Source organism: Candidatus Acidiferrales bacterium, from assembly GCA_035515795.1.
GTDB lineage: Bacteria > Bacteroidota > Ignavibacteria > Kryptoniales > JAKASW01 > JAKASW01.
In genome coordinates this window covers 1-51,926 of the sequence record DATJAY010000019.1, presented here as the reverse complement: position 1 = coordinate 51,926, position 51,926 = coordinate 1, and the positions used below count along the sequence as shown (strand labels likewise).

Annotated in this window: 47 protein-coding genes and 1 pseudogene; 40 read left to right on the top strand and 8 right to left on the bottom strand. The window is 47.1% G+C overall.

The window, feature by feature from the left end; translation table 11 throughout:
- Positions 1 to 186: 186 nt before the first annotated feature.
- On the bottom strand, positions 187 to 1,011 hold the full coding sequence (locus VLX91_08920; GenBank protein ID HUI30327.1) for an OmpA family protein: 825 nt from the start codon (positions 1,009 to 1,011) through the stop codon (positions 187 to 189).
- A gap of 1,140 nt (positions 1,012 to 2,151) precedes the next feature.
- Between VLX91_08920 and VLX91_08915 the strand changes: the two genes are divergently transcribed.
- Positions 2,152 to 2,742, top strand: a complete 591-nt coding sequence (locus tag VLX91_08915; GenBank protein HUI30326.1) for a DUF6515 family protein — start codon at positions 2,152 to 2,154, stop codon at positions 2,740 to 2,742.
- Positions 2,743 to 2,991: 249 nt separating this feature from the next.
- Here the strand turns inward: VLX91_08915 and VLX91_08910 are convergent, their stop codons facing one another.
- Positions 2,992 to 3,606 (bottom strand): hypothetical protein, encoded by a 615-nt coding sequence (locus tag VLX91_08910; GenBank protein HUI30325.1) that lies wholly within the window; start codon positions 3,604 to 3,606, stop codon positions 2,992 to 2,994.
- A 1,348-nt stretch (positions 3,607 to 4,954) separates the two neighbouring features.
- Positions 4,955 to 6,670, bottom strand: coding sequence for a sigma 54-interacting transcriptional regulator (locus tag VLX91_08905; GenBank protein HUI30324.1), 1,716 nt, complete (start codon positions 6,668 to 6,670; stop codon positions 4,955 to 4,957).
- Between the two features lie 201 nt (positions 6,671 to 6,871).
- On the opposite strand from VLX91_08905, the gene VLX91_08900 reads away from it, so the two are divergent.
- The 14 genes from VLX91_08900 to VLX91_08835 all read left to right on the top strand — a co-directional run bounded on the left by VLX91_08900 (position 6,872) and on the right by VLX91_08835 (position 16,211).
- Positions 6,872 to 7,246 (top strand): NifB/NifX family molybdenum-iron cluster-binding protein, encoded by a 375-nt coding sequence (locus VLX91_08900; protein HUI30323.1) that lies wholly within the window; start codon positions 6,872 to 6,874, stop codon positions 7,244 to 7,246.
- Positions 7,247 to 7,268: 22 nt separating this feature from the next.
- Positions 7,269 to 7,874, top strand: coding sequence for a peptide deformylase (gene def / locus VLX91_08895; GenBank protein ID HUI30322.1), 606 nt, complete (start codon positions 7,269 to 7,271; stop codon positions 7,872 to 7,874).
- Positions 7,875 to 7,886: 12 nt separating this feature from the next.
- Complete coding sequence (locus tag VLX91_08890; protein ID HUI30321.1) at positions 7,887 to 8,075, top strand: hypothetical protein; 189 nt, start codon at positions 7,887 to 7,889, stop codon at positions 8,073 to 8,075.
- A gap of 10 nt (positions 8,076 to 8,085) precedes the next feature.
- Positions 8,086 to 8,625 (top strand): arginine decarboxylase, pyruvoyl-dependent, encoded by a 540-nt coding sequence (locus VLX91_08885; protein HUI30320.1) that lies wholly within the window; start codon positions 8,086 to 8,088, stop codon positions 8,623 to 8,625.
- A gap of 13 nt (positions 8,626 to 8,638) precedes the next feature.
- Positions 8,639 to 9,025, top strand: coding sequence for an acyl-CoA thioesterase (locus tag VLX91_08880; GenBank protein ID HUI30319.1), 387 nt, complete (start codon positions 8,639 to 8,641; stop codon positions 9,023 to 9,025).
- Positions 9,026 to 9,043: 18 nt separating this feature from the next.
- A complete protein-coding gene (locus tag VLX91_08875; GenBank protein HUI30318.1) occupies positions 9,044 to 9,745 on the top strand; it encodes a class I SAM-dependent methyltransferase in 702 nt (233 codons plus the stop codon).
- A gap of 194 nt (positions 9,746 to 9,939) precedes the next feature.
- Positions 9,940 to 10,371, top strand: a complete 432-nt coding sequence (locus tag VLX91_08870) for a MarR family winged helix-turn-helix transcriptional regulator (GenBank protein HUI30317.1) — start codon at positions 9,940 to 9,942, stop codon at positions 10,369 to 10,371.
- Positions 10,372 to 10,398: 27 nt separating this feature from the next.
- Complete coding sequence (locus tag VLX91_08865; GenBank protein ID HUI30316.1) at positions 10,399 to 10,656, top strand: sulfurtransferase TusA family protein; 258 nt, start codon at positions 10,399 to 10,401, stop codon at positions 10,654 to 10,656.
- A 51-nt stretch (positions 10,657 to 10,707) separates the two neighbouring features.
- Positions 10,708 to 11,151 (top strand): hydrogenase iron-sulfur subunit, encoded by a 444-nt coding sequence (locus VLX91_08860; GenBank protein ID HUI30315.1) that lies wholly within the window; start codon positions 10,708 to 10,710, stop codon positions 11,149 to 11,151.
- A gap of 10 nt (positions 11,152 to 11,161) precedes the next feature.
- Positions 11,162 to 12,487 carry a CoB--CoM heterodisulfide reductase iron-sulfur subunit A family protein gene (locus VLX91_08855; GenBank protein HUI30314.1) on the top strand — a complete coding sequence of 442 codons (1,326 nt, stop codon included), beginning with the start codon at positions 11,162 to 11,164 and terminating at the stop codon, positions 12,485 to 12,487.
- The gene (locus VLX91_08850; GenBank protein HUI30313.1) at positions 12,480 to 14,306 is read left to right on the top strand and encodes a CoB--CoM heterodisulfide reductase iron-sulfur subunit A family protein; all 1,827 of its coding nucleotides are present in this window, start codon (positions 12,480 to 12,482) and stop codon (positions 14,304 to 14,306) included. Before VLX91_08855 ends, VLX91_08850 begins: the two co-directional genes overlap by 8 nt.
- Positions 14,303 to 14,617, top strand: a complete 315-nt coding sequence (locus VLX91_08845; GenBank protein HUI30312.1) for a hypothetical protein — start codon at positions 14,303 to 14,305, stop codon at positions 14,615 to 14,617. Before VLX91_08850 ends, VLX91_08845 begins: the two co-directional genes overlap by 4 nt.
- Positions 14,614 to 15,783 carry a 4Fe-4S dicluster domain-containing protein gene (locus VLX91_08840; protein HUI30311.1) on the top strand — a complete coding sequence of 390 codons (1,170 nt, stop codon included), beginning with the start codon at positions 14,614 to 14,616 and terminating at the stop codon, positions 15,781 to 15,783. The genes VLX91_08845 and VLX91_08840 overlap by 4 nt, the downstream gene beginning before the upstream one ends.
- Before the next feature lie 65 nt (positions 15,784 to 15,848).
- Positions 15,849 to 16,211 (top strand): DsrE family protein, encoded by a 363-nt coding sequence (locus VLX91_08835; GenBank protein ID HUI30310.1) that lies wholly within the window; start codon positions 15,849 to 15,851, stop codon positions 16,209 to 16,211.
- Positions 16,212 to 16,241: 30 nt separating this feature from the next.
- Here VLX91_08835 and VLX91_08830 read toward each other — a convergent pair whose 3' ends face one another.
- Together VLX91_08830 and trxA are read right to left on the bottom strand one after the other, a co-directional pair.
- Positions 16,242 to 16,475 (bottom strand): DUF6132 family protein, encoded by a 234-nt coding sequence (locus VLX91_08830; protein HUI30309.1) that lies wholly within the window; start codon positions 16,473 to 16,475, stop codon positions 16,242 to 16,244.
- On the bottom strand, positions 16,472 to 16,846 hold the full coding sequence (gene trxA, locus VLX91_08825) for a thioredoxin (protein ID HUI30308.1): 375 nt from the start codon (positions 16,844 to 16,846) through the stop codon (positions 16,472 to 16,474). The genes VLX91_08830 and trxA overlap by 4 nt, the downstream gene beginning before the upstream one ends.
- A 172-nt stretch (positions 16,847 to 17,018) precedes the next feature.
- Between trxA and VLX91_08820 the strand changes: the two genes are divergently transcribed.
- From VLX91_08820 to VLX91_08810, 3 genes are read left to right on the top strand one after another with little or no spacing between them, the layout of a single operon-like run.
- A complete protein-coding gene (locus tag VLX91_08820) occupies positions 17,019 to 17,231 on the top strand; it encodes a DUF2892 domain-containing protein (protein ID HUI30307.1) in 213 nt (70 codons plus the stop codon).
- A 6-nt stretch (positions 17,232 to 17,237) separates the two neighbouring features.
- Complete coding sequence (locus VLX91_08815; GenBank protein ID HUI30306.1) at positions 17,238 to 17,480, top strand: hypothetical protein; 243 nt, start codon at positions 17,238 to 17,240, stop codon at positions 17,478 to 17,480.
- Positions 17,481 to 17,509: 29 nt separating this feature from the next.
- On the top strand, positions 17,510 to 18,052 hold the full coding sequence (locus VLX91_08810) for a class I SAM-dependent methyltransferase (GenBank protein HUI30305.1): 543 nt from the start codon (positions 17,510 to 17,512) through the stop codon (positions 18,050 to 18,052).
- A 221-nt stretch (positions 18,053 to 18,273) separates the two neighbouring features.
- On the opposite strand, the gene VLX91_08805 is transcribed toward VLX91_08810, so the two are convergent.
- On the bottom strand, positions 18,274 to 18,837 hold the full coding sequence (locus VLX91_08805) for a helix-turn-helix domain-containing protein (protein ID HUI30304.1): 564 nt from the start codon (positions 18,835 to 18,837) through the stop codon (positions 18,274 to 18,276).
- Positions 18,838 to 18,991: 154 nt separating this feature from the next.
- Positions 18,992 to 19,318, bottom strand: a complete 327-nt coding sequence (locus VLX91_08800; protein ID HUI30303.1) for a helix-turn-helix domain-containing protein — start codon at positions 19,316 to 19,318, stop codon at positions 18,992 to 18,994.
- Positions 19,319 to 19,453: 135 nt separating this feature from the next.
- Between VLX91_08800 and VLX91_08795 the strand changes: the two genes are divergently transcribed.
- The 7 genes and pseudogenes from VLX91_08795 to VLX91_08765 all read left to right on the top strand — a co-directional run bounded on the left by VLX91_08795 (position 19,454) and on the right by VLX91_08765 (position 27,066).
- The gene (locus VLX91_08795; GenBank protein ID HUI30302.1) at positions 19,454 to 20,380 is read left to right on the top strand and encodes an NAD(P)H-binding protein; all 927 of its coding nucleotides are present in this window, start codon (positions 19,454 to 19,456) and stop codon (positions 20,378 to 20,380) included.
- A 3-nt stretch (positions 20,381 to 20,383) separates the two neighbouring features.
- Positions 20,384 to 20,995, top strand: a complete 612-nt coding sequence (locus VLX91_08790) for a methyltransferase domain-containing protein (GenBank protein HUI30301.1) — start codon at positions 20,384 to 20,386, stop codon at positions 20,993 to 20,995.
- Positions 20,992 to 21,681, top strand: a pseudogene (locus VLX91_08785) (NmrA family NAD(P)-binding protein). The gene VLX91_08790 and the pseudogene VLX91_08785 overlap by 4 nt, the downstream one beginning before the upstream one ends.
- Before the next feature lie 19 nt (positions 21,682 to 21,700).
- A complete protein-coding gene (locus VLX91_08780; GenBank protein HUI30300.1) occupies positions 21,701 to 21,910 on the top strand; it encodes a hypothetical protein in 210 nt (69 codons plus the stop codon).
- A 626-nt stretch (positions 21,911 to 22,536) separates the two neighbouring features.
- A complete protein-coding gene (katG, locus tag VLX91_08775) occupies positions 22,537 to 24,717 on the top strand; it encodes a catalase/peroxidase HPI (protein ID HUI30299.1) in 2,181 nt (726 codons plus the stop codon).
- 820 nt (positions 24,718 to 25,537) lie between these two features.
- Positions 25,538 to 26,284, top strand: coding sequence for a hypothetical protein (locus tag VLX91_08770; protein ID HUI30298.1), 747 nt, complete (start codon positions 25,538 to 25,540; stop codon positions 26,282 to 26,284).
- Positions 26,281 to 27,066, top strand: a complete 786-nt coding sequence (locus VLX91_08765; GenBank protein HUI30297.1) for a DUF4886 domain-containing protein — start codon at positions 26,281 to 26,283, stop codon at positions 27,064 to 27,066. Before VLX91_08770 ends, VLX91_08765 begins: the two co-directional genes overlap by 4 nt.
- Before the next feature lie 423 nt (positions 27,067 to 27,489).
- On the opposite strand, the gene VLX91_08760 is transcribed toward VLX91_08765, so the two are convergent.
- Entirely contained in the window at positions 27,490 to 28,242 is a 753-nt protein-coding gene (locus VLX91_08760) for a hypothetical protein (GenBank protein ID HUI30296.1), read from the bottom strand.
- 543 nt (positions 28,243 to 28,785) lie between these two features.
- Between VLX91_08760 and VLX91_08755 the strand changes: the two genes are divergently transcribed.
- From VLX91_08755 to VLX91_08685, 15 genes are all read left to right on the top strand, one after another.
- Positions 28,786 to 29,787 carry a serine hydrolase gene (locus VLX91_08755; GenBank protein ID HUI30295.1) on the top strand — a complete coding sequence of 334 codons (1,002 nt, stop codon included), beginning with the start codon at positions 28,786 to 28,788 and terminating at the stop codon, positions 29,785 to 29,787.
- A gap of 123 nt (positions 29,788 to 29,910) precedes the next feature.
- Complete coding sequence (locus VLX91_08750) at positions 29,911 to 31,086, top strand: C40 family peptidase (GenBank protein ID HUI30294.1); 1,176 nt, start codon at positions 29,911 to 29,913, stop codon at positions 31,084 to 31,086.
- 58 nt (positions 31,087 to 31,144) lie between these two features.
- Complete coding sequence (locus tag VLX91_08745) at positions 31,145 to 32,164, top strand: dipeptide epimerase (GenBank protein HUI30293.1); 1,020 nt, start codon at positions 31,145 to 31,147, stop codon at positions 32,162 to 32,164.
- A 76-nt stretch (positions 32,165 to 32,240) separates the two neighbouring features.
- Positions 32,241 to 32,852, top strand: coding sequence for a serine hydrolase (locus VLX91_08740; protein HUI30292.1), 612 nt, complete (start codon positions 32,241 to 32,243; stop codon positions 32,850 to 32,852).
- Positions 32,853 to 32,866: 14 nt separating this feature from the next.
- The gene (locus VLX91_08735; GenBank protein ID HUI30291.1) at positions 32,867 to 33,124 is read left to right on the top strand and encodes a serine hydrolase; all 258 of its coding nucleotides are present in this window, start codon (positions 32,867 to 32,869) and stop codon (positions 33,122 to 33,124) included.
- A 584-nt stretch (positions 33,125 to 33,708) separates the two neighbouring features.
- Complete coding sequence (locus VLX91_08730; protein ID HUI30290.1) at positions 33,709 to 36,741, top strand: TonB-dependent receptor; 3,033 nt, start codon at positions 33,709 to 33,711, stop codon at positions 36,739 to 36,741.
- Between the two features lie 14 nt (positions 36,742 to 36,755).
- Positions 36,756 to 39,203 carry a T9SS type A sorting domain-containing protein gene (locus VLX91_08725; protein ID HUI30289.1) on the top strand — a complete coding sequence of 816 codons (2,448 nt, stop codon included), beginning with the start codon at positions 36,756 to 36,758 and terminating at the stop codon, positions 39,201 to 39,203.
- 4 nt (positions 39,204 to 39,207) lie between these two features.
- A complete protein-coding gene (locus VLX91_08720) occupies positions 39,208 to 40,305 on the top strand; it encodes a PorV/PorQ family protein (protein HUI30288.1) in 1,098 nt (365 codons plus the stop codon).
- Positions 40,306 to 40,319: 14 nt separating this feature from the next.
- Positions 40,320 to 41,600, top strand: a complete 1,281-nt coding sequence (locus tag VLX91_08715) for an IPT/TIG domain-containing protein (GenBank protein HUI30287.1) — start codon at positions 40,320 to 40,322, stop codon at positions 41,598 to 41,600.
- Positions 41,601 to 41,771: 171 nt separating this feature from the next.
- Positions 41,772 to 43,193, top strand: a complete 1,422-nt coding sequence (locus VLX91_08710; protein HUI30286.1) for a T9SS type A sorting domain-containing protein — start codon at positions 41,772 to 41,774, stop codon at positions 43,191 to 43,193.
- Positions 43,194 to 43,265: 72 nt separating this feature from the next.
- Positions 43,266 to 43,919, top strand: coding sequence for a hypothetical protein (locus VLX91_08705; protein HUI30285.1), 654 nt, complete (start codon positions 43,266 to 43,268; stop codon positions 43,917 to 43,919).
- Positions 43,920 to 43,938: 19 nt separating this feature from the next.
- Entirely contained in the window at positions 43,939 to 45,132 is a 1,194-nt protein-coding gene (locus VLX91_08700) for a T9SS type A sorting domain-containing protein (protein HUI30284.1), read from the top strand.
- A gap of 243 nt (positions 45,133 to 45,375) precedes the next feature.
- Complete coding sequence (locus VLX91_08695; protein HUI30283.1) at positions 45,376 to 46,626, top strand: transglutaminase-like domain-containing protein; 1,251 nt, start codon at positions 45,376 to 45,378, stop codon at positions 46,624 to 46,626.
- A gap of 49 nt (positions 46,627 to 46,675) precedes the next feature.
- Positions 46,676 to 49,180, top strand: coding sequence for an Ig-like domain-containing protein (locus VLX91_08690; GenBank protein HUI30282.1), 2,505 nt, complete (start codon positions 46,676 to 46,678; stop codon positions 49,178 to 49,180).
- Positions 49,181 to 49,402: 222 nt separating this feature from the next.
- A partial coding sequence (locus tag VLX91_08685) for a glycoside hydrolase family 3 N-terminal domain-containing protein (GenBank protein ID HUI30281.1) occupies positions 49,403 to 51,926 on the top strand: 2,524 nt, incomplete at its 3' end.

Genomic DNA, 51,926 nt, shown 5'->3' with positions numbered 1-51,926 from the left:
GTGGCCGCACCGATTGCATGATTTACCGTAGAAACAAAAGTCTACACGACGGCAATTCTCAGTGAAAGTAAAGCAACCACGCATCCCGGCCGGTAGAAATAATCTTCTGACTTAAATTCCTACTCCATTCATCCCGTTGCTCAGAATTTTCTATCATGCAGAAACCTTTGCATGAAGATTGCGAACCTACTTTTTCACTATCTCGACGCGTCTGTTTTTAGCTCTTCCATCATCAGTACTGTTGTCGGCAATCGGTTTCGTATCTCCCCAACCGGCGGAGAGCAACCTCGATTTGTCGATCCCCTTTGCTATCAATGCATTCATCACTGCGCTTGCCCGGTCTTCCGAAAGCTTCTTGTTTAGCGCGGGATCTCCGACATTATCCGTATGGCCTTCGATGCTCACCTTTAGGCCAGGATTCTCGTTGAGAGTCTTGTATATCTCATCCACGATGGACTGGGATTCCGGCTTGATCGTCGATTTACCGGTATCGAAAAGAATGTTCAATGCGATGTGCCCGTTATTATTAAGGGCTTCCAGGATGTCGTTTGCCACGATCTCTTGTTTCATTGCAGCCATCTCAAGTACATCCAGCTCATAGACGATATCATGGTCGCTGTAGGTTCCGTAACAGCACACCTTGATTTTATATTCCAACGAGTCCTTTTTAAAGACGAAACAGCCGGTTATGTTGTCATTAAAAACTTTTGTACCGCCGATTTTTTTTATCGCATTCTCGTAGTTTCTCAATATCTGGAACATGCTGGGGGGATCGCTCGGGCTCCCCACGTTATTGTATTTGATAACGGTGAGATTGCCTTCATACTGAACGGGTTCGCCCTGCGCATCGTAAAACTCAGCCTGGTCATAGCTCCTTTTGCATTCTTCTATCGAAAAGCCAGGAAGCCTGCTCAGGAGCGGATGATCTTTGCACCCCTCAGCATCCTGCTGAGCATATGATGGAATAAAACCAAATAGTGACAATACGGCGATAAACATGAGTTTTTTCATAGAGATGCTCCTTGTTGTGATTTAGTAAATAAGCCAGCTGCACCGAGTAGTCGCCATGTGATTAGTCATAGAGATCCTCCGCAAACCCGCCTTCCCGTTGCCTTTCATCTTTTCAGTGGAATGCAAACAACAACGGCGGCCGTTCGGTGATGTGAATAAAGTCTACAAAGAAGAAGTGTTAAATACAATCCTTGCTTAGGACGGCACATTCAGAGACCATGAAGAAGTCGTGATGTGTTCGGTGCCGTTCATTTCATCCCTCGCGATGGCGGCAGGCGCGGTTTTGCAACCTTGTTTCGTTTATCTCACTTCAGACTTACCTTATTGTAATTATTCCACGCTGCGGAAAAATTTTCTGATTAAGATGGCGATAAAATCGCCGTTTCCGAGAAAAGGATCAGCATTGCAAAGATGCGCATTCGGCACTATAGTTGCGGCCAGTGAAGAGCATCTGGATAAATCGGGCTTATCAATTTGGGTTGAGCGTTCCTCGATAAGAAAATCCGCCGCGATATTAAATTTGTCGAACTGCCGGACTCTGCGAAATGAAAGAATTATTTCATCCGTGGATTCGAAGCGAAATGAGACTTAAAGGAATAGTTGAGCGATGAGGATCTGCTTCTTGTTTTACAATCATGAACGTGTTGTGTCATCTGATTGCTTGAAATTAGGTGAAATGCTCGAACTGATTAAGAAGGGTTATCCAGGCGCGCAGGTATTACGGATTGAAACGACGGAAGCACCTCCGAAAACAAAACAGTCGCAGCAACGGTCCGGGCAAAAAATAGCTTCTTACGAAGAAGCAGTTTATTGTGATCCGATTTCAGTAACCTGAGTCACTATTGAGCGGCAGACCGGATCTCGATTCGGAAGAAGCCATAGTGCCCTAGTAGCATCCCATCTCGAACGAAGGTGTCTCGGTCTTATCGCGAAGAATGGCCGGAGAAATCTCACTTGAGATATTTCTTCTTCATCGTCTAAGGGGTCCTTCAGTCCACTCCCGGTAAAGTCGGGGCCGGCGAACTTTTCGTAACACCTTCAGATTAAACTGTCGGCAATGTTGCTGAGTCAAATATTAGAAAACAGTTTATTCTCGCAAGAAGAAGTTTTGCTTATAATGTGAGGATGGGAATTAAAGTTATGAAAACTACTCAAGCTTACCCGCGCAAAATTGTGGTATTGTCGGCGATGATATTGCTGGTATCTATTTTCGTTGCCTCTGACGCGAGTGCGCAGAGAAGGCGTGTCTACACCGGAAGAGGGGGAGGCACTGCCGTTACCGTGCTCCCGCGCGCTCATTATCCGGTTTTTGTGGGTGGACGCAGATATTTTTACGGCGACGGATTTTTTTATAGAGGTGGTAGACGCGGCTATGTGATGATCCCGGCTCCCATTGGAGCGAGGATAAGAGTCCTTCCGTTTGGATTCATCAACTTCAGCATAGGCGCCATCCCTTATTACTATTACGGCGGAGTGTACTATCAATACATTCCCGGCCAGAACGTTTATGAGGTAGTGCCAAAGCCAGTTGGCACGCCGTCGAATGCTCCGGCTGATAGCTTGGACATAGCTATTCTTGCCAACGGAACAAGTTTATTGGGCATCTTCGAAGGCGCTGATGCAGACACTATCCGGTTCCAGGTGAATGGTGAGGTGCGCAGAATTCCGATCACTCAGATTACATCCATTAACTTTGCTCCCTCCTTGTTCGACACGACAGGACACAAGTGAAGGTTCGTCTAAACAAGTACCTGCCCGGCTTGCTCCTGTATCTCCGATTTCTAAGAGACAGGATCTCGGAGTGGGTGTTCTGAAGATTTTCTAACTGCGAGCTTTTTTCCGAATCGTTCGGAATCATCGCTTGCAAGAAAGATTGATTCATAAGTGCCCCATCCTGACAGAAACTATTCCAGAAACATAAACTCCGTGCGCCTGGAGGGATTCGAACCCCCAACCCTCAGATCCGTAGTCTGCTCCGAATTATGCAAAAAAGGGAAAACCTTGCATACTTGGAGATTCTGATGACACGCCGATGCTATAAATCAGACTCTTTCGAAACAAAAGTACCCAGTTTTTTGAGCACATTTCTGATTGGTTCATGGTACACCTAATCTTTCTCGGTATTAATGAAGAGTTCAGATTCATCGGTTTCAATTGGAAAATATAATGCTGAGAATTTTCTAAAGCGGCTTTGACGACAGGGAGATCTCTTTTGTAGTTGGTGTAGTGATCTTTGGGGATGTTGCGACGCTTGTGTCCTAATAGAATATCCATATAGTCCTGATTGAGACCAATATTCTTTAACTCTGTTTCCGCCGTCTTTCTTAAATCGTAAAGAGTACCCATGATGTCAGTTCCTTTATGATCCTTGCCACCATACTTACCTCCCTCACGCATAGGTTGCCAATGTTGAGTTATCGTAGACCGGTCCGGAAGGAAAGGGCGAGCATGGCATTTTTGTTTCAGCACTTTGAAATGCTCCAATAATCTCCCGGGTAGAGGGATGATGCGCTCCATGTCAGTCTTTGTTATATCTGGAGGCAGATTCATGGTCTCCTTGTCCCAATGGACAAACTCCCTTTTAACCTTGGTCATCTCTTCATCACGCGCTCCTGTCAACAAATACGCGTCCAATAATCTTGCGCAAAAACGAGTTACGTATTTGAGAAATGTTTGATACAGTCCCGTAAGCAAAAGTAATTGCTTAAGATCGCCGGGTACAGTACTACTCGATGAGACCGCACAATTCGCTTCGCTACATGAATCCAAATCCGGAATCATTTTATTCGACTTAGCTTGAATGGCTCACCGGAAGCCTAAATCAGCGTTGGTGCATCAATTGGGCGCAGGACAATCACATTGAATGTCAAAACCCTATAATGAGAATGCAGATGAGATGCTTTACAAGGCTCACCGATGGTTTTTCCAAGAGCTTGAGGCATCTTACGCGGCCATCGCTATCCACTTCTTCCCTTACAATTTTATTGGCATCCATGAGACCATAAGAGTTACTCCGGCAATGCGGGCGGGAATCAGTAAGCATTTGATTAGTTGGAAAGGGTTCCTAACATTTCATAATTGAGAGAGGAAAGCGGCTTAGTTTTCAACAAAAACCCCGACAGGAACGACTGTCGGGGTTGTGAAATGGGAAGACTCTCACAAATTCTGGGAGAGCAACGTCCAATCTAAGAGATTCTATGGTTTGGCGCAAGAATTCCTTGAACAACTTTGGGCTGAACCATTATTTGACAATGAACCCCCAATGGATTATAATTTATCAACCCCCTGACATCTGTAGGAGGGAGCATCTCCCCGATGTTTCCTCCTTTTTTGTTTATTTCAAACTGAGCTACCTGAGGCCAAATTGAGCCAGTATCGGTCTTCGCTTTTGATGTATAATGATATCCACTATTTTAAAAGTGACAATACTGCTCTCGATGCAATGGAGAAGTTCATTCGGAATTGAGGATGTCAGGCTAGTAATTTTCGGGAACCTAGCTGTGGCTTAAACGCTCTATCCGATCAACTTTCTCACCGGCCGTACGATAATCAGGATGGTATATCAACTAGGAGCCGAAGAATTACGCTGCTCCAAACATTGCCAATGCTTGACCGGATTACCAACTTATTATTGGTACATCAATTGGGGGCTCGTCAGTTGTCTCTTGATTATCCTTCGGAGTTCATGCTTCTCGCTGCAATGAATCCCTGAAAGTGCAGGAGGTTTTAAAACCTGAATTTGGAATGCAATTGTACCATGACCATGATATGACATTTGCGCACGAGATACTTCGATTCTCAAAAAGATATCAGAAATTTATGAGGAAATGTTCTTGGTTAACTCAAGGTTTTAAGGGATGTTTCACCAATGCCTTTCCTTGAACAATCTCGGCTAGTTGCGAATTAACGTTATCTTCGCGTGTGCATGAATGAATGTGGTGAGTTATATTCCTAACTTTTTCATCTTTCGCCACAGCGTCGAAGGATGGATGCCGAGTTCAGCAGCCGCTTTGACTCTGCTTCCGCCATGTTTCTTCAAGGTAGTGATGATTACGGAAGTCTCGGCCTCTTTGATAGAGGATGGATTTGTGATGTGCATTCCTCGATCCGACACCTTGATTCTTTCAGGCACGCACTCCGATCCGATAACGTCCTTTCCGCAAAGCACAAAAGAATGCTCGATGACGTTCTCCAGCTCCCGCACGTTTCCAGGCCAGTCATACTCAGCGAGTATTTTGAACGCATCGGGAGAGAAGCGATTCACATTTCTCGAAAATCTTTCGTTGAAATGAGTTATGAAGTGGCTGACTAAGAGAGGGAAGTCATCCATCCTTTCTCTGAGCGGAGGAAGATGAATGTTCACGACGTTGATCCTGTAGAAAAGATCCTCTCTGAATCTGCCGACTTCTATCTCGTCTTGCAGCGATTTGTTGGTAGCCGCGATGATTCTCGCGTTCATCTTTATGGTCCTGTTGCCTCCGACCCGCTCAAACTGTCGGGTCTCGAGGACGCGCAGAAGTTTCGTTTGCACAGGCAATGAGATATCTCCGATTTCGTCCAGGAAGAGTGTGCCATCTTGTGCAAGCTCGAATTTCCCGATCTTCGTTTTGATCGCGCCGGTGAATGAACCCTTCTCGTGACCGAACAACTCGCTTTCGATGAGCGATTCCACGAACGCGCTGCAGTTCAGTGCTACGAACGTTCCGTTTCGTCTTGGGCTATTGAGATGGATTGCCCTGGCAACAAGCTCTTTCCCTGTTCCGCTTTCGCCTGTAATCAAAACCGTCGAGTCCGTTTGCGAGACGCTGTCCAGCAGACTGAAGACCCGTTCTATCTCTTTGTTCTTGCCAATGATGTTCTCATATCTGAACTTTTCTTTCAAATGATCCGACAGATTTTTTAGCTCGGAAATGTCGATGAAGGTCTCGACTGCACCGATTCTCTCCTGCTTGTTGTTCAGTAAGATCGCGGAGTTTACCCTTATTGGTACAGGCATCCCATCCTTTTTCGTTATCTCGAGATCATTTCCTATCGTCGGCCTTCCTTTCATTATCGTCTGTTCCATGTGACATCCGTTTCGACACAGAGGTGATTTAAATATTTCCCAGCATTTCCTTCCGATAGCTTCGCTTCTTCTGTAGCCTGTTATTTTCTCTGCCGAATTGTTGAAGGAAGTCACATTCCAATCGTTATCTATCGTGAATGTGCCCTCAATGTTGCTGTTAAAGATTGCGTTGAGCCTGTTACGCTGATCGATTAGCTCAAGGGTTTTAGTCTCAAGTTCTTCATGAAGTGTGAGCATCTCCTTTGTATCGCGGAAGACGAAGACAACGCTTGTGACTTCTCCAGATTTACCTATCGGGGTGATTGACGCCAGCACATTCTTGAATTGACCCCTCTTGTCGGTGATGTTGATCGACAAGTTGGATAATCCCGTACCTTCTATGAGGGAACGTGAGATGAGTTCCACTTCATGCGCGCTGTTTCGGAATAAAATATCACATTGTTTGCCGACAATTTCCTCTTCGCCATACCCCGTGATCCTGGAGGCCGCCTCGTTGAATACCATTATCTTGCGGCCTTGTCCGATGACGGCTATCCCATCGGGGATGACCATGTTCTCCCTGCTCTTATCGATGATGTTGATTACTTCTTTCATGTCAGTTATCCCTGTATGTCTATTACTTTGCCGCTGCTCAGGTTGGCATTTCAATTTAATTGCAGTCACGCAATCATTGCAATGGATATTGCAATACTGCAAAGGATAAAAGCTAAAATCGCTTATTTCAAGGCGAGAATGGCGAAATTTATGGCACGGAGGTTGAGCTTATATCTGACTGAGTAACAAAAGGAAGTACGAATGAATCGAAGACTAGCAGTGGCAATTGAAGAATCGGGCTCCGAGGAGCGGGTAGCTCAACACTTTGGGCATTGTGCCAAGTTCAATATTTGTGAGCTGGACTCAGAGAATAAAGTTGTTAAGCGGGAATCCTATTTCAATCCTTTGAACGGCGAACATGGCGGTGCATGCCAGCTCCCCGCCTATGTCAAGCAATTCAACGTCGGCACTATCATCGCAGGTGGAATGGGACGGAAAGCCGTTGTGGGCTTTCAGGAGTCAGGCATCGAAGTCATTACGGCGCCCGGGCTCTTATTTGATGAAGCGGTGAGACTTTTCGCTGAAGGCAAGTTGAGCGGGTTTGAAGAGTGCGCGGGTCATGAGCATCACTCCTGAGAATCGGCAAGAGTGACGGACCATGATATTGCCTATATACCTGTATGGAACGAGGATCTGGGATAGCCCCGCTAAGAAAATCGACACTTTCGATGATAAGCTTGTCGGTCTCATCAGAAACATGTTTGAGACACTACGCGGTGCGGACGGTGTTGGACTTTCTGCGACACAAGTGGGACTCAGGGTTTCTCTTTTCGTAATGGACACTTCCGGAATGGAAGGACATGAAGATGAAAGTCCTCTCGTCGTCATCAACCCAACAATTCTGTCATCGAGCGATGAAGTTGAAACGCTGGAGGAAGGTTGCTTGAGCATCCCTGGAATCAGTGTGGAAGTTACCAGGCCCGAATCCATCATAGCTCGATTTATGGATGGGACTTTCCAAGCCGTGGAAGCCGAGTATAGTGGAACTATGGGACGGGTATTCCAGCACGAGTACGATCATTTGCATCAGAGATTCATCACCGACCGAGTGTCGATTTTGAAGCGACAGATCCTTAAACCAAATCTTTCAAAGATAAAAAGAGGAGAGGTCGTTACCCGATACCCAGTTATATCTTTATCCGATGAGAAGATTACAGGGCGCTCCAAGGTCTTTGATTATGATTTACGTGAACAAATGAAATGAAAGGAATAGATGATGAGTCACGAACGTAAAGGAAGAATGGGAGCGGGTGGATATTGTGTCTGCCTGAAGTGCGGCTACAGAAAACCTCACGAGCGCGGAGGACCATGCATGGAAGAAAAATGCCCGAATTGCGGGAAGGTACTCATGCGTGAGGGATCTGAACACTACAAGCTGGCATTAGAAAAGAAAGAGAACAAGTAAGCGTATGTTTGTGCCATCGAGAATATTTTTCACAAAAGGTGTCGGAAAACACAAGGATTATCTAAGTTCATTTGAGCTCGCCCTTAGGGATGCCGGAATCGAAAAGTGCAACCTTGTCTCAGTCAGTAGCATATTCCCTCCCTGTTGTAAAAGGATCACCCTGGCGGATGGACTGAAGGAAATACAAAGCGGCCAGATCACCTTCACCGTCATGGCACGCAGCGCGACGAACGAACCGAACCGCCTCGTGGCAGCATCTATAGGAGCCGCAATTCCTGCCGAATCCAACCAATATGGTTATCTGTCCGAACACCACGCGTTCGGCGTCAATGAGAAATCGGCTGGTGATTACGCCGAGGACCTCGCTGCGCAAATGCTTGCAACCACACTCGGAGTCGAATTCGAACCGAACACTGACTGGAACGAGCGCGAGCAGGTTTTCAAAATGTCGGAGAAAATTGTCCGAACTTTCAACGTAACTCAGACGGCCGAGGGGGATAGGACTGGATTATGGACGACTGTTGTGGCGGCAGCAATTCTACTACCATGAACCACGGAGCATTATGCCATCTTTAAGGACCGAGTTAGAATTCGAAGTCAGTACCTATGACATCGATGCTGCCAATCATGCAAACAACATCGTCTATGTCAGGTGGCTCGAAGATTTACGCTGCAAATTGTTTGCGTCGAGTTGTCCGGTGTGTGATTTATTGAAAAGAAATCTGTACCCTGTCGTCACCTTTACGCAGATTCGTTACAAAAACCCGTTGAAGTTGACCGACAGTCTTAAAGGAATTATTTGGGTCGAGTCGATCGCTCATGGAATAATGAATTTGAAATATTTATTTCAAAGAAATGATCTCGTTATTGCAACTGCCGAACAGAGTTGTGTCTTGATGGACTTGCAAACTGGCAAGATGGATAAGAAAGCGATGGAGATTTACCTGTGAAAAAGGAGGTCTGATAACATGGAAGAGAACATAAGTCATTGGTACGACGGCCTATTTTACGATTTGTTTGTTGCTCCGCATCAGGATGAAGTCTTTGCGCTAGTCAAGAAAATCTTGATCAAAGGCTCAACGGTCCTCGATGTCGGCTGCGGTACGGGAAGGATGGCTTCTCAAATACTGAACATCTGCGAGAGAATCGAAATCATAGACCCTTCAGCAGAGAACATCGCAATAGCGAAACGCAAACTCAAAGATGTCGCTCCCGAAAAACTTTTCATTAGGCATATTGACGCACTGACATTTCTTCAACACACAGCCGCTCAATACGACTTCGCGGTCGTGTCTTACATGCTACATGAGATTGCAGAGGAGGAAAGGGACGTGCTATTATGGGGCCTTTCAAGGATCGCGGACAAAATTATCATAATCGATTACCTCGTTCCCGAACCGAAGAATTATTGCGCCATCCTCAACCGTATCGTCGAATGGGCTGCTGGCTCGCTCCACTATAGAAATTTCAAATCGTTTGTGAAGGCGAGCGGGATCCTGGGACTTCTGGAGAAAGTCCCATTGAACGTTCTCAGCGAGGTGAAAAACCGACCCTGCTCAAGCCACATTGCCGTCCTTGAGGGAAAAACTGGAAAGAATAGTAAATCTTATCTTCATAGTCCAATACCTGACGGGACCAAAATAAGAGTGAAGATAGACGCGCAGAACTGATCGTGATCTTATCGCTGGATCGGGGGTAAGCCTGCACACTGACACAGTTGTACATTGCTTTCATCTTAGTTTTGCAATGCAGCCGTTGAGTAATTCATCACATTAGAGCCAGATAGGGCTAAAATTCCTTAAGCTTAAGCAATATTTGTCCGGGTACAATAATTGTCAATCTTGTCCCTGATGGAAGGACAAGAATGACGAAAGACTACGCATCCGGCACAAGTATGCTTCGGTTAGCTCTTGCATGCCGTCGGTTTCAAAAGAGACTTGCCAGTGGGACGGGCTTGTCCACAAATGAAATCATTTGCCTATTGATCCTGTACTTGCAGGAGTTGAAATCCGTCAGCGAATTAAGCTCCATCGTAGATCTTTCCTGCACCTCCACCTCTAAGATTCTATCCAAGCTCCAGAAAATGAAATACATCGAAATTGCCTTGCATTCCTCCGACAGGCGCAAGGAGCAAGTCGTACTCACCGACCTTGGACGCGGAATGTCGGAAAGGTTGTTGTCCAGCTCGAAAGACCTTGCAACAGAGGTCCTTGCAAGCCTCCCGGAGAACATGAGAGCTGAATTCGCGAATTGGATCCAATGGCATTCGGTCGAGAATAGCAGCGAATCAACGTAACCAAATTTTGTATAGAGGAGAATTTGTATGTCAACAACTATCGATCTTAACACAATGAAAGCTGACAAGGTGGCAGACGCCCGTGCCATGGCATGTCCTGGCCCGCTGCTCGAAGCCAAGAAGAGCATCGGCACAGTCAAAGTTGGAGAAGTGCTCGAGATATGGTCGGGCGATCCGAACACCAAGAAAGATATGCCAGCCTGGTGCCAGAAAGTCGGCCATGAATTTCTCGGAGTTGTTTCCGCCGACGGCTACGACCGTCTCTTCGTTCGCAGGAAAAAGTAGTGAATACAAGCGGGGCTGATTTATCTATAATGGTGAACTATGTGATGTCGTATGGCAGCAAGTACAACAAAAAATAATTGCAAGATCCTATTGCTCGCGACGCTGTCGGGCGGCTATCGGGGTGCGGACTCCGCTGGGCAATCTCACCTCGATTACTCGCCGAACACGTTTATACTTCCTATAAGAACCTCGGCAATTTTCCCGCCTCAGTTCTACCTGAATTCGTTAGAGCAAGGTTTCGATGCTGTAATCGTAATGTACAGCGGTACCGACAGTCCTTATAAAGGTGAGTCGGAACGGACGGCAGAAATAATCAATGAGACGTACGCCAAGATGAAAGAGCGAGGGATGGATACCCGCCGGTTGAGACTGGCGGCTATCTGCACCGTCTGTGTACGACCGTTCCTCAACGAGATTCAAAAAATGAACGTGTTACTCGGTGAGATTGGACCGGTCGTGCGCACGAACAAGGAAACAAAGCAGCTGACAGAATAGACAAAGTTAAATGACGACAAACAAATTGAATGTTGATACGCTCGTAGTTGGAGGGGGAATCGCCGGCATGCAGTCGGCTCTTGATCTCGCCGATCAAGGCTACAAAGTCGCACTGGTCGAAAAGAATCCGAGTGTCGGCGGAAAAATGATCGGCCTGAGCAAAGTCTTTCCAACTCTCGACTGCTGCAGCTGCATCACTACTCCCAAGATGTCGGCAGTTGCTCATCATGACAACATTGAACTATTGACATACTGCGAGGTGAGGTCTGTCGCTCGCAACGGCGATACGTTCGCTGTGCAAATAACTAAGAAGCCGCGTTACGTGAATGAGGATGATTGCACGGGCTGCAGAGCTTGTGAGCTGGTTTGTCCGCTTGAATTGCCGGATAACGAGAACGAATTCGGTCGCATCGGTCGTCGTGTCATTTACGTGCCGTTCGCAACTGCGGTTCCGCAAAAAGCGGTCATCGATATCGATCATTGTGTGTTTTGTGGCAAGTGCATTCCTGCTTGTGCGCCGAACGTCATCGACTTTCACCAAAAGCCTGAAGAGATAGAGGTCGAAGCGAAGACAATCATACTCGCTACAGGCTATGAGACAACTCCGCGGAATGCCAAAAAGGAATATGGCTCGGGAAAATTCAGAAATGTGATCGATGGACTCATGATGGAACGGCTCCTGTCTCCGACAGGGCCGTACGGGCATGTGGTGCGTCCTTCTGATGGGAAACAACCATCCTCCATCGCTTATGTTCAATGTGCCGGGTCGAGAGATCAGACTCTTGGTGTACCATATTGTTCCCGGGTATGCTGCATGTACGCAATCAAACAGGCGATGCTTCTCTCAGGAACACTTCCGATGGCAGACATCACGATCTATTACATGGATATCCGTACGTTCGGAAAGGGATACGAGCAGTTTTACCAGAGCGCGAAGGCTATGGGAATTGAGTTTGTGAAGGCAAAGGTGGCCAGGATATCCGAAGACTCTGACCAGAGTCTCGTCGTCCGCGTGGAGATGATCGATGACAATTCGCACCTGATCGAACGAAGGCACGATCTTGTCGTTCTTTCAGTTGGCATGCTGCCGGGCTCGAATGCGGAAAAAATATTCGGCGTCGCCCCGGCCTATGATTGTTTTGTTGAAATCCCCGATTGCAACATTGCACCCACCGTCACCCCGCAGTCTGGCGTTTTCGCTGCTGGAACAGCGACTGGCCCGATGGATATCGTGGATAGCATCATGACAGCTGGTGCTGCAGCGGCAGAAGCCGCCGCCTTTATCGAAGCCAACTTCTCGGAAAAGGTAATCTCAGGGAGTCTTGCCAATGTCTGATAATCCTGAGAAGAGGGAAATGGAGGGAGTGGAGCCGAGGATCGGCGTTTACATTTGTGACTGCGGCGGGAACATCAGCGATACGGTGAACTGTCAGAAAGTTGCAGAAGCTCTACCAAGACTTCCGAACGTGGCTGTGTCACGGCGCTGTCAGTTTATGTGCTCAGATATTGGCCAGAAGCTTATCACCGAGGACATCAGGGAGAACGGCGTCAATCGTGTCGTCGTGGGAGCGTGCTCCATTTTCCTTCACGAGCAGACTTTTCGAAAGACAGTCCAGCGTGCAGGATTGAATCCGTACTTCTATTATCACATCGGGTTACGAGAGCAGGACAGTTGGGTGCACCATGATTGTCCGCTTGAAGCAACAGAAAAGGCTGTGAGGATGATGTCTGCAGGCGTTGCGAAAGCAAGCAAGATGCGACCGCTCGAGTCAATTCGTCTCGATGCCGAGAAACACGTCCTCGTCATCGGCGGCGGAGTGGCGGGATTGCGTGCTGCCCTTTCGATTGCTCGCGGCGGATTGAGAGTGACGCTCATCGAGAAAAGCAACTCCCTCGGCGGACACGTCATGCAGTGGAATCGGCTTTTCCCGACAGATGAAGATGCCCGCAAAGTTGTGAACCGTCTCATCGCCGATGTGATGGCTGAGAAGAAAATCGAAGTGATGACAGAAACGGAAGTGATCTCCTCGAAAGGATATGTCGGAAATTTCGAGGTAAGAATTCGAAAACAATCCACCGAGACCGACTTAAAAATTGGCGCAATCGTCATTGCGACTGGTTTCGAACCGTACGATCCATACCAGGGCGAGCTTGGCTACGGAATTTATCCCGAAGTTATCACGCTGCCTAAACTCGAAAGCATCCTGTCAAACCATACCGACCACGAGCTAATGTGGAACAACCATGCTGTCCGCAGCGTCGCGATGATCCATTGCGTAGGGAGCCGACAGGTCGAAGGCGTGCACAAGCCTCAGTCCGACGGCAAAGTGAACGACTATTGCTCGCGGGTTTGCTGTACTGCCACGCTGGCAGCTGCAAATGAAATCCGTGAGAAATTCCCCAATGTAAATGTGTACGATGTCTATCAGGACATCCGCGCTTACGGCCGCGGTCATGAAGATTATTATTTGAGAGCCTCGAAGAACCGCGTTACGTTCCTTCGCTACTTTGCCGAGGAAGTGCCCGAGGTTGTCCATGCTGAAGAAGGCGACCAATTTCCCCTCCTGGTGAAAGTAAAAGACCATCTGACATGGGGAGAAGAGGTCCAACTGCCCGTGGATTTGGTTGTCCTTTCCGTTGGTATGATGCCGAGTCCCATTCAGGATTTGATGAGCATGTTCAAAGTTGCTCCGGGGAGCGATCGGTTCCTTCTTGAGGTGCATCCCAAACTAAGGCCCGTCGAGACGGCGGTTCCGGGCGTTGTATTAGCTGGCACGGCACAGGCACCCATGAACGTTCTGGAGAGTTGCGCAGCTGCAGAGGCTGCGGCTTCAAAGGTCAGCATTCTCTTGTGCCGCGGAGAAGTTGAACTTGAGCCTTACGTAGCGCGAGTGGATCCGAATCTTTGCGAGGGCAGCGGAGAGTGCGTCCGATTATGTCCGCAGGAAGGCGCCATCCACCTTGAAACAGTCAACGTTGCCGGTAAATCAACTCAGCGGGCTGTGGTGACAGAAGCGAACTGCAACGGCTGCGGAGTGTGTGTCAGTGCCTGTCCGAACAGAGCTATCGATGTCCAGGGATGGCAGCTTGACGAATATGAAGCCATGGTGCAAGCCATTGCTGCTGATGTGCCATCATTGGAGGATATCGCATGACTGTCGACAAGAAGCAGGAAGCGCGCGAGCGCACGCGGATGCTCCTGGAGCTCCGGAAGGAATACTCCACCACTGTGGAGAGTGCTCAGGAACTGTTGAAGAAGCAGCAAGCCGCGCGTAAACTCCTTGAGAAAGCAATGCAGGATGGTCCTCGAACAGTGCCTCAATTAGCCCAACAGACTGGTTTACCTGCGCACGAGGTCTTATGGCATGTGGCATCAATGAAGAAATACGGACTTGTTGTGGAATCGGGAACCGACGAATCGGGGGACTATTTCATCTACTCATTAAGCAAGGAGGCGAAATCGTGAGTTATCGAGCGGATCCGAGCTTCCTTTCCCAGCTTCGAGAATATGGAGCGGTGAATATCGAGTCATGCTTTAATTGCGGCAACTGTACTGCTGTGTGTCCTCTCTCTTCGGACGAAGACAACTTCCCGCGCAGGATGATCCGCTACGGTCAGCTCGGAATGAAGGATAAGCTTCTCGGAAGCAAAGAACTTTGGCTCTGCTATTCATGCGGTGAGTGCACGGCAACATGTCCGCGACAGGCTGATCCGGGAGAATTCATGGCGGCAGCGAGACGATTTGCAATTGCGGGGTATGATCGACTCAGATTGGCCAGCCTGATGTACACCTCACCGTTATTTAACGTTCTGTTTCTTCTTCTACTGGCGGCGGTGCTCGGAACTTTCATTTACTCTTTCCATGGTCCAATGCCGACTCAATCGCTTCGACTGTTCGACTTCATTCCCTCCGAGGTGATACATGATGTCGGGGTAATCGCCGGGCTTGTCGTCATCATGATAGCTGTGGGCGGAAGTATCAGCATGATTTCCAGCATCAGAAAGAGCATCGCAATTCCTGAAGACCTCCGCGTAGATCATAAGTCCGCTGTCATTGAAACGATCAAAGAAGTTTTCATGCAGGAGAGATATCGACAAGATTGCGAGTCCTATTCGAGAACTCAGCGGTGGTATTCTCAGAAATGGTTTCTGCACGCGTCGATGCTGTGGGGATTCATGGGATTGTTCCTCGCGACGGCAATGGATTTTCTCCTTGCACTCATGGGAATTAAGCCGACGGGAACATGGGTGCCTATCTGGTATCCTGTCCGACTGCTCGGAACGCTCGCAGGGCTCATGCTTGTGTACGGTGTAACAGGGATCATTATCAAGCGACTGTTAAAAGGCGACGACTCATATCGACATTCAACAGTGAGTGACTGGTCTTTTCTCGCGCTCTTGTGGCTGTCTGCGGTTACGGGATTCGCGCTGGAGATCGCTGTTTATCTGCCGGAGCCGCACGTATGGAGTTACTGGATGCTTATTGCTCATTTGGTTGCTGTCGGAGAGCTGCTTATACTTCTGCCTTTCACAAAGTTTGCACATATCATTTATAGAACAATAGCTCTTTACGTTCAGGCTCTCAGGCCCGTCCCTGAAACGGAACCTGTCGTGGCTGAAGTGAAGGAATGAAAGTGGATGGTTGAGAATGTGAAATCGAACCAAAGCTTAAACACAAAATCAAAGGAGATCCTAAAATGGCTGAGAAGATGATCGTCGTATGCAACGGTTCAGCACCGAGCAATATCATGCCGGCGTTGATTTTTGCCTCATCCGGCATTGCACTCGACTATGAGGTGCACATGTTTTTCTGTCCGGCTGGTGCACAAGCGCTGGTCAAAGGTGAACTCGAAAAGATCGGCACGCCGAAAGGAATGCCGAATCCTGTTGACCTATTCAATACTATCATGGACCAGAAAGGTAAAGTCGTTTTCTGCGAGCTTGCCATCGAGAACAAGGGAATCAATCCGAAAGACCTGCGTGACAATCGCATAGTCGTGGAGAAAGTACCCCCGTTTCTAATGGGTGCGAGCGGTGCGGGAATGACCTTCGTATTCTGAAAAACTTTTGTACAGAGCGGCGAGTACTTCTTAATGCTCGTCGCTCTTCTTTTCATATTTTCCGATCGCCAGGATGTACCCCATTGCCATTCCGTAGAACGTGCTAATCCAGGGATCGCTTGAGATCGGACATGCGCCCGAGCTACAGCCGATGAAATGGTAGTACGCATAACCTCCGGCAGCCCCGAGAAACACGTACAGAATGCGCTTATGTAAGGTTGATCCGGTAAAATATCTTCGGATGAAGACTACAAGATTCTTCACGCGACCACTGACAAACTGGGAACCAATAATTCTTGTTCAATGATTCTCTTCAGCTCGGATTTCGGCAGTGCACCCATAGCCATCTTGGGCGTTCCATCTTTGGGAACGAAAAGAAGCGACGGGATGCTTTGAATGCCAAACACACCCGCAAGTTCCTGCTCCACATCGGTGTTCACTTTATAGAAGCTCACTTTCCCGGCATATTCTTTCGAGAGCTCGTCAATAACTGGTCCTACCATCCTGCATGGACCACACCAGGGAGCCCAGAAGTCTACCATGGCTGGTAGATCACCTTCAAACTTCCATTCCTTGTTCTTTTCGTAATTAAAAATCTTTTCTAAAAATGTCTGCTTCGTTAAATGCTCAGGCATTGGTAAACTCCTTTGGTTGAAACTGCTTATTTCTTAAATGAGATGATAAACGAAAGAAAACGATTCAGCCTGCACCGTCAAGAAATCTCCTATTTATCGTGAACCGTTTTGCTGTCGGAATCATCATATCCACGATACCTATCACTTTGTAAATTTCTTAAAGGAGATTAAAATGAAGAAGAACATGGGTTCTGTCGACCGCACAATTCGAGTGATCATAGCTTTATTGATCGGCATTCTTTATCTGGCAGGTCAGATCAATGGGATACTGGCTCTCATCCTTGGAATCGTGGCTGTGATTTTCCTGTTGACAAGCATCGTGAGCTTTTGCCCTCTATATGTCCCTTTCAAGCTTTCGACAAAGAAGGAAGCCGCTAAAGGATAACTCCCTGTGTCAATTCTTAAAAACCATATTTCCTTGCGACGATTGTTTGCATTTATCGCTGCGGGGATTGCTGCCGTCCTTGTTATCATCGATGCTGTGCAAAGCGTATGGCTTTATCTCGCTGGCCTTGCGGCGCTCTTTCTTGGCGTCACTGACTTTGGGCAACGATGCCCACTTTTGCTTTCCGTTCGTTATCTCTATGCTCGCATCCGGAAAAGAACCACATTAGATAAGAGCCAACAGATTTAGTTTTATCTTATAGTCGATTACAGGACGATATGCACAAAAAACGATATAGTGGAGAAGTCGAACGGCTTCGAAATCCGGAACGCATTGAACTTCTTGAAGTGGAACGAGTCGTACCTTCGGTTCTCGACGGAATCAACGCACAGAGCATTTTGGATATCGGGACGGGAAGTGGAATTTTTGCTGAAGCATTCGCGAAGGAAGGAGTGTCTGTTTCGGGTATCGATCCTAACCCTGACATGCTGAAAGCAGCGCAAGAGTTCGTTCCGTCTGGAACATTCCGCTTTGGGACCGTCGAGAAGATTCCTTTTCCCGATAAGACTTTCGATCTCGTCTTCTTAGGTCATGTCCTGCACGAATCTGATGATCTCGTTAAGGCGCTTTACGAATCCAAGCGCTGCGCTAAGCAACGGGTCGCGATCTTGGAATGGCCTTACAAACAAGAGGAAAGTGGTCCGCCGCTGGAACATCGTCTCAAGACTGAAGAAATCATTGCAGGTGCGAAGAAGGTTGGTTTCCCTCAGATGGAATCGATACAATTACAGCATATGGTATTATTCAAGTTTACAATATAGAGCTTTGCAGCAGATTGGGCATGAACAAAGTCGCCCCGTCTTCCTTGCCTATCAACCAAATGTCGCTTCAAACAAAGTGTGTGTATCAATTTGGTCTTGGACCAGGTGCTTAGGTCGTGTCCCATATTTGCATAAAGGTAAATTCCTTGTATCGAAACGTAAAAAGCAGTCGGCCCTGTGCGGCCGGGGAACAAGTTGGTACTTAAGACTATGCGCGTCTTTTAGCCGAGCGATTTGAGAAAATTAGCTATCTTTTTCACGGTCTCCCGCGAAGTTTTCCCTTTGTTCGTTTCCAAACGGTCCAACGTAGTTTTGTCAATATGGAGTTGCTTCGCAAGTTGTTTTCTGGTCATGCCATGAAGCTGCCTGTACCGTTTGATCTTCTGACCTAGGGTTTTCGCAGGAAAGAGGTCCTCGGGCAGATAACATAGAAAACCGATAATCTTTGGGATATGTCTTGTAAGTGGTTCGCAATGATTCAACTCCCAACCTACTACGGTCATTTCATCCACGTTTATTATCTTGGAAACGTCAATCTGATGGAGGTTGAGGTCAAGTCGTTTCTTTCGTATGTGATCGCCAAGGGTCAGAAGTGCCTTTGGATAGGCTTTGGAAATGGGCTTTTTGGCGATTAATTCGACATCCAGAATGGCAACGCAGGGGTGGAATTGCGGAAACTCTAATAGCCCTAATTTGAAATGTGTGTGTACCATGACCATGATAGGAAAACTACGGCCGTCGAATTGTTGGATGATCAGGTCGCCAATGTCTGGCAGGATCGCCAACTTCTCGTTAGTGCACAATATGGTGCCAAAAGTACTTCAATGGCAAACTCGAACTCCACTTGGAACCGCCAATGGAGGAGGTGGTGATCGTTAGCCAGGAGAGGTTGGGACCTTTCAAGAAGTGGCTGAACCGATGAGGACGCGGCAACACAAATCAGTCAACAAATTCTTCTCCCCATTTGTGCAAATCGGTGATTATAGGTCCCAATTTTTTACCTTTATGGGTTAAAGAATACTTAACAGTCGGTGGAACGGTGGCCAATACTTCTCTTACCAAAATTCCATTTGCCTCCATATTCTTCAGCTCTTTAACCAGCATCCTGGTATTGATATTTGGAATACCGCGTTCCAGTTCCATAAAACGCTTCGTCCCATCTAGGAGGGTGTAGATTATAGGAATTGCCCATTTACCTCCCAGAATATCCAAAACGTCTTTCAGGGAACACTTGAATTCGGTCCTTTGTAATTTTTTTTTGCTCATAAGTCGCTGATTTTGTTCAATGCTTTACATTGTGATACTACTATACATTTGTGTAACTACTTGCAAAAGTAAAGCGGCGAAGCTAATTTTTCAAGGCTTAACAGAAAAGTCGTTCAAGAAAGTAGAGTAAAAAATATGAGTACAAAAAGGATTGTCGTAGTGGGTGCCACAGGCGCATTAGGAAGTAAAATCGTGAAAGCCCTTTTAGACCGGGGTGCTGAAGTTACGGCAATGGTTAGAGCAACCAGCAACAGAAGCAGACTTCAACAGATGGGCGTTAAAAATTTTGTTGTCGGTGATATGATGGATAAATCTTCTCTAAAGGAAGCTCTTTCACCCAATCACGGCTTTGACGCAATAGTCGCCAGTGCCGCCGGATACACAAGACACTCAAAAGGTGATAGTACAAAGACAGATACGATCGGATATCAAAACCTGGTTGATGCCACTAAAACGGCAGGCATTCCAAGATTTGTACTTATATCTATTCTCGAGAGCGATAAGGCCAAGAATGTGCCCCACTTCTATAACAAGTACATGACTGAAAAATACCTTGCCGAAAAGCAGCAGCCGTTCATTGTGCTGAGACCGGGAGCTTTCTTTGACTGGTCAAAGGATTTTCTGCTTAAGAAAATAAAGAAAGGCGTCGTGCCGGTGTTTTTTGTTGACGTAGATTATGGAACAATCTATACGCCCGACCTGGCCCGTTATGCAGCCATGGCAGCCACAACCCTTCCAGAATCTGAACTGAACACAGCTATCGATGTAGGATGGAGTGAACCGGTAAATGGCGAAAAATTGGCAGCCGCTTTTGAAAGAGTGCTCAAGAAGCCGATCGAAGCTAAACCAGTTGTCCCATCATTCGTCGTGAAAGTAATTGCACCCATTATTGCCGCCCTCAGCAGCAACATGCGTGACATGTTGGAAATGGTAAAATGGGTGAACACCGGTGTCTACGTCAGCAAAAACACGGAAAGACAAAAGCAACTCTTCGGTGATTTGCCAACTATTGAAGAAGCCGTCAGGAGATATTGCAAGGACAACGATTTAATTCCAAAGTAAAAAATGAAACGTCAAGGGAAGTATGACTGGGAAACAGTCTATGCTGAAATGCCAGTTGAGGAAATGCACTGGTATTATCCCACACTCGACCCCGACCTCGAGAAAACGTTGAAAGATTATAACATTAAGTCGGGGACTTTCCTGGATTTGGGCACCGGACCGGGGACGCAAGCTATCGAACTTGCAAAAAGAGGATTTACCGTTACAGGTACGGACATATCCAAAGATGCCGTTAAGAGGGCCTCAAAGCTATCGGACAAAGTTCAGTTCATCCAGGACGATATACTCAATTCCAAAGTCAATCGACAATTTGACTATGTTTTTGACAGGGGATGTTTTCATGTGATGAGCGAGGAGAACCGACCAAAGTACTTAGAAACAGTAAGTCGATTGTTGAAGACGGACGGATTGCTATTCATAAAGTGTTTTAGTGACAAGGAACCAGATATAGGCAGAGGACCTTATCGTTTCTCAAAGGAAATGATGGGACGAATTTTCGCCGATCATTTTGACATTGAGAGCATTCGCGACACGGAATATCAGGGAACCAGAAAGCCCACCCCAAAGGCACTCTTTGTAATATTGAAGTTAAGGAGAGAGAATAAAAAGATATGAACATGGACAAAAAAACTATTGTAGCATTAGTTGGTGGGACAGGTGATTTAGGTTCTCTCATCGCGAAGGAATTAATGGGTAAGCCCAATGTGCAACTAAGACTTTTGGTACGCCCAGAAAGCAGAGGCAAAGTTGTAGAACTGGAAAGCCAGGGCGCTCAAATAGTTGAGGGTTCTCTAGCAGCAGGTAATAGCAAGGGACTCGGTGCTCTTTGTTAGGGAGCCACAGCTGTCATTTCTGCTATTCAAGGCGGCCCTGATGTTATCATAGCCGGCCAGGCAGAATTGCTGGGCGCCGCAAGAGAGGCTGGTGTTAAACGATTCATCCCCTCGGATTTTTCCCTTGACATGTTCAAAGTAAAGGTTGGCCAAATCGTAAGCTCTGATTGGAGAAGACAGTTCGCGACGATTGCCGAAGACGAATGTCGTGGTGTTGAAGTTGTTCATGTCCTGAACGAAGGATTTCTTGATCGCAAGGTCGTCTTCGGCTTCATCAATATCATCAGTGTGGATGAACAGAAAGCATATTTCTGGGGCGATGGAAAGCAACTTATGGATTATACCACGTACGCCGATACGGCCAGGTATACTGCTGAGGTAGCTGTTGATGACAAATCTGTTCCCAAGGTTTTTTCCGTTGCTGGCGATTCACTCAGTTTTGAAGAGATGGAGAGTCTACGAAACTGAAACAGGTAGGAAGCTCGAGGTGGTAAGATTAGGTTCAATGAAAGATCTGGACGCAAGAATTGAAGAGCTAAAGCAGGACGGCCAGCAGAACTTCCGTAAATACCTGCCGCTGATGTATTACAGAGCTCAATTGAACGGAGAAGGTAAGCTGGATAATCTAATGAATGACCGTTACCCTTCTATTAGGCCTACCACCCTTCGAGAATACATAGCGCAGGAAAAGCTTTGAAGGGTTTTAAAATGTTCATGACGCGAGATTTAATTCAAACATGTAATGATTAAGTCTGAATTCTATTGGGACTCCGGGCGTGATTGAAACTGTTCTGGAAATGTTTTCTCCAATGCTATGAGGCCGGCGGTGGATCCCACAAATTCCGGCGCATCAATTCCCAGCCGACGATTCTCATTTCATCGACGTTTAGCATCGATGTAGTCTCGGTGCAGGATTTTTCCTGTTCGAGTTAGACAGCTAGGTGCTGGCTCAGTTTCAATTTCTTCAGGAGTTGAAGGAGTTATTTAGCCGCAAAGGAGACGCTCGGTCGGCAGAAAAAGGCATCAATTCCCTTTGCGTCCTCTGCGCCTTCTTAGCGCTCTTTGCGGTTACGTCCCAAATGAGCCAATACCGACAGCTACTGAAAATTGATTTAATAATATTATTTTATGAAATTTGTAATGATGCGTCTGAGCGATATTGATGTAATCCATTTCCCCAAAAAGACAATGTATTGCGTTATGACAGTAGTTGGGCAAAAATCTTTTCCTTTTTTCACGTAACAATGTAAGAAGAGATAGAGAAATAGATCCGATTCATGCTAGCTCTGTCCAACGATTTACACAACGAAAGGAGTAAATACTATGAGTGAAGAGAACAAGTGCCCGGTAACCGGCGGCAGAGGCACATCGAACCGAGAATGGTGGCCGAACCAGCTGCGGCTCGATATCCTGCACCAGCATTCCTCCAAGTCCAATCCGATGGGCGAGGATTTCAACTACGCGAAAGAGTTCAAGAAGCTCGACTTCGCGGCACTGAAGAAGGATCTCCGTGCCCTGATGACAGACTCGCAGGACTGGTGGCCGGCTGACTTCGGCCACTACGGACCTCTGTTCATCCGCATGGCATGGCATAGCGCCGGTACGTACCGCACCAGCGACGGCCGAGGCGGCGCAGGTCACGGTAACCAGCGGTTTGCTCCCCTCAACAGCTGGCCCGACAATGTCAACCTCGACAAAGCACGCAGGCTGCTTTGGCCGATCAAACAGAAGTATAGCAGGAAAATTTCCTGGGGCGACCTGATGATCCTCGCCGGCAACGTTGCTCTGGAATCGATGGGATTCAAGACATTCGGTTTCGGCGGCGGGCGTGAAGACATCTGGGAACCGGAACAGGACACCTACTGGGGTTCCGAAAAGAAGTGGCTGGATGACAAGCGTTACTCCGGCGACCGGGATCTTGAAAATCCTCTCGCCGCCGTGCAGATGGGACTGATTTATGTCAATCCGGAAGGTCCCAACGGCAACCCGGATCCGATAGCGGCGGCCAAGGACATCCGCGAGACTTTTGCTCGCATGGCAATGAATGATGAAGAAACGGTGGCGCTCATCGCGGGCGGCCACACCTTCGGCAAGACCCACGGCGCCGGTGATGCAAAACATGTGGGGCCTGAGCCGGAAGCTGCTGGCATCGAGGAGCAGGGCCTCGGCTGGAAGAGTAGCTTTGGCACGGGCAAAAACGGCGACGCGATCACCAGCGGCCTGGAAGTTACATGGACTACCACGCCAACAAAGTGGAGCAACAACTTTTTCCAGAACCTGTTCGGCTATGAATGGGAGTTGACGAAGAGCCCGGCAGGTGCGCACCAGTGGAAGCCGAAGGATGAGGCTGGCGCTGGAACGGTGCCGCATGCCCACGACCCATCAAAGCATATTGCGCCATCAATGCTGACTACCGATCTCTCCCTGCGGTTTGACCCTGTTTACGAAAAGATTTCGAGGCGCTTCATGGAACATCCGGATCAATTTGCGGACGCGTTCGCCCGGGCGTGGTTCAAGTTGACGCATCGGGATATGGGTCCGCGTGCACGCTATCTTGGCCCGGAGGTTCCGAAAGAAGAGCTTATCTGGCAAGACCCCATTCCTAAAGTCAATCACAAACTGATTGATGCAAAGGACATCGTCTCCTTGAAGCGTAAGATCCTGGCTTCCGGCCTTCCGATCTCGCAACTGGTTTCAACTGCCTGGGCATCTGCGTCCACCTTCCGTGGCTCTGACAAACGCGGCGGTGCCAACGGTGCCCGCATTCGTCTGGCTCCGCAGAAGGATTGGCAAGTGAACCAGCCTGCCCGGTTGGCAAAGGTGCTCAAGACCTTGGAGGCGATCCAGAGTGCTTTCAACAAAGCGAAGTCTCGCGGCAAGAAGGTATCATTGGCTGACCTGATTGTTCTGGCCGGCTGCGCGGGCATCGAAAAGGCCGCGAAGAATGCCGGTTACAAAGTAACGGTTCCTTTCACACCGGGACGCATGGATGCTTCGCAGGCGCAGACCGACGTGGCATCTTTCGCCGTGCTCGAACCGGTCGCGGATGGTTTCCGCAACTACCTCAAATCCAAATTTTCTGTATCGGCCGAAGAACTGCTGATAGATAGGGCACAATTGCTGACGCTGACCGCGCCCGAGATGACGGTTCTTATAGGAGGCATGCGCGTCCTGAATACTAACTTCGGACAGACCAAGCACGGAGTCTTTACGAAGCGACCAGAGGCTCTGACCAACGACTTCTTCGTGAACCTGCTCGACATGGGCACGACGTGGAAAGCTGTGTCCGAAGACCACGACGTGTTCGAAGGGCTTGATCGCAAGACAGGTAAATTGAAGTGGACCGCTACGCGTGTCGATCTGATCTTCGGTTCCAACTCCCAGTTCCGGGCCCTGGCCGAAGTCTACGGATGCAAAGACTCCCAGGAGAAGTTTGTGAATGACTTCATAGAGGTGTGGAAAAAAGTCATGAACCTTGACCGTTTCGATCTCGCCAGATCGTAGCATAACGTCTTCTGGGACTTCTCACGGGCGGCGAACGAACGGTCAGCTAACAATCGGTTCCACCGGACGGCGTATCGCCGCCGCTCAAATGGAATGTTGGTACGGAACATAAGAAAGAGAACTGAACGAAGAAGAGAGAAGAAGTCTAACGTCGTTAACAAGCTGATTTCAGAAGACCAGCAGCCTTGTTTAGGGTCTCTCGGCGATGTCTTCCTTCGTTTTTTTCTAGTTTGTCGAGAGTGACTTCATCTATGTGGAGTTGCTTCGCAAGTTGTTTTCTAATCATGCCATGAAGCAATCTGAATCTTCTGATTTTTTGCCCGAAGGTGTCGGTCGGAAAAAGGTCTTCCGGCACATATCCCAAGAAATCAACGACTTTTGGGATATGTGTTCTGAGCGGCTGGCAATCGTTGGTACATCAATTGGGGGCAGGTCAGGTTGCCAATGTGCAATCGCTCAAGCTGATGAGCGATTGCCGACGCGCGAAGTTTGAGAGGTGAAGGAATTTTATGTTCAAACAAATAACAAAGGAAATTTAGGTCTAAAACATGTTTCAACGCACTGGAACACTGCCCCAACTTAAAACGGTTTTGTTCCGTTCCTGTTGATAGATGGGATACGTGAAAAACTTGTTGCAGGATGGACTAACGCCAACACTTGAAAATCAAGGAAATTGGCCTCATGGTTTTGAGTACTGGTTTAAAAACTATGTTTGGCCCATATGGCATACCAATCAGCCTTTTCCCAGCGGAGCTTCATATGCCAGAACGGTATATTCAAATGTGCAAGAATTCAAACCACAAGATCAATGAGGTGTCACATGACCCGAGCGCTTAAAGCTACTGTGATTCTATTATGTTTAAATCTTGCTACGGCCATTACAAGCTTCTCTCAAGGAGATAATTACGAAGCAATTACGGACTCAATTGCTGCTAAAGTGAAGAGAATAACCGGGCACACATGCTACATTTCGGGAACGGACATCGACCGGCAAATCATCGAAGACCATGAAACGGCTTTGAAGGACCCATATTTCGAGGAGAGAATAAAAGACCCTTATCATACCCTTGCTGGTTGCTTTATTTTTCTTGCTTCAGATGCGGAGAATTCTGATTCGTCAATGCCCGGATTCGTCGGCATATATAACATCAAATTGGATTCTGTCCTCTGGCGTTCTGTACCGCTATCAAGTGATTTTTCGAGTGGAGCTTTGGGAAGTATGGATGCAACAGGCGAATTGAATCGAGACGGTAAAGTAGAAATTATCGTAGGCCAAGCTACAGGGAACCTAGGAGTAAATCACCAATTATGGATTTTCAATTGGGATGGGAAAGATGGCAAGCTAATCACTCAGTTAGATAGTCTTGGCCGGTCCGAAATTATGTATTGGGGGGACGAATACGAGATAAAAGATGTTGATGGTGACGGCATTTACGAAATACTAGGCGAATGGTACAAAAACTATGACTCCGACAAAATGACGACGATAATGTATAGCTGGAATGGTTCCCTTTACGGGAAATGGGGGAAGTCATCTAGGTACTCGCTCAAGGAGAAGAAAAAATGAAACGCTTCTCCGTCATCTGTGTTCTTCTGTTAGTTTGCAATCAATGTTCTAGGAATCAGAACTTTGATGAAGGTCAAGATTCGAAAGCCACTCTTCGCATTCTGTTTATCGGTAACAGCTATATTTATATCAATGATCTTCCTAATACCTTCGTAGCCTTGGCGAACTCCGGGAACCATAAAGTTGAGACAGCGGTGGTGGCCAATGGTGGCTGGACGCTGGAAAACCATCTCAATTCCATCGGGACGCTAGATTCAATCAAGTCGAGTAAATGGGATTACGTAGTGTTACAAGAGCAGAGTGAGATACCGTCGGTAGAGCCATTGAGGACCACGGTGATGTATCCGGCGGTGCGATCTCTGGTAGAAAAAATCAGGGAAGCTGGATCGACACCGCTCTTCTTCTTGACCTGGGCGCATAGGGACGGATGGGCAGAGCGTGGAATGGCGGACTACAAAAGCATGCAGCTTGAAATCAACAGGGGCTATTTGGGGATATCGAGGGAACTGAACGAAGGGGTAGTGCCGGTAGGGTATGCCTGGATGAAAGCGAGGGAAAATCATCCAGAAATGGATTTATGGCGGAGTGACGGGAGCCACCCCAACGAGCGAGGAACATATCTGGCAGCATGTGTATTTTATGCGGCGATATTCGGTGAAAGTCCGGAAGGGCTGAGTTACCGGAGCAGTTTGTCGGAAGAAGAAGGTGAGCTGATACAACAGATTGCAGCCGATGCAGTGTTGAAAGATCTCGATCAATGGAATCTGAAGGTGAAGAAGTAGTATTGGTAGTTTGATGAAGAAAGAAAAACGATTGGTCCAAATTTGAAAGCTCGTGGCAGCCCGTCACAAAGGTGAAGCAAAGGCGTTAATCTCAGGTCAATGCCCGCTTACCCTCAGATTATCAAAAACCTTTTGAATTAGTTTAGATAAGAGCAGAATCACTGCAGGTATTATATGCGGGTAGGATTCGCCCAAAGAGTTTGTAACTAATGCAGAAATGAAAAACATGTGGTGAAGCGGACTTCTCGACCAATCTACTCGAAGTTTGGCACCCGCAAATTACTGATGAGACAGTTCGGACGACACAGGTTCACTCCAAGAATCCCCGAATAAATTCATCGGAAAATTACTCCAGATAACTCGACAAATAACTTGAAGGTTTTAGACCGAGAAAAAAATAACCTGCGTCAGAAAAAGTATCGCTCATTCTCGCCACGACACAATTTGAAACTGATTGACAGCGGCTGGAAAAAAAGGCGGATGCTTGGTATAAAAGCGGTTGTCAAAGACATAATATCTGTTGAAGCCCGTAGTTGGCACGGGGTCGGTGTTGGCAACACGGCCGCGGGAATTCTGAGTGATAGAACCAAACACTTTAAGTTTGCCCACTACACCAGAGTTATAATAACCGGTCTGATCACCCATATAGTCAAGATATCCCCAGCTTCCTTGTCTTGCAAAAATTGCGGCATCCACTTCTATGTTGCCTGCAGTCTTTCGGTTATCTACCACGACACTTTGGTCTGCAACGAGGCCCAGCATGTCTGTATTGTTGTTGTAAATTGAGTTTCCCTCGACAATAATATTACCATCCTTCGTTTTGTCGAAAGCATTTCCGGGAGCCACCGAAGAATATTGGGTGCTTGAACTTATCCGATGGGTACTAGGCTGTGTTACAGCAATTGTCAACTTTCCATTCACGGTGCCCCGCACGTGCGCATCCCCATCAACCACCGTAATAACTTCCTGTCCGTTGGAATTAGTAAGCTGGCTTTGCGTGTAGCTGGATGTAGAGTCTTTAGCTTTAACTGACCAACTACTTCCGTTGATGTACCTTGTGGTATCAGTTTCCGTCATTGAGCCGTCTGGATTGAAGGTCAGATAAACGTCAAACGCATCATTGCTCCTATTGTCAGGAGCATTTGTCCTGTACCCATCCGTTTTTCTCCTTCTCATTAATTAAAATTTTACATCGGCCACGGTTGTTGTCTCTGCATCACCGTACCACTTTACTGAATTTGTCCCATATTAGTTAACCGTAGAAATAGCGTCAACCATATACACTGTGTATTTTTTGCTCTCATATATCACGGTACGTTACACTGTTTCTGAGTAATTAACCATATGGACGCAGTAATCCTGCGGAATAAGTAGTCACAATCCGTTGAAATATTAAGCCGCCATGATTTTGTCACGCATCCAAATTCGTCATATCAAATAGCTTCATTTGACTGAAAAGATTTTTTCAATAATATTTATTTCGCTTCATCGGTCGAAGTGACATCCCGGTTCTCTTGTCGCCTTGTTTGTCCATTTACTTCTCATATGAAGAAGAAGCGGAGATTAACCGCAACTTATATGGCTAGTTTTCCGCGTAAACAGTTGCAAAATTATTCTGACTGCTGCATCTTATGCGATAACACTGGCAAGATTCCCATCCACTTAAGATATATTTTGCCGACGTATAGAAGTGACCGTATCAATTGAGAGGAAGCGCAAATGAATTCCAATGGTTCGAAAGGGCCAATAGGAGGAAAAAAAGAGAATGTGAAGATTATCGCAAACCTTTGCATAACTTTGAGATTTCTATTTTTCCCTGCAACCGGTTTTTCTCAGGAAGTAAAGATGCCAGCCTACTTTAAAGTTGATAATCAATTCTCTGATTCGTTGTCTGATATCGTCAGATCTGTTGATCTGGATAGCTCGTTCAACGTAGGCGCTGATGGCATCGAAACAATTTCCTTTGCTGTAGTGGATCTGACCGGAGACAAACCGGTACTAGGCGGTGTTCATTATGGCAGTTTCACTTATCCCGCAAGCGTGTATAAAATGTATGTGGCAATGCAGGTCTTGAAGGAAATAAGCGATGGGGACTACTTTCTTACATCGTCATACATAGTAAAGTCTCCAAATGCAGTTGATATGGAAAAGCAAATCGAGTGGGATCCGCGTCCTGTCCTCCGAGACGGAGATACGGTAACGATAAACTATCTACTCGACTTGATGATAACAAGAAGCGATAATTCGGCGGCGAATTGCCTGATTGATGTCGCAACGAGAGACAGTATCAATGAAACCATGCACCAGTACGGATGGTATGGCAGCGAAGTGACGAGGAAATTTCTTGGAAGGGAATATGAAGATTCAGCTTATAAAAATATAAGGGGGACACAGACCTGCGCTCTGCATGCCGCTGATTTCATGTATCGGATTTACGCCAACCAGCTCGTAAATCCATGGGTGAGCATGGAGATGAAAGTGCTGCTGGGAAGGCAGCTCGATACCACAAAGATTTCCCGGGGACTTACACGCAACGTTATGTTCTACCATAAGACCGGCTGGTGGAGTTATTGGACCAATGATGTGGGAATAGTTGATAATGGCAGGACAAAATATATTATTTCTTGTTTTGTTCCCGTGGAGGAAAGCAGGTCGAGGGCTGCTATGAAAATGATATCGCAGAGAGTGTTTGAATTGATCGAACGAAGGCATGAAAGGTGATTCGGCATTTGGATGAGGATTCTACCGGCTTCGGCGTCAGAAATAAAATGAAAGGAATTGGTCGCCGGTAATTGCCATTTTATTCTATGTCGCATAAATTCCACTAACGGATAAAATTGATCTATGAAGCGGATTCTTTTCTTGTTCTTTATTTCAGCCATTGTCGGATGCAACTCCAATAGAATGCTTGTCGCACGGATCGACAAAAGTTTAGACTCCCTAAGGACTATGTTTGCTCCCGACTCACGCACCGCCGTGTTCAAAGTTACGGCAGAAGAAACCCGTCAAGGAATTGTGGTTAAGGGCGATGTCGACAACCTCGAAGCAAAAACCTCTGCGATGTTGTGCGTGAGGAAGCTCGAGAGAGATGGGGTTATCGATTCAATATCTGTCTTGCCTGATGAGAACCTTAAACCGAAAGTATACGGTATCGTTGATGTAAGCGTGGCAAGCATGTATGCCGCACCGCGATATTCTTCCGAGCTGGTGAACCAGCTATTGTTGGGACATACAGTGTCGGTTCTCAGAGAATCTCACGGATGGTATTACGTTAAGTCGACTCCACAGCCTCCGTTCGACAATGGTTACCTGGGATGGATAGATTCGGATAACCTCGTTCGGATGGACTCGTCGGATTTCGAGGTTTATAACGCGGAAAGAAAGATTATTGTCACTTCCGTCTATTCGACAGTACGAAGCTCGATAAATGGCGGCAGCACGATGTCTGACGTGGTGATGGCGGATTTGCTGAAACCGATTTCGGTGATCGGCTCCTCTATTAAAATTGAATTGCCTGACGGTAGGGTAGGGTATGTCTTACGTTCGGACGCGGAATATCTCGATAAATATTCATCGGTTCATAAACCCACGCCAGACGGAATCGAGAGTCTAGCAAGAGAATTTATCGGATTTCCATATCTCTGGGGAGGAACGAGCACGAAAGGTTTGGACTGTTCCGGATTCGTGAAGACGGTCTTCAGGATGAACGATGTTGATCTTCCGCGAGATGCAAACCAGCAGGTTAACATCGGCAAGAGTGTCGATCCCGGGAGTAATTTCTCCAATCTCAAGAAAGGAGATTTACTTTTCTTCGGTGAAAGGGGAGGAGCGGGAAAGCCTGAAGAGATTGTTCATGTCGGAATCTATTTAGGGGGGGGATATTTCATACACTCCAGTAGCCTCGTCAGGATAAACAGTCTTGTCAGTACAGACTCGTTGTTCGATGAATATGAGCTGAACAGGTTTGTCGAAGCTAAACGGATTCTTCCACTTTCCACCGATTCCGCTCAAATAAACTGATGGTCCTATTTCCATCTTTTCGTATCTAAATTCTATCCATCATCCGCTGGAAGAGCAAATGAAACTTGATTACAGACGATATGACCTGAAGCTCAAGCACACTTTCAAAATCGCGAGGAGCTCACGAGATACCGTACCAGTCGTCATTGTTAAATTCGAAAAAGATGGCATCGTTGGTTATGGAGAAGCTTCGCCGAACGCTCGGTATAACGAGACAGCGGAAACGGTCGAAGAATTTCTAAGGAGGATTGATATTAAAAGATTGTCGGATCCGTCTCGGCTCGAAGCCGCTCACGATTACGTGGATTCACTGGCTGTTGGAAATCCCAGTGCCAAATGTGCGATTGATATTGCGCTTCACGATTGGGCTTGTAAGAAAGTGGGTATTCCTCTTTACAGGTACTTCGGTGCAGATAAAAGCAAGATGCCTATTTCTACTTTTACAATCGGAATAGATACAGCAGATAATATCGTTCGGAAAGTTGAAGAAGCTAGCAACTACCCTGTACTAAAAATCAAAGTGGGTTTCGTCAATGACGAAGAAATAATTGAGGCGGTTCGCAGCGTCACAGATAAACCACTTCGCGTTGATGCCAACGAAGGATGGAAGTCGAAGGAAGATGCCCTCGAGAAAATAAAATGGCTTGCTGCCCAAAACGTGGAGCTCATCGAGCAACCGATGCCCGCATTGCAGATTGATGATGCCATATGGCTCCACGAAAGAGTGGAGATGCCGGTTATCGCGGACGAAGCTCTATCGCATTTTGAAGTTGCGGAATTATCCAGGGCCTACGACGGAATAAACATAAAACTGCAGAAGAACGGCGGGCTGGTTAAGGCCCGCAGACTGATCGGTGAAGCCCGACGGCATAACATGAAAATTATGTTGGGATGTATGATTGAATCGTCGGTTGGGATAACTGCCGCAGCACATATATCTCCGCTTGTCGACTGGAACGATCTGGACGGTAACGTACTGATTTCTAACGACCCATTCGAAGGAGTGGTAAACGAAAACGGGCACCTCTTTCTGAGTGACGCAGCAGGACTGGGAGTTCATCAGATTTCAGGGAATTAGCAACGCGGTTCCTCTGTGTTATCAGCGAAATGGAGTGGCCGCAGAGAACTAATAAATCTTAAAGAATGGAGGCGATATGAAGACTTCAGTCATTGTGTTGTTAGTCTTATTGCAATCGGTGATTATTTCCAATGCCCAGCCGTTGCAGACAACGGTCGATTCGCTTGCACGAAATTTCAAAGGTGAAGTGGGGATCTACGCAGTGAGCCCTGCCAACGGGGATACCGTTTCGTACAATGCGGATAAAATGTTTCCGACGGCGAGCGTTATAAAAATTTATGTGTTGGGCAAATTGTACCACGATGTGAAGATGGGGGTGCTCCGGATGAGCGACAAGGTGACTCTTCACAACTCGGATAGAGTACCGGGGAGCGGGATACTGCTGTTCATGCATGATGGATTGGAGTTGACTTTAGGCGATCTTGCCTGGCTTATGATCAACATGAGCGATAACGTAGCGGCAAATATGCTCGTTGACAGGGTCGGAGGAGTTGAGCAGGTCACCGACTTCATCAAGCAATCTGGCTTGACCAAGACAAAGATGCTTGCGAAAATATTCGACAAAAATGTTTACAGCGATTCTCTGCAGAGGAAGACTTACGCCATAGGTGTCTCGACACCACAGGAGGCAGCATTCTATCTTTCAAATCATATGCAGGTGAGGTCGTTGATTCGCAAAGCTCCATAGTGATGGTCGAGTTGATGAGATATCAACTTTATAATGCGAGTGTACCTCGCTTCCTGCCTACTTACAGAGGCACAATTGAAATCGCCCATAAAACTGGAGCTTTAGACGAAACTAGAAACGATTGCGCAATCATCTATACGCCGAGGGTGAATTACATCCTCTGTGCCTTCACAAGCAACAACAAAGATCTGCGTTGGATCATAGACAATTCAGGCGAACTTCTCATAGCAAAAATCTCGGAATTGATATACAGGAGTTTTGTTGGCAAATAGTGGAAATGTTGGATCATCATTTGATAGATAAAGTTTATAAACCCAAAGGTCGTGAATTTCTCGGAGCATGGTTTCCTTCCGCGATTTGTCAACTTTTTGTTCCGAAACATTTTGGGAAGTATTGACAACGCCTAATTAAAGTATTATTTTCAGTTGTGAGCAGAAAATCATACTGTGGCTCACAAATAGTTGGTTGAGTAGATGCTTAAGTACAAACGGGAAAGGAGACTTGCGTTGTCCGCAAGCAAGAGATTAACCTCATAACTACCTCTCAAAAGTGGATGCATTCCGGCGAGCGCGCAGTTCATCATTTCCCAAGTTGGTCCATTGCATCCTTTCATTAGAGTAAGTCTGAAACTCTTTCGTGACCTGATCCGTTATTAGAAGACCGGAGGAATTGATCGAGTATTGATTAAGCGTTCCAGTCAAAAGTACCCACTTTCTAAAATCTCAGAACCTTATCGTGTCACAGATGGTGCGGAATCCTCGAAGATCTTTTCGCCTTTCGCCGCAAAAAACTTCCCGCGAAAATGAGAAACACATCGAGACACTATGGCTTTAGTTCCCTGTAAAGGAGTATTGCGATGAATAAAGTTGTCATCAGAGGTTGTCTGTTTACATTAACAATGGTTTCCCTGGTCTTTGCTCAGACAACGGGCAAGATTGCGGGCACTGTGACTGATGCGGCGACGGACGAAAAATTAGTCGGAGTAACTGTCGTGGTACAGGGAACAAATATAGGAGCTTCAACGGACATGAACGGATACTATGCGATTCTGAACCTGGCTGCCGGGACGTACACGTTGAAAGCGTCAATGGTTGGATATTCGCCGACGACTGTCCAAGATGTAAGAGTCTCAATCGACCAAACGGCGGAGATCGATTTGAAATTGTCCGAGGCAGCGGTTACAGGGAAGGAAGTCACAATAGTTGCTTCGAGGCCTGTCATACAAAAAGACGTTTCAGCGAGCACGATCAATCTTACTCCTGACGAAGTGATTTCGATTCCGACGGTGAGCATTACGGGGGCAGTTCAACTTCAGGCGGGAATTCAAAGCGGTCTTGTGATAAGAGGCGGTGGAAACGATCAGACCGCGTTTATGGTAGATGGCTTTACTCTTCGTGATGCAAGAAGCAATGCGCCATACACTAACGTCAGCATGACGTCTGTCCAGGACATTCAAGTCCAAACCGGAGGATTCAATGCAGAATATGGGGACGTCAGATCCGGAGTAGTGAATGTTACGACCAACAATGGCAGCACTGAACACTACACGATAAGCTTACTCTCACGAGTAGCTCCTCCGCAACCGCAGAATTTTGGAGGAGCATTGAACGGCGTCAACACGTATTATGTCAGGCCTTACATGGATCCTGCAGTTGCGTACTACGGTACGAGCGACGGTATGTGGAATCCACAGACCCAGTCCATATATCCAACTTTTCCTGGATGGATTGCAACTTCAGAACAGTCATTGGCCGGAGGCGACTCCAGTAAATTTCTGAGTCCAACTGCAGCCCAGAAACTTTGGGAGTGGCAGCACCGCAAAGATTTTTCAATTCTGAAACCCAATTACAATATAGACGCCAGCTTCGGCGGACCTTTTCCAGTCATAAGCAAGGAGCTCGGTAATCTCCGATTCTGGGCGTCATACGTGAGCGAGCAGGACATGTACATGATTCCATTGGCGACTGACGCATACAGAAGTTATAGTGGATCATTGAAGATGACCTCGGACGTTGGACCGGGGATGTCGCTCCAGCTTGAAGGGATGCTGGTCAATCAGGACGGTACCAATTCCAGCAACGCAGGACAGCCGGGGATATTCAGCTCGAGTTCAGGTATTTCGAGTGTTTTATCCGAGGTGAGTTACATAGACGCGAGGATGTTTACAGATGAATACTGGGCGCCGACAAAAGTGAATTTCAACATGATCGGAGCAAAATTCTCGGACGTGGTTAGCCCATCGACGTTCTACGAGATAAACCTACGAGAGACAGGATCTCAATATCACACGGCACCTGGCCCGCTTCGTGATACAGCCTCCATCTATCAGTTCGGGAATTACTATTTCGCTGATGAAGCGCCGGTGGGGTTCTGGCCGCTTCCTTCGACTGCAATCGACGGAATGAGGATGAGTGTTGGAATGAGTACGTCGCGTGACAGCAGCAGGCTTGCGGAATACAATGCGAAATTTGATTTGTCGAGTCAGATTGACGAGCATAACCAGATCAAGACCGGCTTAGAATTCGACTATACTGACAACGATGTTAACTACGCAACCGTTGACGCTTATTTGCCGACAGGCACATCGTGGTCACATTGGCATACGTTTCCACTTCGCGCGTCGGCTTATTTGCAGGATAAGATCGAGTTCGAAGGTATGATAGCGAATCTGGGCGTCCGAGTGGATGATTCTCATGCCGGCGGAGAATGGTACAGCATCGATAATCCCTATTCGATCATCTTTTCTGGTGCTGACGTGATTGGGCTTGATACGGTGACGAAAGCACCAACCAAGAATATTCTCTACGTGGAACCACGACTTGGCATCTCTTTTCCAGTAACGGATAATTCAAAATTGTATTTCAATTATGGCCATTTCTATTCCATGCCCAATCCCAACGACCTATATCTGATTCGTAGATTGACGGGAACCAATAATGTGAGCTTGGTTGCAGATCCGAATAATCCCCTGCCGAGAACCATTGCTTATGAATTGGGCTTCGAGCAAAGCGTGCTTGACCAGTATCTGATTCACATTGCGGGATATTATAAGGATATTGCTAACCAGTATGGTTCTCCTGATGGTCTGTACGCAGGTACAACTTATGTGAGCGCAGACTCAAAGGTTGATTACACTCAGTACACTCCCAATTATTATGAGGACATAAGAGGATTTGAAATAACCCTTTCAAAGAACAGAGGCGATTGGTTCCAGGGGTTCGTGAATTATACATACATGGTGGAAACGTGGGGTAACTTTGGATACAGAACAAGCTATCAAAGTCCTGCCGATCAACGGAATTATGATCTAACATACTATACTGATCTTTATCAGACAAAACCCCTGCCTCAGCCTTACGCAAGACTGAATCTGGACTTTTTCACGCCGAATTGGTTCGGTCCAAATTGGAACGGCATCAAACCTCTGGCTGATTGGCATGTCAATTTGCTCGGCAACTGGTCCGCAGGGCCTTGGCTCACATGGTCTGGCGGCGCGACTATTCCAGGAGTCCAGAATAATGTTGAATGGACTGATTACCTAGATTTTGACTTAAGAATAAGCCGGGGATTCCATTTTTACGGCCTTGACATGGAACTGTTCGCGGATATCTATAATATCTTCAACTACAAATACATGTCGCCTTATTACGGTTTCTACAATGGTACCGACTTTAATGCTTACATGGAGTCGCTTCACCTGCCGGTCTCCATTGCAGGCGATTCTGTTCACCATCCCTTGGGATACGTTAATACGCCCGGGAATGACAGGCCTGGAGATTATCAGTCGTCGAGCAAGTCTTACATCCGCATGCCCGAGCTCTGGCAGTTGTCCATGTTGAATCCAAGGACGTTCTTTTACGGAATCAGATTCACCTATGACATACCGTAAGAAATGAGGAAGAAATGAATTTTAAAATTGGAACAAGTCATCTCAGCGTACGACATGGATCAAGTCGCTTGTTTTACATCGCATTATTTTTTCTCCTCCTCTTGGGTGATCGTGCGTCCGCGCAATACGCGACCAAGTGGATGGACATCGGGTCATTCCAGAGCTGGTACTCAAATGCCGGAAGTGAATATGAAGAGCAAAGAGTCTTAACGCAGCAGGATGGTGATCGCTGGCCCGCAATTTATCCCAACCAGGACATGGAAGCGGCTAAAGGACTGTGGATCGGAGTGCAGAACTTCAAAGACGCATCGGGAACGGTGTGGCCGGTCAAGGTTATACATTTTGGACCGAGGTTTGACAGTGACGCATCTGAATTTGTTCCGCAGGCGTTTACAACCACTGATAGATTCGCTCTGCCACAAGTTTTGGTCGATGGCGGAAGCGGTTTATCTCCATCGTATAATATTCCGCCCGACGAAGACAATACGAACTCAAGTCTGAAAGAAGACCGACTGATTTATGACAGCGTGTGTACTTCGATAGGATTGACGATGGTGAGAAAAATAATCGGTTTCAGTCAACAGTTTAATGACAATTATGTCATATACGATTACACATTTACAAATACGGGGAAGACCGGATATGGCACGCTTCCAAGTCAAAGTCTCGACAGCATTCGCATTTTCTTTCAGTACAGATACGCAGTTTGCGCGGATACTCGTTATGTGATAGGAGCGAATTCGTCCGGCTGGGGAATTGGAACCGACAGTGACAATAGAGGAGATGGTTTGAAGCCAAGTGCTCCGTTTTTCGGAGGTGTGGTACGAACAAGTGACACTCTTCAAGCCAATGATGTCAGAGCATCATACTCGTGGTTAGGGAATTTTAACAACCCATCATACGGAGCATTCACGCTTTCTGGAATGCCAGGCCTCGGCGTCGCCGGTGCTCCACCAAGCGATAACATAGGAGGGCCTATTTGGGTAAACTCTTCTGCACAACCAGGTCCACCCGCCTCAGATACTCTGGGTAGGCTTGGTGCGACACAGTTTATAGGGGTCTGCACCATTCACGCCGATAAATCTGCGACGGACACTTCGGACGACCCAAATGAACCAAGCACAACGGCCTATGTGGCGAACGATGATGGACTTGAGTCAAATAATAGCCAGTTCAACGGGCCGATGATGCAGAAGGAATATACATTGATGTCTGCGGGTCACGGCGTTGGCTGGAATTCCGGCGTCAGCTGGTCTGGTCAGCGTGAAGCAGATAAGGTCGGACTAGGCGGTGACCCATCTTTCGGGACAAGCGGTGGAATGGATGTGGCGAACGGTTATGGCCCTTACAATCTCGCTCCCGGTCAAAGTTTCCACATCGTGATGGCAGAAGCTGCCGCTGGTCTGAGCCGTGAAGCTTGTATCAGGATTGGCCGCCAATTCAAATTAGGGCTGATAACCCCTGCACAGAAAGACGATTCCGTTTACACCGGCAGAGATTCGTTGTTCCAGACCTTTAGAAGTGCGATTGCGAATTATAATTCCGGATACAGCTTACCACAACCTCCGCAACCACCTTCGATTTTCAGCGTGACTTCGGGTGGTGACAAAATTGCACTTTCATGGACTCCTCCGCAGGGCGGTCCCACGATCACCTCATTCACAATATACCGAGCTAAGGGGTTGGTCGACAGTACGTACTACTTGATCTATCAATGCCCGTCCAACGTAACGAGTTTCAACGACACCACGGCGGTTCGTGGTATAGACTATTACTATTACATCGCTTCTGTCGGAAGTCCGGCTGATAATCCCGGTGGTAACGGTACACCATCGGGTGTAGCACTCGAAAGCAGCAGATACTATACGCAGACGTATGACCCCGCCCATTTACTCAGGCCAGGTGTTTCGGAACCTGTGAAGAGTGTCTTCACGGTTAGCGGAATAACGACGCCACCAAAAGTAGGTGACCTTTATACCAATGGGAGCGCAATATTCACTGTCCTGTCGGTTAGTGTCACCGGGACTGCCCCTGGCATCTCAGGTACGATAACATGCAGAGGGACCGCCAGTCCGCCAGCTTCCGGAACAATTGTAAGAAATACCGGAAGGGGCGACAGCCTGATAACTTTTTCGGGTATCAACAAAAACGACATAAATTTCGGAGATGTTATTCGAGTAGTTCCTAACCCTTACAATATCTCTGCAAATGAAAATATACTTCGTTATGTCGGCGAGCCCAACCAGATTGGTTTTCTCGATATCCCGCCTGTCTGTACGATCAAGATATATACCGAGCTGGGTCAGTTGATAAAAACAATCCAGCATGTAAACGGAAGCGGTGATGAATACTGGAATCTGACGACATCTTCTAATCAAATCGTCGTGAGCGGAATCTACATCGTGGTTTTCCAAACTCCACAAGGTCAGACAGCCATAAAGAAATTCGTAGTCATTAGGTGACCAAATGAAAACGGAAACTAGAATGAAGATGAATAGCAATTGTCGTTTCGACCGCAGAGAGGTGCGATCTATTGTGCAACGTCATGACGAGACCCTTAATGGCTTCTTTGTCCGTTCCCTTGTCGGAATAACGCTTCTTGTGTCCTCAATAGCCTTTGGCCAACAGAAACTGGCGCAATCGGGTTTGGACTTCCTGAATGTTTCCACTGATCCTCGAGCCGAAGCGATGGGTGAGGCGGTGACATCACTAGATGGTAATTCCACTTCGATGTTCTACAATACTGCCGGCATGGCGAGGATCGAAAATGCTGTGACCCTTTCTTTGGGCCAGGTAGATTGGATTGCGGGCATCAAGCATTTCTACGGCAGCGTGGCGTTCGTCCCATCTCATGATGAGTATGGTGTCTTCGGCTTGACTGTACGATCAGTCAACTATGGGGATTTACAGGAAACGATAATTGCGAACAATGTGGAAGGATACCAGGATATAGGGACATTTTCACCGGCAGCCTACTCCATCGGAGTAGGTTATGCAAAGGCTCTCACTGACAAGTTTGCTGTGGGTGGCGACGTAAATTATGTGGTTCAGGATCTCGGTTCTAGCATAACCAACATCAACAGCAACGGAAGCTATGTTACCAAAGAGGAGAAATTGAATGTCGTCTCCTTCGATTTTGGGATGATATACAAAACGGGTTATAAGAGCCTGGCGTTTGGAATGGACTTAAGAAATTTTTCCCGAGAACTCAAGTATGAGGCGGAAAGTTTTGACCTTCCGCTCATTTTCAATCTTGGAATCTCAATGAACCTTCTCGATATGTGGAACATAGACGACAATTCGCAATCATTGGTACTAGCTGTGGATGCCACTCATCCGAGAGACTATCCTGAACAAGTCGATGTCGGAGCGGAATACACTTTCATGGGGATAATATCGCTCCGAGGCGGGTACATGTTTAACAACGATGTATATGGTGTGACAGCCGGAGTTGGTTTACACGAGGACATTGCGGGTATTAATCTCGGTATCGATTATTCCTGGACGCCGTTTACTGGCGGATTTTCGGATGTACAGCGACTTTCGTTGGTCGTTGCTTATTGATGTGAGGATGCAAAATGAGGAATAAATTAAGAATTTGTCTGTCCACGCTGGCGGTTTCCATCGCGGTGGCTTTGAATATGGTTGGCTGCACAAAAGTCGAGTCGCCTACTTTATATAACCCGGGCCTCGGTAATGGTCCGCAACCGGTCGTAGACAGCCTGTCGCCCGAAGGGAGCGCGCTTGCTGGGATTGATACCCTCACTATTTATGGAAAGAATTTTCTGACAAACTTAGATAGCGACCAGGTTTCATTTCTGAATTATACTACAAAGGCGTTTTCGTATTATGGTTATGGTTACAGTCCCATCATAAGTGCAAGTCCAACCAAAATAGTGTTGAAAGCTCCGGCTATATCGGGAGATACCATTCAGGTAAGGGTATCCGTGATCGGTGCGGCAAATTTTAGTCCGGTTTACAGTTATAAATTGATTGCCGCGATAACTCCATTTAGCAATCTGCCGACTGCAACGGGCGATAATGCTTACGGCATCTGCACGGGCCCAGATTCGAATCTCTATGTGTCGATCTCAAATGCGACTCTTGGGACCAAAGACAAAGGCATATTCAGGATTACTTCCGACGGGACGGTAGCTGCTTCGCCTTATGCCTTGTCTACGACGGGTAATGTGGATTGGCCTTTCATCAAGTTCGGCCCTGGCAATTTTATCTATGCGTCGAAGGGTGTTAGGGCAATTTACCGGCTTTCGCAAGGGACTTCGTCGACCGCCTGGGCTCCCGTCCCTTCCGGCGCATTCTCAGATTTTGATTTCGACCCGAATCATAATTTGTGGGCAGGTTGGAGCGTAACAGTAAACGGAGTGCCAAGTTATGGGATTTATAGAATAAAGACCGATGCAAGCACCAAACTGTTTCCTTTCACAGGTAGTGTCGGATCTGTGCGGTACTACAATGGATACTTGTATTTTGTTTCCAATCCGGGAAGCGGACCGAACAAAGTCTACAGGGCTCCCCTGGTGAATGATTCACTCGGAACTCCTGAAGTGTACTTTGATCTCGCCGAGGATCCGGCAGGTGGTAACAACATCTATGCGATAACTTTTTCTGCGGATGGCGATTTATTTGTGGCGACGGAGGCGACCGATTACCTGTTAGTGGTCCATCCAGGAGGTGCGATAGACAAACCTTACTCTTTGTATGTTAGCGGTAAAGTACTCAATTCTCCATGTAAATCCTTCGCATGGATTGGGCAGAATTTATTTGCGAGTACTGCAACCTTCGGCATTTTGAAAATCGTAGCAAGAAAACAAGGCGCTCCATATTATGGAATACAATGAAAGGCGGTTCCGCCATGCTTCTCGTCTGTTGTTAAAGGGAGGATTTGATCGAATGAATAACACTCGTTAAGTAGGAGGTGATATCGGAAGATTTTGTTTGTCACGACACGGTGTGTCTAGCTCTTACACCTGCAAGTTTTAAAAACAAATCATTCAAAGGAGGAATAAACAATGTGTAAAAAAATTTTCCTGGCTGTAGTTGCGCTGATGGCAGTGTCTGTCTGTTCAGCTAACGCACAGGGCTGGCAATTTGTCAAAATATTCCCGGATTCAGGCTTCAATCCCGGGGTCATTAGTGGAGGCGGAATAAATAATGCCTTGACAGTTGATCCTATGGGAAGAGTCTGGATGGCGTCATATAGGTATGACGATAGTTTGGCGAGAACTGGAGGAGGTATGATACCTGTAAAGAGCATCTACGTCTTCAATTCGGATGGTTCCCAGGCATCGTTCTCTCCGTTACATGTTCTCATGAGTAGAGATGGAACGGTAAAGGACACTCTTAACGGAGGTATTATGGGATTTTCGTATTCATACGGAATGACTACCGGCCCCTCTGACGGTGACATATACATGGCTCTTCCGAGTGCCTATATAATAAAGCTCGACTACCACGATGGGACGGAAATACAAAAGATCGAGAACCCGATACCGGGATATGCGAGTTCACTCGCAAGTTGCGCGGTGGATAACGCAGGCGAAGTGTTCACGGTCGGTGTTATCGGCGCGCCAACCGGTCCGATCGCACTCACATCTGATTTTACGCAGGTAGCAGAGTCAATAGATACCTCGGAATACAATGGCGTTGCCAGAGCGATTGCAGTTTCTGGCGATGGGAATGATGTCTATGTCCCATACTTTGCAAATTTTCAGATAATTTCGGGTCAGGATACGGCGATTACACCTGTTGTCCTGCATTATCACAGTTCTGCAGGAACTCTCAGCCAATATGTCCTTCAAGACACGCTTCTTAAAGGCCTGTCTGTTGAATCCATGGCATGGCAGCCTGGATCAGGATACCTCTGGTGTGGATCTGGTGGTCCCGTGACTGACAAAAACACCGACACAGCCTTTAGTCCGCTTTCCTGGTACGCATTCGACATGACGAATCCATCTAATCCCGTGCTTAAGGACAGCATAAAGTGGAATCTGACAGCAGTTGGAATTGGTGCGGATTCCCTGAAGACCACCATCATCGATGACAGAGGAATTGCGTTCAGCCCAAGCGGGGATACGGCATACGTTGCTGTCTTCAATTCTAATATTAATTGTGTCCAGATGTTCACGGGACATGTGACGGCTGTTAATCAGACCTCTCTTGGACCGACTTCATACATCCTGTCGCAGAATTATCCTAACCCGTTCAATCCGACGACTAAGATTGAATACTCGTTGAAAAACAACGTCAAAGTTACTCTCAAAGTATATGATGTCCTTGGAAGAGAAGTGGCCACGTTAGTCGATGCGAAACAATCTGCCGGACAACATTTCGTCACATTTAATGGTGATCGATTTGCCTCGGGTATTTACCTATATTCACTTGTAACGTCAGACGGTTTCAAGATGACGAAGAAGATGGTCTTACTGAAGTAATTTTGTTCCTGCCCTGTCCTCCTCTCTGGAATTCTGTTCTGATGAACGGGAGGATTAGAGAGGAGGATGGGGATGGGATTGAAGAACAAGGATTGGGGTGAGCAGGTGAAGAAGATAAAAGTTTTCTATTTCATGATTTGGGTGCTGCTTATTCTTCTCGGAGAATTGGCGCAAGCGCAGAATAGTGAGATAGCCAAAGCACACAGTGCATATGTGACCATCTTAGATAGATTCAAAATCCAGTATTATGGGACGCTAATTCGACGTAGTAAGGATGAATATGTGATCAAACTCCAGGGGCCGTCGAACGAAAGGAATGAAGTACATGTCTCCGTGAGCCAGCGCCCGTTCGTTGAGTTGGAGGGAACGTATGGTGGTAGGTTGTACCTTGACATCCCTGAAAGTGAGCGGTTAATGAAGAATCGAGTTTATGTGGATACAACAATGTCTGATTCCTTGAAATTTGTCCGTGAATACTGGGTTGTCTACGCAGGAATGGGAGCATGGGAGTGCATGATAAATTGCTACACGCAGAACGCAGGTGAATATTATACCTTCTCGCTTGCTAGTGATGTTAGCTCGAGAAAACCCGGTGAAGAGGTCGACGGAAGGAAATTGACCACCGAGGAAATTAGCGAAGAACTTCTAGGGACGATGCGAGACACGTCGAATGTTACGGTAGAGCAGTTCAATAGGATAGTTGGTTCGTTCGAAATCGGTAGGTAGGAAAAGGGGTGGCAAAATAATGCGGAATAGGATTTTTGCTCTTTTGGGGGCGTTGACGATTTCAGCTTCGGTTCATGCGCAGGGTGCTCTTCCTATCGAAGGAAAGGGTATGTGGATTTGGCAATTGTGGAATGCAAGCGGCGGCAGCTTAGGTGCAGTAATCAATAAATTAAGAACCGTCGGAGTAACGTGGGTCGTCATCAAAGTCGGAGATGGTGATAGCTACTACAACAGCGCAGATCACTCGCTTTACAATTGGGCGGTGCCAGAGTATGGTAGTATGGATAGCGTCGCCTCCATTTTTCATAGTAATGGAATAAAGATATTTGCATTTCAATATGTTTACGGAGTTCCTCATTACTGGGGAAACTCCGCATCTGAGACAGACGTCGCCAATATGATTCTCAGCATCAAAGGCATCGACGGCCTTCTTATCGATGCTGAAATAGAATACGATACTCTGGCAAGCCGTGTGCCGGCAGCACAAGCATATTGCGATTCGGTTCATTCTCATCATCCCGAGAGCTTTGTCGGGTTGACATCCTGGGCACGTGTGGACGGGCACAACACTTTCCCTTGGACCACTTTCCTCGACCGAGTCCGGGTAAACATGCCGCAGACATATTGGGCCGCGAGACCGACGACACCTCAAAACGAGCTTAGCCTCATGAGTGGCCAGTTCGCTTCGTACACACAAACTTGGGTTAAGCAAGGAGATAGTGCGGCGAATAAACCAATAATGCCCATCGGTCAGGGAGAATATTTCGGTTATAGCAACAACGTCAGGCCCGGCGATATCTCAGGTTTTTGCAGTCTGTCACAGCAGGCGTACCACTATGCTGGTGTCAGCCTCTGGGAATATGGACAGATTGATTCGCCGTTCGTATGGAACGAGTACACATCGGCCTGGCCGTTGACCGCGATTTCTCAGGGGCCTGCTATCTCACCGGGTTATTCGCTGTTTCAAAATTATCCTGACCCATTCAATCCTTCCACAGTAATCGATTATTGGTTGCCGGAACTCACCGGCGTTACGCTAAAAGTTTATGACGTACTTGGGAGAGAAGTTACTACGCTAGTAAATGAACAGGAGAATCCGGGGAAATATCAGGTTAAGTTCGATGGTTCCAGATTCGCAAGCGGCGTTTACTTCTATCGCCTGACAACATCGTCGGGAGTTGTTCAGGTCAGGAAAATGATCCTCGAAAAATGATGGAAGGGTAGACAAATGCTCCGATGCGGTCCCGGGTTATCGTCGATCTGTAACACATTACTCTTGTCTTTCATCGCGTTATCGTTTTGTTTAGGGCAAACGAAATCATATCACAGCGCGCTTAGGCTGGAGAACGGTGGAAAATTCAAAGAAGCGTCGTCGCTGCTTGAGAAGATCCTTCATGAAGAGTCTGCTTCTTTGTCTCCTGCCGAAAAAGATGAGATCCATTTCCAATTAGAAAGAATGAGACGTATTCGAATTGACTACTCCTTGGCCGCAGACGAGCTGTATGCTGAACTCGCGCATAGCATCAGGAATATTTCGAAAGGGGAATTTGAGAGATGGATAAGAAAGGGAAAATTCGACGCACGAATGATTGACGATACATTGCGATTCGTTGGGACGAGCAGAAGCAACCTATTTTTCCGAAATTCTGATATCGCCACAAGACGAATCCCACCCCCGGAGGAATACAAATTTCACGAAGCTTTGTTATCTAATTGCATCTTAATTGAAAAAGCCTCGGACAGCTCTGGAGTTCCGTATGTTTTGCCCAAAGTCTTTGTTGTAAAGATGTCACTGACGACGGACTCCGGTGTAGTAAAACCCGGTGAGACCGTAAAGGCATGGATCCCTGTTCCAAGAAAACTTCCTTTCCAGACAGGGTTCTCCTTAGTTTCATCCTCAAGCAGGCCTGTCGACATTTCTTCAGAGGAGAGCCAGATTCGGTCCGTCTACATGGAACAACCGACGGACTCCGAAGGGGCGACGAGATTCCTAATCGAGTACTCGTATGAAACTTTCGGCGTCCATTTTAATCTTGAAAGAGACAGGGTACAACCATACAACAAAAGCGACAGCACCTATGTGAAATACACCATGGAGGCTCCCAATCTAATTTTCACCGACAAAATCACAAGACTGTCAAAAGAAATTGTTGGCAGAGAGAGCAATCCGCTCCTTAAGGCAAAGAAGATATACGATTGGATTTCTAGAAATATTAAATACAGCTTCGCTAGAGAATATTCGACAATAAGTAATATCAGCGACTATTGTCTGACACAGAAATACGGTGACTGCGGACAGGAAGCGATGCTATTCATAGCACTCTGTCGCTACAACGGCATTCCAACTCGCTGGCAGTCTGGCTGGTTTACATTTCCTGGTGCAAAAGATATACACGACTGGACTGAGATTTACGTTTCCCCTTATGGTTGGATACCCGTCGATCCATATATGGGAATTCTCGCAAAAAGATACATGATGGATCTGACTCCAGAACAGCGCAAGATACTGCACGAGTTCTATTTTGGAGGGCTCGACCAATATCGAATGTCCGCAAACTCTGACAACAACCAGGTTCTTATGCCGGCAAAGAAATATTTTCGGTCCGATGATGTAGACTTTCAAAGAGGAGAACTCGAAACGGATGAGAGTAACATATACTTTAATCAGTTCGACTACAGTCTCACGATTCAGGAAAAGAAGCCTTAGAGATGACCGGGGTATTACACAATCAGCCGTTATACAAAACAGGGGCCGCATGAAAACAATTTTTGTTGTCATTACCTTGATCGTTGTAAAAACTTTCGCTCAGTCCCCAGCGCAGTGCACTCAGTACTTTCAGTCTGTTTCAAGCGAGTTCAATGTTCCGGCTCCAATTCTTGAAGCAATTGGTTACATCGAGACCCATTGGTCTCAAGGAGTCGCAGGTGGAGACCGTGGGGTGATGGGCCTTCGTAATGATAGCAGATTTTCGTACTCGCTCGATAGCGCGGCAAAGCTGATCGGGTTGCCTGTAGATTCTTTGTTGAGCGACCCCTACCTGAACATCAGAGGTGCCGCAGCGCTCTTGTCGGAATACAGAAACCAGACGAACAAACAGTCGATGGTCGTAACAGATAGCCTGCCGACTTGGTCAGGCGTAATCGCTAGATACAGCGGGATTCCTCAGCCTGACATAGCCTTGGAATTCGCGTATCATACTCTCCAGTATGTGCAATCCGGCGTCGACGCAGATGGAATCGTAATCCTGCCTCAATCTGTAGATCTCAGTGGCTTTCCCGAACCGGTGAAGGCGACCGGATTCATAAAACCCGGTGATCCCATCCCTAAACCTGTGTGGGTCGGAAGTCCCAGCTATAATTCTCGCAGCGGTGCACCAATTATTTTCTTGATTATTCACGATACCGAGGAACAGTTTGATTACGCTGTCTCTTTATTTGAAAACGTCAGCGATCAAGCGAGTGCCCATTACCTCGTAAGAAGCCAGGATGGCTATATTGACCAGTTCGTGAACGACAGCGATCGGGCATGGGCTGTTGTATGCTGGAACTCAATAACGCTGAACATTGAGCACGAAGGTTTCGTCTCCGACTCCTCTTTTTATACCGAAGCCGAGTATGAATCATCAGCACGACTGACAGCATCCCTGTGCGAAAAATTCGGCATTCCGGAAGACTCCCTACATATTTTCGGCCACGATGCGTGGAGTTATCCGTGGTTCAATCTAATTCCATTTTCACAATACGTTCCTTATGTAGGATCGGGATACGCCACCTGCAACAACCATACAGATCCGGGTAAATATTGGAACTGGCATCATTATTTCGACCTTGTTCATCGATACGATTCGACGGAAGTGTCGATTGTGAAATCCTCTCCTGCCGCGAACGACTCTGCTGTAGCAGCTTATTCGAACGTCGTCATAAATTTTAATACGCCGATGGATACCGCGTCCACAGATTCTGCATTTAGTATTACGCCAAATGTTGGAGGTGGAATTTCATTCAACTCAAATCATACGCAATTGGTCTTTCATCCCGATGCCTTTCTCGTATGGAAGACATCTTACGATGTTAGTATAAGCACGTCGGCAAAAGCATCTAACGGAAAGAATCTTAAAACGCCCTACGAATTCCGATTCACGACGGTCCCTGTCGATACCGAAGGCCCATCTGTCATTGCGGAATCTCCGCGGGACGGAGGAACTGTGATACCTAAAGCTTACCTCGAGTTTGTGATGAACGAGCCGGTTCAGTTCAACTCGCTCTCTTCAAAAATAACGCTAGTCGACTCGGAGGGAAATGTGGTGCCGCTTTCTAAAGATATGTTTCAAGTCACCTCGAGTGGCTTGACACTTGTTGCTGTGCGTTCACAAACCAGCTTGGGCTCCGGGATGAAATACACTTTTTCTCTCTTACCCGGAGTGATTGATTACTACGGCGTTGCTAGTAAAGGATCATTCTCAACTACTTTTACTGTCGATGCCGCAGTTTCCGGTGGTTCAGTAATCGAAGGCTTTGAGTCTTCGCTTGGTCGGTGGCTGCAGCCCTCCGCAAGCTCAGGCACATTTGGAGTTGATACTTCTGTTACCGGCTTTTTTATCTCTTATCGGTCTTATGATGGTTACGATGCAGGTACGCTGAAATACCAATTCGATTCAGTAAGGTCTGTTTGTGCTGAAGAGAACTCTGAGGGATTCGATATCTCCGGGGTATCTTCTATTGGGATGTGGGTGTTTGGCGATAACAGTCGAAACGAGCTGGATTTTATCTTTGGCTCCACATCCGAGAAGTTTCTTGCAGTCGACACAATAGATTGGTATGGTTATAAGTATGTCGGGATGTGGCGTGATATTTCAGATGCATCGACCGATGTTTTTAAGGGATTCGCGATTCGGCACTTGCCATCTGCATTGATCGACAGTAGCACGATATATGTCGATGATATTCAGGTGAATGGGAAGGTCACTGGATTCAGGGACAATAAAGTGGTACATCATACCTCTTACGGCCTTTTTCAAAATTATCCCAATCCGTTTAATCCTACTACGTCGATTGGCTATGAGCTGCCAACCATTAGCTACGTGACCCTGAAGGTCTACAATGTCCTTGGCGAAGAGGTTGCAGCGCTTGTCGAAGCGAGACAAGACTCAGGAAATCATACTGTCACATTCGACGCGAGCAGACTCCCGAGCGGGATCTACTTCTATCGGATAGTGGCTGATAACTTTTCAGCAATCAGAAAGATGGCGGTTATAAAATAGAGCGACAAAATGGCTGTTTGGTTTGCTATGTTTTATGTAATAGACTTTGTAAATGAATAACGGATTCAAAGATATTCTTACTCGACGATGCCCAAGAGGATATGTCTTTACGTGTTAGGGAAGGACTTCAAAGATTTGCATACGGATTTTATTCATGTCTATCGTGAATTCCAGTTCGTTCCTGCAGGAACAGACTGCGATGAAGGGATCCTAAAGTTATAAATGACAAAATTTACGCTTCTTAATACGGTCGCTGTTCTTCTTTTTTACGGATGCACAGCAGCCAACCGTACGATCTCTCAGCCGCATGTCGCTTCCACGACAAAGTCTGATACAACGACGGTTGTTAACGGCCGGGTTGGCGTTTCTACTGAAGTTTATCCTGTAGAAAATTCAGGCAGCTATAGGTGGTCAATTGATGAAAGTTGGGTCAAGACGATACTGGCCTCTCTGACGTTGAGAGAAAAAGTCGCTCAGATGGTAGTTCCATATTCGCTGACTCAATATTTAAGCGATGACGACCCCGATTATCTTGATCTGGTACGCATGGTCCGCGATGAAAAAGTCGGCGGACTGGTCGTCTCGCTCGGGAATATTTATGAGCAAGCGATCTTGTTGAACGATCTCCAGAAAATCGCGGATGTTCCCTTGTTGATATCTTCCGATTATGAAAACGGATTGGGAATGCGACTTACCGGGGGAATTTCTTTCCCAAGCAATATGGCACTCGGGGCGACGCGGGATTCTTCGCTTGTTTATGAGATTGGAAAAGTCATTGGGAAGGAGGCTCGTGCAGTGGGTGTTAGCCAGAACTATGCACCGGTGTCAGATGTCAACGACAATCCGGAGAATCCTATCATTAATGTCCGCTCGTTTGGCGAAAATCCCTATCTTGTCGCGAAGCTTGCGTCGGCATTTGTCAAAGGAAGTCAGGATGGTGGAGTTATTGCAACGGCAAAACATTTTCCGGGTCATGGGGATACGAGGGTTGATTCCCACGTTGGATTGCCAGTGATCGGATATGGCGTTCAGCGGCTTGATACTATGGAGCTGATTCCATTCAAATCGGACATCGGTTCAGGTGTAAAATCGATCATGGTGGCACACATAGCATTTCCCAAGATAGACACGGAACAGGGTGTGCCTGGAACCCTGTCATCGCGGATAACTACAGGCCTGCTCGAGGACACTCTGGGCTTTCATGGACTTGTCGTCACTGATGCAATGACGATGAAGGGCGTGACCAATGAATTTTCGGGAGCGGACGCGGCGATAAGAGCCGTCAAAGCTGGAGCAGACATTGTGTTGATGCCGCCAGACAATAGAGTTGCGATAGATGCGATCACAAAAGCCGTGGAGCGTGGCGAAATCAGCCAGGCAAGAGTCGACAGCGCGGTAAAAAAGATACTCGACATAAAGTCAGAGCTGGGTCTGAACAAGGAGAGGTTTGTTGACCTGAATTCCATACCGAGAATTGTCGGCACAGAGGCGCATCAGCTTCTTGCCGAACATGCTGCTCGTCGCTCGATTACCATTGTCAAAAATGATAGCAATATCCTTCCGCTTCAGTACCATCAACCGCAGCGAATCCTTTGCCTGGTCGTATCAGATAATGGAGACCCGAGCGTTGCCGGGGAATTCCGAATGGAACTGTTACAAAGATACGAGAATGTGGATTTCGTTCAGGTTGACCCGACTTCTAACGAGCTCGATTTCCAGAACGCGATGAATGCCGTATCTAACGCGAGCATTGTAATTATTCCGACATATGTCCGGTGGCGGTCTGGAACCGGGACAATCGATTTCGCACCGTCGGTCCAATCATTTCTCCAGAAAGTAACGGGTTCAGGGAAACCGGTGGTGATGGTTTCGTTTGGAAACCCGTATTTGCTAAGAAGCGCCCCTGGCGTCGCGGCGTATGTTTGCGCATACGGTGACATGAAAGTCTCTGTTGATGCAGCAGTTCAGGCGCTGTTTGGCGAAATAAATATCAGCGGCAAACTTCCTGTAACGATCCCTGACGTTGCGAAGTACGGTGCCGGAATCGATCTGCCTCAGACAAGTTTGAGGTTCGCTGCTCCACAGGAAGCCCGGTTTGATCCGTACAAATTGTCGCAGCTTGATTCCATCGTAAACTTCTGGATTTCAGACACAGCATTCCCATGTGCACAGCTTCTGGTAGCGAAAGATGGGAAAATTGTCTTCGACAAGGCGTTCGGCACTTACGATTATTCGCCGCTCTCGAGAACCATCGATCTTAACACGATGTTCGACATGGCCTCGTTAACTAAAATATGTGCCACGACATTTGCAGCCATGAAATTATATGGAGAAGGAAAGCTGAACATCGACACCACTGTGGTTAGTTACCTGCCGAAGTTTGGTCGAAATGGAAAAGAAAAAGTCACTGTCCGCGACCTTCTGGTGCACGATAGCGGACTTCCTCCCGACCCGCCGGAGTATCTATGGCGTACGTCTGTGATCCCGGAAGCTCAATTGGACAGTCTGCTGAAACATCCACGGTGGCTGGTTGAGCCGGATTCTTTCGGCAGCAACTTCAATGCGGCGCATGATGCGATGTGGGATTCACTGTACGCGACGCCGCTTGAATACCCGACCGGTACGAAGATGGTTTACAGCGACATAAATTTCCTGATGGTAGCAAAAATCATTGAGAAAATTACCGGGATGCCCCTTGATGAATATGTCGAAAAGAATTTCTATCATCCGCTCGGAATGACTCGCA

Excerpts from the sequence above, each read along its gene's own strand:
- VLX91_08920 (HUI30327.1), bottom strand. The coding sequence starts at position 1,011 with ATGAAAAAACTCATGTTTATCGCCGTATTGTCACTATTTGGTTTTATT.
- VLX91_08915 (HUI30326.1), top strand. The coding sequence starts at position 2,152 with ATGAAAACTACTCAAGCTTACCCGCGCAAAATTGTGGTATTGTCGGCG.
- VLX91_08910 (HUI30325.1), bottom strand. The coding sequence starts at position 3,606 with ATGACCAAGGTTAAAAGGGAGTTTGTCCATTGGGACAAGGAGACCATG.
- VLX91_08905 (HUI30324.1), bottom strand. The coding sequence starts at position 6,670 with ATGAAAGAAGTAATCAACATCATCGATAAGAGCAGGGAGAACATGGTC.
- VLX91_08900 (HUI30323.1), top strand. The coding sequence starts at position 6,872 with ATGAATCGAAGACTAGCAGTGGCAATTGAAGAATCGGGCTCCGAGGAG.
- def (HUI30322.1), top strand. The coding sequence starts at position 7,269 with ATGATATTGCCTATATACCTGTATGGAACGAGGATCTGGGATAGCCCC.
- VLX91_08890 (HUI30321.1), top strand. The coding sequence starts at position 7,887 with ATGAGTCACGAACGTAAAGGAAGAATGGGAGCGGGTGGATATTGTGTC.
- VLX91_08880 (HUI30319.1), top strand. The coding sequence starts at position 8,639 with ATGCCATCTTTAAGGACCGAGTTAGAATTCGAAGTCAGTACCTATGAC.
- VLX91_08875 (HUI30318.1), top strand. The coding sequence starts at position 9,044 with ATGGAAGAGAACATAAGTCATTGGTACGACGGCCTATTTTACGATTTG.
- VLX91_08870 (HUI30317.1), top strand. The coding sequence starts at position 9,940 with ATGACGAAAGACTACGCATCCGGCACAAGTATGCTTCGGTTAGCTCTT.
- VLX91_08865 (HUI30316.1), top strand. The coding sequence starts at position 10,399 with ATGTCAACAACTATCGATCTTAACACAATGAAAGCTGACAAGGTGGCA.
- VLX91_08860 (HUI30315.1), top strand. The coding sequence starts at position 10,708 with ATGGCAGCAAGTACAACAAAAAATAATTGCAAGATCCTATTGCTCGCG.
- VLX91_08855 (HUI30314.1), top strand. The coding sequence starts at position 11,162 with ATGACGACAAACAAATTGAATGTTGATACGCTCGTAGTTGGAGGGGGA.
- VLX91_08850 (HUI30313.1), top strand. The coding sequence starts at position 12,480 with ATGTCTGATAATCCTGAGAAGAGGGAAATGGAGGGAGTGGAGCCGAGG.
- VLX91_08845 (HUI30312.1), top strand. The coding sequence starts at position 14,303 with ATGACTGTCGACAAGAAGCAGGAAGCGCGCGAGCGCACGCGGATGCTC.
- VLX91_08835 (HUI30310.1), top strand. The coding sequence starts at position 15,849 with ATGGCTGAGAAGATGATCGTCGTATGCAACGGTTCAGCACCGAGCAAT.
- trxA (HUI30308.1), bottom strand. The coding sequence starts at position 16,846 with ATGCCTGAGCATTTAACGAAGCAGACATTTTTAGAAAAGATTTTTAAT.
- VLX91_08820 (HUI30307.1), top strand. The coding sequence starts at position 17,019 with ATGAAGAAGAACATGGGTTCTGTCGACCGCACAATTCGAGTGATCATA.
- VLX91_08810 (HUI30305.1), top strand. The coding sequence starts at position 17,510 with ATGCACAAAAAACGATATAGTGGAGAAGTCGAACGGCTTCGAAATCCG.
- VLX91_08800 (HUI30303.1), bottom strand. The coding sequence starts at position 19,318 with ATGAGCAAAAAAAAATTACAAAGGACCGAATTCAAGTGTTCCCTGAAA.
- VLX91_08795 (HUI30302.1), top strand. The coding sequence starts at position 19,454 with ATGAGTACAAAAAGGATTGTCGTAGTGGGTGCCACAGGCGCATTAGGA.
- VLX91_08790 (HUI30301.1), top strand. The coding sequence starts at position 20,384 with ATGAAACGTCAAGGGAAGTATGACTGGGAAACAGTCTATGCTGAAATG.
- katG (HUI30299.1), top strand. The coding sequence starts at position 22,537 with ATGAGTGAAGAGAACAAGTGCCCGGTAACCGGCGGCAGAGGCACATCG.
- VLX91_08770 (HUI30298.1), top strand. The coding sequence starts at position 25,538 with ATGACCCGAGCGCTTAAAGCTACTGTGATTCTATTATGTTTAAATCTT.
- VLX91_08765 (HUI30297.1), top strand. The coding sequence starts at position 26,281 with ATGAAACGCTTCTCCGTCATCTGTGTTCTTCTGTTAGTTTGCAATCAA.
- VLX91_08760 (HUI30296.1), bottom strand. The coding sequence starts at position 28,242 with ATGAGAAGGAGAAAAACGGATGGGTACAGGACAAATGCTCCTGACAAT.
- VLX91_08755 (HUI30295.1), top strand. The coding sequence starts at position 28,786 with ATGAATTCCAATGGTTCGAAAGGGCCAATAGGAGGAAAAAAAGAGAAT.
- VLX91_08750 (HUI30294.1), top strand. The coding sequence starts at position 29,911 with ATGAAGCGGATTCTTTTCTTGTTCTTTATTTCAGCCATTGTCGGATGC.
- VLX91_08745 (HUI30293.1), top strand. The coding sequence starts at position 31,145 with ATGAAACTTGATTACAGACGATATGACCTGAAGCTCAAGCACACTTTC.
- VLX91_08740 (HUI30292.1), top strand. The coding sequence starts at position 32,241 with ATGAAGACTTCAGTCATTGTGTTGTTAGTCTTATTGCAATCGGTGATT.
- VLX91_08735 (HUI30291.1), top strand. The coding sequence starts at position 32,867 with ATGAGATATCAACTTTATAATGCGAGTGTACCTCGCTTCCTGCCTACT.
- VLX91_08730 (HUI30290.1), top strand. The coding sequence starts at position 33,709 with ATGAATAAAGTTGTCATCAGAGGTTGTCTGTTTACATTAACAATGGTT.
- VLX91_08725 (HUI30289.1), top strand. The coding sequence starts at position 36,756 with ATGAATTTTAAAATTGGAACAAGTCATCTCAGCGTACGACATGGATCA.
- VLX91_08720 (HUI30288.1), top strand. The coding sequence starts at position 39,208 with ATGAAAACGGAAACTAGAATGAAGATGAATAGCAATTGTCGTTTCGAC.
- VLX91_08715 (HUI30287.1), top strand. The coding sequence starts at position 40,320 with ATGAGGAATAAATTAAGAATTTGTCTGTCCACGCTGGCGGTTTCCATC.
- VLX91_08710 (HUI30286.1), top strand. The coding sequence starts at position 41,772 with ATGTGTAAAAAAATTTTCCTGGCTGTAGTTGCGCTGATGGCAGTGTCT.
- VLX91_08705 (HUI30285.1), top strand. The coding sequence starts at position 43,266 with ATGGGATTGAAGAACAAGGATTGGGGTGAGCAGGTGAAGAAGATAAAA.
- VLX91_08700 (HUI30284.1), top strand. The coding sequence starts at position 43,939 with ATGCGGAATAGGATTTTTGCTCTTTTGGGGGCGTTGACGATTTCAGCT.
- VLX91_08695 (HUI30283.1), top strand. The coding sequence starts at position 45,376 with ATGAGACGTATTCGAATTGACTACTCCTTGGCCGCAGACGAGCTGTAT.
- VLX91_08690 (HUI30282.1), top strand. The coding sequence starts at position 46,676 with ATGAAAACAATTTTTGTTGTCATTACCTTGATCGTTGTAAAAACTTTC.